Origin of the sequence: Arthrobacter sp. TS-15 (assembly GCF_006964045.1) — a bacterium.
GTDB lineage: Bacteria > Actinomycetota > Actinomycetes > Actinomycetales > Micrococcaceae > Arthrobacter.
Genome location: NZ_SDXQ01000022.1, coordinates 1 through 56,812 on the forward strand (window position 1 = coordinate 1; position 56,812 = coordinate 56,812).

Sequence of the window (56,812 nt, forward strand, 5' to 3'; positions counted from 1 at the left end):
GTGGGGAATTCCCAGAAATCCGGCATCAACCGCGGGTGCGGGTACGAGGACAGGGCGTGGCCTTCTTTGGACTTTTCCTGACGGAACCCGTCCAAGTCCTCTTCCGTGAGGCGGCCTTCCATGAACGCCCGGGCGTACATGCCCGGCGAGGCGTGACCCTGGAAAAACACCTGGTCCCCGCCACTGGGGTGGTCCTTGCCGCGGAAGAAGTGATTGAACCCCACCTCATACAACGTCGCAGCACCGGCATAAGTGGAAATGTGCCCGCCCACACCAATATCGGACCGCTGCGCACGATGAACCATCACCGCAGCGTTCCAGCGCATATAAGCCCGGTACCGGCGCTCGAACTCCTCGTTCCCCGGGAACTGTGCTTCCTGGTCCACCGGGATCGTGTTCACATAATCAGTGGTCGTCACCATCGGCACACCCACCGACCTCGCACCAGCACGCTGCAACAACGAACGCATAATGTACTGGGCACGCTCGGTACCCTGCTCCGCGATCAACGCATCAAGGGACTCAATCCACTCCGCGGTCTCTTCCGGATCACGATCAGGCAGCTGGGCAGTCAACCCGCTGAGGATGTGTGAGGTCTCTTCTCCTGCAGCCACGTCCAACCTCTCTTCATTGAATGTCTGGGCGCTTGCTCTGTGGGGGCGCTCAAGGAATTTCGTATTGTGAGAATAAAATTCTGCAATTCGAGATTACGTCTGCTGATGGGCAGCGTCAACACGGATTGCGTAACCAAAACAGTCAACTGGGAAAGCAGTGCTCAAGCAACCGAATGTGACCCTGCATACACCGGGAACTCTTGACGTTACGTGACCTGAGTCATAAAGTGCTTTCACTATTCAATAACTAGATTCCGCATTATGGAATCAGTACGAAGTGGAGATCCACGATGCAGACGACTTCATCAGTCGGCGTCACTGAGACTCCGGGAGACAAAAACGCAGGTGGCCCCAACCACCCAGTGGTGGGAAACACTGACCTCTGCGCCATTGCTTCCGAAGCCGCAGGCCGTACCATCAGCCCCAGCCTTTACAACATTGACCTTGCGCCCACTAGGGCCAAGGGCCGCAAGTGGACCAGCTACAGCATCTTTACCCTCTGGGCCAACGACGTCCACAGCCTGGGTAACTATGCCTTCGCCATCGGCCTCTTCTCCCTCGGTCTGGGCGGCTGGCAGATCCTGGTAGCACTGGGTATCGGTGCCATTCTCCTCTTCGGGCTCCTGAACTTTTCCGGGTTCATGGGCGAGAAGACCGGCGTCCCTTTCCCGGTCATGAGCCGCATCAGCTTCGGTATCCGTGGAGCGCAGATCGCCAGCCTGGTTCGCGGCGCCGTTGCCGTGGCATGGTTTGGCATCCAGACCTACCTGGCCTCGGTGGTCCTTCGCGTGATGCTGGTGGCCATGGCTCCCGGTCTGAAGGACCTGGACAGCAACTCCATTCTTGGCCTCTCCACTCTGGGCTGGTTCTCCTTCGTGGCGCTCTGGATTGTCCAGCTGATCATTGTCAGCTTCGGTATGGAAATGATCCGTAAATACGAGGCCTTCGCAGGACCCATCATCCTGGTCACCATGGCCGCGATTGCCGTGTGGGTCTTCATCGAAGCCGGCGGTGCCATCCAGTGGAGCGGCATCAAGGGCCTTGAGGGGACCGAGATGTGGTTGACCATCTTTGCCGGCGGCGCACTGTGGGTCTCCATCTACGGAACGTTCGTCCTGAATTTCTGCGACTTCACGCGTTCTTCCGCCTCCAAGAAGTCAATCGTCAAGGGCAACTTCTGGGGCATTCCCATCAACATGCTGCTCTTCGGCGCAATCGTTGTGGTCATGGCCGGCGGTCAGTACAAGATCAATGGCACTGTGATCGAGAGCCCCTCGGACATTGTGGAGAGCATCCCCAATACGCTTCTGCTGGTCCTTGCCTGCCTGGCACTGCTGATCCTGACCATCGCCGTGAACCTGATGGCCAACTTCGTCGCTCCCGTCTACGCCCTGACCAACCTCTTCCCGCGGCACTTGAACTTCCGCAAAGCGGCGTGGGTCAGCGGCACCATCGGCCTGATCATCCTGCCGTGGAACCTTTACAACAACCCGATTGTGATCGTGTACTTCCTGGGTGGCCTCGGGGCCTTGCTAGGCCCGCTGTTCGGTGTGGTCATGGCCGATTACTGGCTGGTCCGCCGCGGCAAGGTCAACGTCCCGGAGCTCTACACCGAGGACCCCAAGGGTGCCTACTTCTACAAGCGCGGCGTGAACCCGAAGGCCATCATTGCCATGATCCCGGCCGCCGGCCTTGCCATCGCCATCGCCTTCATCCCGGGGCTGGCAGCAGCTGCCCCGTTCGCCTGGTTCATCGGGGCCGGCGTCGCTGCCCTGACGTACTTCGCTGTCGCGGATAAGAAGCAGGTCCACGAGGACGTATCCGGCGAGCCGATCGCCGTCGCGAGCACCCACTGACTCACCGAAAACATCAAGGCTCGCCCGTCCTCTCCGTTCCATCGGAAGAGGACGGGCGTTGCCGTCGAGAGGAAAACCATGCGCATCCTTGTAGCAAACGTGAACACCACCCAGTCCATGACGGAGTCCATAGCAGCCCAGGCCCGTGCAGCAGCTGCCCCCGGCACGGAAATTATCGGTATCACTCCGCGTTTTGGCGCCGACTCCTGTGAGGGCAATTTCGAAAGCTACCTCGCCGCAATTGCCGTCATGGATGCTGTGGTGAATTATCCCGAACCCTTCGACGCTGTCATCCAGGCCGGCTATGGCGAGCACGGCCGCGAAGGCCTCCAAGAACTTCTGGACGTCCCGGTGGTGGATATTACCGAGGCGGCAGCCAGCACCGCGATGTTCCTTGGACACAAATACTCAGTGGTCACCACGCTGGATCGCGCCGTTCCGCTGATCGAGGACCGCCTGAAACTCGCCGGCCTGGACGCACGGTGTGCTTCTGTTAGGGCCAGCGGCATGGCCGTGCTGGAACTTGAGGAATACCCGGAGCGTGCTGTTGAGGCAATCGTGAGCCAGGCCGAACGAGCGGTACACCAGGACAAGGCCGAGGTTATCGTCCTGGGTTGCGGCGGCATGGCAGGGCTGGATGAGCAGATCCGCCAGCGCACGGGCGTCCCTGTGGTGGACGGCGTGGCTGCGGCAGTCACCATCGCCGAGTCCCTGGTCCGCCTTGGTCTGTCCACGTCCAAGGTGCGAACCTACGCCACGCCGCGCCCGAAGACTGTCATAGGCTGGCCGATAACTGCAGCCAAAGCCACAGCAGCCCAACCCGCTCAAGCTGCACACTGACTGCACCATCCTGAAAGGCAACCACATGACTGACTCCAGCCAGCCCACAAACCCGAGGGTCGCCGTCGTGACCGGGGCCGGTTCGGGTATTGGGCGGGCCGTCGCCAGGCTCATGCTCGCCGAAGGTTACCGTGTTGCGTTGGCCGGGCGCCGTGAGGCGCAACTGTTGGAAACCGCCGGCGGTCATGCGGAGGCGCTAGCGGTTCCGTGCGACGTAACAGTGCCCGACGACGTCGCACGCCTTTTCGCGGAGGTCCGCCAGCGCTGGGGTCGGGTTGATGTGCTGTTCAACAATGCGGGCATCTTCGGCCCGGCCGGCGACGTCGGCGAGATCAGCGTGGAGGACTGGGAAGCAACGTTGCGGGTGAACGTCACTGGTTCCATGCTGTGTGCGGCCGAGGCTGTGCGGACCATGAAGGCCCAAGAGCCGCAGGGTGGCCGCATCATCAACAATGGATCCATCTCCGCGCACTCGCCCAGGCCCAGGTCCGTGGCTTATACGGTCACCAAGCACGCGATGACCGGCCTGACCAAGAGCATCGAGCTCGATGGCCGGGAATTTGGCATCACGTGCGGGCAGATCGACATCGGAAATACGCGCACCGAGATCATGGACACCATCGGCGTCGGGTCCGGCGCGCTGCAGGCTGATGGCAGCCGCAAGGTGGAGCCCATGTTCCCTGTGGAGGACGCTTCCCGCGCCGTGCTGATGATGGCCAACATGCCGGCGTCGGCCAGTGTTGGATCCTTGGTGGTGACCGCCGCCGGCATGCCGTTCGTAGGCCGCGGCTAGCGAGTTTTTGTACACATAACGCCCTCAAAATAGCCCTTTACGGGCATCTGCTGTACAAAAACTCAGGTCTGACGCGAATGATCTGTGGATAACTCTTCGTCGCCTCGTTCGTTATGACTGAATGGGGCATGCGTCCGTTGTCTTCTCTTCCTCCCGCACTCTCTGACCGCGCCTTTACATTGGCTGAGGCTGATGAATTCGGCATTGCCCCGAAGCGACTGCGGGCATCGGACCTACTAGTGCCCAGCAGGGGACTCCGGCTGCCGCGGCGAGTGCAGACGTTGCTGGAGGTTGCCCGGCCACATCTTGACCTCCGTCAGGGTGATTTCCTGAGCCACATCAGTGCCGCGGAGGTGCTCGGCCTACCGCTGCCTGCTTGGGCGCAGTTCAAGCCCGACGACGGCGGCCCGGTGACCGCCGTCGTCGAACCTATCCCCTGGGGGCCAAAAAGCGGGCCCCATTTTCGGGAGCCGGGGCGATTCATCCATCTATCTCGGCCCAGGAACGGATCGCTGCCTCGGCGTAGGGGAGTTGCCGGCCATCGCCTGACGTTGAGGGACGGTGACCTCACAGACGAGGACGGGGTAGTTCTCACGTCTGTTGCGCGGACGTGGGTGGATCTGGCCTCGATGTTGCCCATGGAAGATCTGGTGGTGGTGGGCGATGCCATTGTCAGCGAACACGAACGCTCGTTCGGGCCGCCGCGGGTTCCCATGGTGTCTATGCCGAAGCTGCAACACTTCGTTGAAAAGGCTAACGGTATCCATGGCGTGCGCAAGGCACGCATCGCATTGGAACGTCTGCGTGTTGGCGTTGATTCTCCTCCGGAAACAAAGCTGCGCTTGATGCTGGAAGATGCCGGACTCCCTGCCTTCGTTCCTAACTGCAGGGTTGACGACGCCCTTGGTAGGCCGGTGTGGACGGATCTCGGATGCCCGGAGTATCGGACCTGCCTCGAATACGAGGGTCTGCATCACCTTTCTCCAGAGCAGCAAGCGCTGGATGCGTACCGGGATCAGCGCGTCTCTGAGGCCGGCTGGCGCCAGGTCAAGATCAACAAGGTGGACATGAAGCACGGGAGGAAATGGGTGGTGGCCCGCGTGGTTCAAGCCCTCCGGAAGCAGGGGTGGAGGTCTTGAGTTTTTGTACAGATCCGGCCCTTATGAGCTACTCATCAGGGCAGTAGCTGTACAAAAAACCAAATGTGACTTCCGCATTATGGAAACAGAATTTCCCCTTGCGGAATGGTGTGACCAGGCTTACATTTGAAAAACCCCCTCAAAATGTGGGGCTGTTCCCAACTGATTGGTTCAGATCAATGAAGATCCCAGACTCCGCGGCGCTGAAGGCGAGTTCGGCCCCGCAGAAGAAAAAGCGGCTGTACAAGTCGCTCTTTTTTCAAATCCTGATCGCCGTCGTCGCAGGTGTACTCATCGGTCATTTCTGGCCGACCATTGGGTCCGCCCTCCGGCCACTGGGTGATGGATTCATTCAACTCATCAAGATGATCATCGCCCCGCTGATTTTCCTCGTGATCGTCACAGGCATCTCGGCAGTGGGCGACGTCAAGGCGGTCGGAAGGGTCGGGGTCAAAGCGCTCCTGTACTTCACCGGCGCCACTCTTTTCGCCCTCGTCTTCGGGCTCATCGTCGGAAACATCGTTCAGCCCGGTGCTGGCCTTAATATCGACCCCGCTACGCTCTCCCAGGACGCGCTCAACGCCAAGACCGGCAATGCGCCTCCCAAGGACGCCGCAGCGTTCATCCTGGATGTCATTCCCGTCAGCGTGATCGGTGCTTTTGCCAACAACAGCCTGCTTCAGGTGCTGTTCTTCTCCGTCTTCTTCGGCGCAGCCATCGTGGTCATCGGCCGCGAACGTTGCATGCCGGTCATCAGCCTCATGGAGACCGTTCTGGAACTGATCTTCAAGATCATGTCCTGGATCATGAAAGTGGCTCCCATCGGTGCCTTCGGTGCCATGGCATTCATCATCGGCCAGTACGGTCTGGGCACACTCAGTACCTATGCCCTCCTGATAGCCGCCTGCTACGGCGCAGCGATTGTCTTCATCGCATTGCTGTTCCTGGTGGCCTGGAGCTTCGCCAGGGTTCCGCTGTGGTCATTCCTCAAGTACACCCGCGAAGAATTCCTGCTGGCACTCGGAACAGCCTCCACGGAAGCTGTCATGCCGCGCATCATGACCAAGCTGACCAACGCCGGCTGCTCCCGTGCAACCACCGGTTTGGTAGTTCCCACGGGTTACTCCTTCAACCTGGACGGTGCCGCGATCTACCTGTCGATTTCGCTGCTGTTCCTGGCCCAGGCCTTCGGGCACAACCTCGATCTAGGCCAGCAGTTGGCGGCCCTGGGCGTCCTGCTCCTGACTTCCAAGGGCATGGCAGGCGTGCCGGGTTCGTCCTTCCTGGCACTCTCCGCCACGGCAGCAGCGCTGGGCATCTTCCCGGTGGCCGGCGTCGCACTCCTCCTTGGAGCCGACCGCCTCATGGACTCCATGCGTGTGGTGGTGAACCTGCTGGGCAACTGCGTGGCAACGTTCGTCGTCGCCAAGTGGGAGGGCCAGTTCGACCGCAGCGTCATGGTCCGCGCCTTCAACGGTGAGATCACCAATCATGACTCGGCCGTCATGCTCGGCAAGGAAGAAGTCTTCGAAGAGCAGGAACTCCAGCGCATCAGCGAGGGCCAGGAACCTTCGCCGAAGTTCCGCGGCGGTCCCTCGGCGGACGACATCCCGCAATTCGAAATGAGCAAGCGCGGGCAACCATCCACCCCGGTCTGCCCGGACTGACCGGATAGTTTTTGTACAGCTAATGCCCTTAAGACGCCGTCTTAGGGGCATTAGCTGTACAAAAACTCTTAGAGGGGGAGCAACTCGGAGAGGTCTGCACGCAAGCCGGATGCACTCAGCTTGTGCTCCGAAACCGCGTCAGCCCACGCGATCCGTCCCGTCACCAGCGACAGCCAGGTGGCGGCGTCGCACTCGACCACGTTCGGGGGAGTGCCGCGCGTGTGGCGGGGCCCCTCCACGCATTGGGTGACGCCGAACGGCGGCACCCTGACTTCCACGGAGTTGCCGGGTGCGCGGGCGGTGACTTCCTCCAGGGAGTAGCGCACCGCCGTCGCAATTAACGAGCGCGACGGCGGTGGCCCGGCAAGGCTGCCCGGCTCACCGGCACTGCCGGAAGGCTCGACGGCGGCCTGCCAGGCTGCCAGCGCAGCGCGGCCCTCGGAAACATCGACGCGGCGTCGTGCGACAGCCATGGTTTTTCTCCTCAGAAGTACTAGTCCAGCAGGGCGGAGACGGCGTGGCCCAGACGGATCTTGCCAACCTCGTGACCGCCGCCAAGCACTGGCTCAACCACCCGTTCCAGAACATTGGAAACTGCCGGGATGTCCACGGCGCCGCTTACTGCAAGAAGAGTCAGCCCCACCAGGGACGTGGCCCGCAGGTTCCCGTCCAGCATTTTCACAGCTACGGTGGCACCGGTGGGGGTTGCGAGGACAAGGACGCCCTCAGCCCCGATTTTGGCCAGGACCTCGAGTTCTTCCATGACGATGGTGTTGGACTCGCCTTTGCCTTGGACGGCCCAGGGGTAATCCAGCATGGAGGTGGCAATGGTGGCGGCACGCGCATTGGACGATTTATCACCGGGGGACTTGGCCAAGCGGGAGTAAGCCCCGGCGAGGCCGGTCAGCGAAATGGCGGCAACGGGTGCGCCACAGCCGTCGATGCCCAAATGGGAGATCGTTTCGCCGCTGTATTCCTCGATCACGGAGCGAACACGCTGCTGGAGCGGGTGGTTGGGCTCAAGATAGCTGCGCAGGTCCCAGCCGTTTTCTGTGCACGCCCAGAGGAACGCGGCATGCTTGCCGGAGCAATTAAAAGCCAGCTTGGATTGACCGCGCTCGGAGCGGACCAGCCAGTTTCTAGCAGTCTCATCCTGGGGCCAGGCGGTGGGGCATTGGAGGTTATCTTCCTTCACGCCCGCTGCTTTGAGCATCCCCTCAACAATGTCCATATGGTCCAGGGACCCGGTGTGGCTGCCGCAGGCTACAGCAACTTGTGCGCCACGGAGGGGCACGCCGGACTGCATGGAGGCCAGGGCCTGGAACGGTTTGAGGGTGGAGCGGGCCATGATGGGAGCCTCGATGTCGCCAAGACGGGTGACCACCGAGCCGTCGCCGGCAAGGACCACGGCCGCGCCGATGTGCCGGGACTCAATAAAGCCACTTCGTTCGATCACTGCCAGTTCCACCGCGGACTCAACGTTGAACGTTTCATGCGAACTTATGGGCATACAGCCAAGTCTAGAGGCGTGCAGGGTCCGGTGAATGACACAGCTTAGGCTGCTCGCCCTTCACAAAGTACCCTTGAGGACTGTGAAGGTACTCGTCATTGGCCCAGGCGGCCGCGAACACGCCATTGTCCGCTCTCTGCTTGAAGATCCGAACGTTTCCGAGGTCCACGCGGCCCCGGGCAACGCGGGCATCAGCAAACTTGTTCCCACCCATGCGATTGACGGGAACAACCCGGAAGCCGTGTCCGCCCTCGCCACCAAGCTGGGCGTGGACCTGGTGGTGGTTGGCCCTGAGGCCCCCCTCGCCGCCGGCGTTTCCGACGCCGTCCGCGAAGCCGGTATCCCGGTGTTCGGTCCCAGCAAGGAAGCTGCCCAGCTGGAGGCCTCCAAGGCTTTCGCCAAGCAGATCATGGCTGAAGCGAACGTTCCCACGGCCATGGCCCGCGTGGCCACCAACGCTGAGGAAGCCGCCGATGCCCTGGATACTTTCGGTGCACCGCACGTTGTTAAGGACGACGGCTTGGCCGCCGGCAAGGGCGTGGTGGTCACCAAGGACCGAGCCGAAGCCCTGGCCCACGCCCAGGCCTGCTTCGACGCCGGTGGAACCGTGGTGATCGAGGAATTCCTTGACGGCCCCGAGGTCTCCCTGTTCGTCCTCTGCGACGGCCGCACTACTGTTCCCCTGTCCCCGGCACAGGACTTCAAGCGCATCTTCGACAATGACGAAGGCCCCAACACCGGCGGCATGGGCGCGTACACCCCGCTCGAGTGGGCTCCCGAGGGCCTGGTCCAGGAAGTCATCGACCGCGTGGCCCAGCCCACCGTGGATGAGATGGCCCGCCGCGGCACCCCCTTTGTTGGCGTGCTCTACTGCGGCCTCGCCCTGACGTCCCGCGGCACGCGCGTCATCGAGTTCAACGTCCGCTTCGGCGACCCCGAGACCCAGGCCGTCCTGGCACGCCTCAAGACCCCGCTCGGTGCGCTGCTGCTGGCAGCTGCCAAGGGCGAACTGGACACCGCAGAAGAGCTGCGCTGGTCCAAGGACACGGCAGTCGCCGTCGTCGTCGCCGCCGAAAACTACCCGGACGCACCCCGCACCGGTGATCGCATCCGCGGCCTGAAGAAGGTTGACGAGCTGGACGGTGTCCACGTGGTCCACGCCGGCACCAAGCTGGACGACGAAGGCAAGGTGGTCTCCGCTGGTGGCCGCGTCCTCGCCGTGGTCGCGCTCGGTTCCGATCTGGTGGAAGCACGCGAAAAGGCGTACGACGGCGTTGAGCTGGTTCAGCTTGAAGGCTCACAGTTCCGTACGGACATCGGAGGCAAGGCCGCTCGCGGCGAAATCCGCGTGCCTTACACCGCAACCGGAACCATCCCGAAAGTGCAGGCTTGAGCATGACTGAGGGCATCCCCACCGGCGGCTTCGAAACCGAAACACTGGAACTTCCGGGCTGGACGCACGTCTACTCCGGCAAGGTCCGTGATCTCTACGTCCCGGCCGACGAAGCCATCACGGAAAAGATCGGCCAGGAATGCGTCTTGGTTGTGGCCAGTGACCGCATCAGTGCTTACGACCACGTGTTGAGCAGCGAGATCCCGGACAAGGGCCGCGTCCTGACGCAGCTGAGCCTGTGGTGGTTCGATCAGTTGGACGTTGAGCACCACGTGCTGGCGTCCACGGTGGAAGGTGGCGTTCCCGCTGCCGTCGAGGGCCGGGCCATGATCTGCAAGAAGCTGGACATGTTCCCGGTGGAATGCATCGCACGCGGTTACCTCACCGGTTCCGGCCTGGCTGAGTACAAGGAATCCCGCACGGTGTGCGATATCCCGCTGCCGGAGGGTCTGGTTGATGGCTCGCGCTTGGAGAAGGCACTCTTCACGCCCTCTGCCAAGGCCGAAGTGGGCGAACACGACGTCAACATCACCTATGACGACGTTGTGGCCATGGTGGGCGACGACATCGCTGCCCGCCTCAGTGAGCTCACGCTGAAGATCTACACCCGCGCCGAGGAGATCGCCCGCGAACGTGGCATTATTCTGGCTGATACCAAGGTGGAGTTCGGCATTGACGCTGCCACTGGCGTGATTACCCTGGGTGACGAGGTCCTCACCCCGGACTCTTCACGGTTCTGGGATGCGTCCACGTACGCGCCGGGACAGTCGCAGCCTTCGTATGACAAGCAGTACGTCCGTGACTGGCTGACCTCAGCAGAGTCCGGCTGGGATAAGTCCTCGGACACCCCGCCGCCGGCATTGCCCGCCGAGGTTGTGGAGCGCACCCGCGCCCGCTACGTCGAAGCGTATGAGAAGCTCACGGGCCGCACCTTCGCCTAACCGCACCCGACTTACTTGGGTTAGTCAGGCCTGCGAGTGTTCCTTCGCGGCGCGGCGCTCGGCCAAGCGGATCTCCAAGACCGCGTCCATGGCCTGCTGGACCCGGTCCGACGCTCCCGCCGCGCTGAAGTCATGCTGGGCCTCTTCCAGGAATTGGAGCGCCTCAGCGGCTTCCCCTGCTGCTTTCAAGGACTTACCCAACAGCAGCGACACTTCGCCGGCGGTGTGCCGGGCCAGCACCTTGCGGTCCGCGTAGATTTCGCGGAGCTTCTCCACGGCTGCAGGGATGTCCCCGGTCAAGTACAGCCAGCGGGCGCGGATGAACGCGACCTCCAACTGGTCTGTCTTGTTTCCGCCCACAATGGACAGCGCGAGTTCCGCTCGTTCAATGGCGGACAACGTTTCCGGTTCCACAATCCCGGAGGACAGTCGAACGGCTGCTGAAGCCTTGTTGAAGCGCGCCCACAGCTCAATGTCGTTGGCGGGGGAGAGGAGCTTGGCTGCTCGCTCGTGGTGCTTGATGCCCTCAACGTAGTCGTGGCGCATGAAGGCGACGTTGCCCACCACCCAGGCCACTTCGCCTGCCAGCTGCGACATGGAGTGCTCGTCCATGTGCTCAATCATCGCCAGACAGTATTCCCAGGCCTCGTCCAGTTTGCCGCTCTCGGCAAGAGCACCGATCAGCGCGCGGTGCGCACCAATAATGAGCGTGGAACCCTTGGGCAGCTGCTCGCTGAGCTTGACGGCTTGCTTGGCATGCTCGACGGCGGTGGCCAACTGGCCTTGTCCGTGACACACCGCGGCAAGCATCTGCCAGGCGCGAACTCCAAGGCCGGCGGACTCCGTGGCCATGGGGTGTTCCAGGAGGTGCTCAACAATCTGTTGGCATTCCTTGAGCTGCCCTTGCTTCATCACACACTCTGCCTGCATGTAGGTCATGTTCCACCAGGCGCTGTTGTTCTTGGCCTCAAGAGCGATCTGCGCTGCGGTTGCTGCGTGGCTGGCGGCGAGTTGATAGTCGCGGAGGTCCCATGCCTGCCGGGCGTACAGGCCGGCGAGGACGTACTCGGCATCACTGACGGAGACTGGTTGGCTCCACGCTTCAAGTGCCTTGGGCGCCAGCTCCAGCCGGCGGGCGAGTTCCTCGATGACTTCGGCCGTGGGCTCGCGGCGACCAGTCTCCAGCAGCGAAATATAGCTCGGTGAATACAGGTTCTTGCCTAGCTCTGCCTGCGTCAACCCACGTTCGAGCCGTTCGGCACGTAGCTTCTCGCCGAATCCGTTTCCCACGGGTCCCTCCTACAGGTGTCTTTTGACCAAAACCTTGACAGTCTCTGTGGAAAACATTTTACAATGTATGTCAACAGGGACCGTGCAATTTCCGTAACGAATCCGACTCGCATTGGGGTACAACATCATGTTCAAGAAAATCATTGCTTCAGTGGCCGTGGCGGGCGCACTGACGCTGGCAGTTGCGGCTCCCGGTGTAGTCTCTGCTGCTCCCGCGGCAGATTCCAGCACAGTAAGCGCCATTGGCAACTGGCCGGACCCTATGCGGTCCACCACCACGGCGCCCAAGAAGGACAAGTCCGAGACGACCATCTCTACGATGTCCATCGGCAACTGGCCCGACCCTATGTAAAACAATTGTAGTAAAAGAAACCCCGGAGCGTGACGAGCGATGCTCCGGGGTTTTCTTTGTGCCCTGCCTTCGGTGGCCACTGAAATCATAGTGAGGCGCGGCGGGGACGCCAATCGGCACGATAGTACATGTGGATAGGTGCGGTGCGTTGACAGACTTAAAACAAAAATGGCGCCGATTTCTCGACGCCATTTTCGTGTTTGGTCGGGATGACAGGATTTGAACCTGCGACCTCTTCGTCCCGAACGAAGCGCGCTACCAAGCTGCGCTACATCCCGATCCGCTGCGAAAGCAACTGTTCAAGAATAGCCGAAACGTCCCGTGATGCGAAATCGAGGAGCCGGTGTGGCTCGTCACAGCTGCGACGCTGCGAACGCTACACCAGCGAGTCCCGCCACGCCCCATGCAACTGGGCAAACCGTCCGCCACCGCTAATCAGTTCAGCAGGGGTTCCATCCTCCACAATGCGTCCGTCGTGGACCACCAAGACCCTGTCCGCCGTCTCCACTGTGGAAAGGCGGTGGGCAATGATGATCGCCGTCCGAGCTCCCCTTCCGCCGGCCACTCCCTCCAACAGTTTGGACAATCCCTGCTGGACCATGCGCTCAGAAGGGATGTCCAGGGATGACGTTGCCTCGTCCAGGATCAGCACAGCCGGTGCGGCCAGGAAGGCGCGGGCGAAGCCGATGAGCTGTCGTTGACCCGAAGAAACCCGGCCACCGCGCTTGTTGACGTCTGTGTCGTAGCCTTCGGGGAGGCTCATGATGAACTCGTGGGCTCCCACTGCTGCAGCGGCGGCCTCGATTTCGGACCGCGACGCCTCGGGCCTGCCCAAGGCGATGTTGTCCGCCACGGAGCCGCTGAAGAGGAAAGCTTCCTGCGTCACCATCACCACTGCACGGCGGAGATCCGTGGTGGACAGGTCCCTGAGATCAACACCGTCAAGGGTGATCGCACCGGAGGTGACATCGTAGAAGCGTGCCACGAGCTTGGCCAGCGTGGACTTGCCCGCTCCCGTCTGGCCAACCAGCGCAACAGTCTGCCCGGCAGGGATGTGCAGGTCCAGCTTGGGAACCACCACCTTGCCGTCGCTGTAGCCGAACTCCACGCCCTTGAAGTCGATTTCGCCGCGTGAGCTCTTCAACGGCACAGGGTTCTTCGGCGGGCGGACAGTAGGTATTTCCTCAAGAAGTCCGGACACCTTTTCCAGCGCTGCCTGGGCGCTCTGGAACGAGTTGTAGAACATGGCCATCTGGTCCACCGGCTGGAAGAAGCGTTTAGTGGAGAGGATCAGTGCCAGCAGGACGCCGACAGCCAAGTCCCCACTCAGCACGCGGAAGCCGCCAAACAGCAGGACCACGGCCACACAAACATTGCCGATCAGCACCAAGCCCGGCTGGAAAATGCCGTTCAGGTTGATGGAGCGGACGGTGTTCTTGCGGTAGTCCTCAGCCAACTCGCCATACCGGGACGCATTCTCGCGCTCTTTGCGGAACGCCTTCACCGCACGGATACCGGTCATGGTCTCCACAAAGTGCACGATCAGGCGCGCGGACACCACGCGGGATTCACGGAACGCGATCTGCGAATGCTTCTGGTACCAGCGGGCCAGGAAGAACATGGGCACGCCGGCTGCCAGGACAATTAATCCGCTGCGCCAATCGAGCGCAAATATGGTGAAAGCGGTGAACACCATGAACAGCAGGCCGGACGCCAGGGAACTCACACCGGAATCCAACAGTTCGCGCAACGCCTCAAGGTCCGACGTTTGCCGGGCGATGATGCGGCCGGAGGTGTAGGTCTCGTGGAACTCCAGGCTCAACCGCTGGGTATGCCGGAAAACCCGAACGCGCAGATCCAGGAGCATGGCCTGGCTGAGCCGGGCAGTGGAGGTCACGTACAGTGCGGTCATTCCAGCCGTGGCGATCGCAGCCGCCAGGTACAGGGCACCGGCCAGCACCAAAGGTCCGTTGTCGCCGGCCTGCAGTGCGGGAAGGGCGTTGTCGATGCCGAAGGCGATCAGCGCGGGCCCGGCAACCCGGGTGAGCTGCGAGACCACCACCATGGCAATCGTCAGCCAGAAACGCAACCGTACGGGACGGATGAGCGAGGCAAGCAAGGTGAGCGACCGGCGTCGTACGGCTTTGCTGTCCGCTTTGGTGAGGTGTGTGTTGTCCTCGTTGGCCGTGCCAAAAGTTGCGGCGCTCATCGGCGGGCCTCCTCAGCTTCTTCGAGCTCGTCCAGTTCGGTGTCCAGGTCCTTCGGGCCGGCGTCCAGGCTGGCGATGACATAGCGGTAGTGATCGTTCTCGGCCAACAGTTCCGTATGGGTTCCGACGGCGGTAATGGTTCCGCCTTCGAGCAAGGCCACCCGGTCCGCCAAGGCCACCGTGGAAGGTCGGTGCGCAACGATCAGTGTGGTTGTCTCGCGGAGGACCTCGCGCAAACGGGCTTCCACGCGTTCTTCCGTGTTCACGTCGAGGGCGGACAAAGGATCGTCAAGGACCAACACCTTGGGCTTGGCGGCGATGGCTCGGGCTAGGGCAATCCGCTGCCTCTGGCCGCCGGACAGGCTCAAACCTTCCTCGCCGATCAAGGTGTCCACGCCGTCCGGCAACGAGTACGCGAACTGCGCCTGTGCCACGTCCAAGGCTTCGTCCAGGGCAGCGTCGCTGGGATTCGGGGCGCCCAGGAGGACGTTGTCCCGCACCGAACTGGAGAACAGTGTGGTGTCTTCGAACGCCACGGCAACGATCTTTCGCAGTTCGTCGATGTCGTAGTCGCGGACATCCACGCCGTCGATCGTCACCGCACCCGAGGTCACGTCATACAGCCGGGGGACCAGCTGGAGCAGGGCGCTCTTGCCGCTACCCGTAATGCCCACCAGGGCCATGGTCTCGCCGGGGCGGATGTCCAGGGTGACGTCGTGCAGGAGGGTACCGCCGTCGTCGAACCCGAAACCTGCGTGCTCAAAGCGCAAGGCGCCCTTCACGGTTTCCGGAACCGTGGCGTGGTCCGGGGAGGTGATGGTGTTTTCCGTGTCCATCACCTCGAAGTGGCGGTCCAACGCGGTCTTGGCGGTCAGCGCCATGGCCAGCAGCATGCCCGAGAACTCGACGGGAGTGGCCACCACCGCGGCTGTGGCAAAGAACGCCACCAGCGCGCCGATGCTCAGTTGTCCGTTAGCCACAAGCATGATGCCCACCACCAGACCGACGCCCAGCGCCAGCTCCGGCAGCAAGGTGACCACCAGCGTGAACCCGGCTTGCTGCTTCGCCTTGGCGATCTCGGTCTGACGAAGTTCCTCAGCCTGGCCGTTGAAGTTCTCCAGGGCTTCACGGCTCCGCCCAAAAGCTTTCAGGACGCGGATGCCGTGGACGGATTCCTCCACGGTGGTGGCGAGGTCGCCGGCCTGGTCCTGGCTGAGGCGGGTGACCAAACTGAAGCGGCGGCGGAAGCGGAACGAGTTGATCATGATCGGCACGGCCGCTGCAAGGAAGATCAGCGCCAGCTGCCAGCTCATGGAGAACATCACACCCACGCCGATGATCACCGTCAGCGTGGTGACTACCAACATGATGGCGCCGAACGCCATCCAGCGGCGCAGGAAGCTCAGGTCCGTCATGGCGCGCGAGAGCAACTGACCGGAACCCCAGCGGTCGTGGAACGCCACGGTGAGCTGTTGCAGGTGGCCGTAAAGGGTCACGCGCATCCGGGTTTCCACCGTGGTGGCGGGGTTGATGACGAACTGCCGGCGCAAGGCCACCAGCCCGGCTTCAGCGATGCCCAAGGCAAGAATCACGACGGCGGCAATCCAGACGGCGTCCGTGGAACCGCCGGGCTGCAGGGAGTTGTTGACCAGGACCCGCAGCACTTGCGGGATGGTCAGCGCGACGATGCTCGCCAGCAGGGCGCAGATGAGCCCCATGAAGAGTCGGGGGAGGATAGGCCGCACATGAGGGTACAGGCGGCCGACGGAGGTAAAGAAAGACGTTTGCTTGGACATGCCCGCTTCTCAACAGCTGGATCTTCAGATGGTGCGGAGGTAGTTTCCCGTAGCAACTACCCTATGCCATGGCGTGATTCGTTTCACAGGACAACGCAACGTTGGTGAAATGTTTGACCCAGTTATTGAGGATCGTAATGATCCCCTGGCTTGGCTGCGGGGTACCTAATTGCGCGGCGTGAGCGTCAGCAGCACGGCTTCCGGGCGGCAGGCGATGCGGACCGGTGCGAAGCGAGACGTGCCGATACCGCCGGAGACGTTTACCGGCGTCGTGAAGCTATCGCTTTCCCAATCGTGGAGGCCTTTGGCGCGCCACGTAGGAAGGTCGCAGTTGGCCACCAGCGCCCCGTAGCCGGGGATGCAGATCTGGCCGCCGTGTGTGTGGCCGGCAAGGATCAGGTCTGCTCCGGCCTCGGTGAAGTGATCCAGCACACGCTGGTACGGAGCGTGAATGACGGCCACCTTCAGGTGGGGGCGGGCGTCTTGGTTGACCGTTCCGCGGGGCCAGCCAGCATAGCGTTCACGGCCCAGGTGCGGATCATCAACTCCCGAGAAATCGAATCGCAAACCGTTCAGCACCACTGACTGGGCGCGGTTGGTGAGGTCGATCCAGCCGCCCATTCCGAACGCCGAGCGGAGCTTGGGCCAGTCAAGGGCGATGGGGTCGGTTCGCATCCGCGAAGGACCGCGGAAGTAACCCGCCGGGTTCTTGATTCGCGGGCCGTAGTAGTCGTTGGAGCCCGGTACGAATACGCCGGGGAACTCCAGCAGTGGTCGAAGTGCCTGGATCAGGGGGTCGATGGCTTTGGCGTGGCTAAGGTTGTCACCCGTGTTGACCACAAGGTCAGGCTTGAGGTCTGCCAGCGATTGCAGCCACTGCGTCTTCTTTTCCTGGCCTGGGACGAAGTGAATATCGCTCAGGTGCAGGACCCGGAGCGGCCCGGATCCCTCCGGAAGGATGGGCAGGGTTTCGTGGCGGACCTCGAACTGGTCCTTCTCCCACCAGCCGTAAGCGGCGGCCGCTGCACCTGCTGCTGCGCCGACGGCAGCAGTGACGGCGAAACCGCGCCCGACGGTGCGGACGCGGTTTGCCAATGAATCACTGAAGGTCATGGTCAGTTCTTGTTGCCGTTGCCGTTGCCGTTGCCGTTGTTACCGTTCCCGTTGTTGCCGTTACCGGAGGGCGGGGCCCGGTTGGGCGCTGTTGACGGCGTGTTGGACGGGGAGTTGTTCCGCTGCGGCGCGGGAGCCGTACCGAGCAGGTTCGATGGCGGCTGCTGGAACGGGTTGGTTCCGTACGCAGGTGCCACAGCCAACATGTAGTTGGTGAACTGCGGACCGGCGATCATGTAACCGTCGATTGAGGGGTAAAACTTGCCGTTGATGGTCAGGTTGCGTCCGTAGCGCGACTGATCAGCCAAAGGATCGCCGAACCAGGAGGCCGTTGCCAAACCTGAGGTGTAGCCCACTACCCAGGTGGAGCCGTTGGTGTCGTTGGTACCCGTCTTTGCAGCCACCGGGAAGTTCTTGGAGTTCAGGGCCGGACGGATCAAAGAGCCGGAACCTTCATCCAGCACCTTGCCCATGGCGTAAGCAACGCCGCGGGCCACTTCAGGCTTTACGGCATCTTTACAGCTGGAAGACTGGGCAGGAAGCTGAGCTCCGGACTGGTCCTTCACCGAGGTGATGGCAATCGGCTCGCAGTACTTGCCGTCGGCTGCGAATGTTGCAAAGGCTGCAGCCATGGTGAGCGGAGCCGTTTGCGTTGCGCCAATGAGGTTTGACAACCGTGTCATGGGAACCTGGGGGTTGGGATCCGTGACCTTGCCCGTATTGTCACGCGTGGGAAGGCCGCCGTGGATGCCGGTGGCGTCCACAATTCCCTGAATGCCACAGAGGTCAACCTGAGCAGCTGAAGCAAAAGTCGCGGTGTTGATGGAGTTCATGAGGCCATAGAGGACAGTCATGTTCCGGTAGTAGCCCAAGTCCGAGTTTTGCAGGTCAAAGCTGCCCGGCACGTTGGCGTCATAGAAGCCGTCCGTCGGTGTAGGACAGGTGTTCTTCCAAGGGAAGTTGACGCCGTATTTACGTTGGGCCGCGTTGACGTTCTGGTTCATCGACTTGCCCTCGTTCAGCCACTGGGCAAACGTGAAGGGCTTCATGGTTGAACCGGGCTGGAACCCGCCAATGCCATTGAGGTCATTTCCGTCGGCGTCGAGGACGTCCACGTTGAAGTTCTGCGTCTGATCGAACTTGCCCTCTTGAGGCAGCCACACAGTGTTTTGCGCCATGCTGACGATCTGGCCGGTGCCGGGCTGGACGGAGACGATCGAGGCGCCCCACTTGTCCGGGTTTGCGCCCGCCGTCGCGTCAACCTGCTGCTGAGCTACGTTCTGTGCTGTCGGGTCGAGGGTGGTCTGGATGGTGAGGCCGCCACGCTGGACACGCTTGATGCGTTCTTCCTGGGTATCGCCGTAGGCAGGATTGTTGAACAGCAGGTGCAGCACGTAGTCACAGAAGTACGGCGCCATGGTGGCGTAGGCGCAGCCCTGGCGCGCCGGGGTGACCTGCGTGGTGACCGGGGTGGCAACAGCTTCGTCGTACTGTGCCTGGGTGATCTTGCCCTGATTGACCATGGCTGCCAGCACAAGATCACGGCGCACCTTGGCGTTATCCGGGTTGGCAATCGGATCGAACGCAGAGGGGCTGTTCACAAGGCCGGCCAGGAGGGCCGCCTGCGGAAGAGTGAGGTCCTTGGCAGTGGTGCTGAAGAAGAACTTTGAGGCAGCTTCAATTCCGTAAGCGTCACGGTTGAAGAAGACGATGTTGAGGTAGCCCTCGAGGATCTGCTCTTTGGAGAACTTCTTCTCCAGGGCGATGGCGAGCTTCATTTCGCGGAGCTTGTCGCCCACGCCCTTGCCGCCACCGTTGAGCTTGACGTCTTCTTCGCGGTCGGACGCCACCAGGGACTCGTTGATGACGTTGTTCACGTATTGCTGCGTGATGGTGGACGCGCCCTGCTTGTTGCCACGGGCGGTGCTGACGATGGCTCGCATGATGCCGGTGGTGTCGATGCCGCCGTGCTCATAGAAACGGCTGTCCTCGATCGCGATGACAGCGTCCTTAATGAACGGGCTCATCGAATCCAAGGGAACCTTGGTCCGGTTCTCCGCGTAGATCGAGGCGATCGGCGTACCGTCCTTCGCCAGGATGGTGGTGTTCTGGCTGGGCGGATCCACCTGAAGTTCCGCCGGCAGAGTGTCAAAGAACTGAATTGAACCACTTGCGGCACTGCCCGAAACGGCGGCGGCGGGGACCAAAAGGCCCGCGACCAGGACGCCACAAATCGCGCTCACACCAAGGAAGCCTAGAATCTTTCCGAGGGTGGTGGCAGTGTCGAATAGTGGGTTCTTGCGAGTCACCATGTTTTCCACTTTACCGGCAAGGGCTAGGCTTTCTGTCATGACCAAATGGGAGTACGCCACGATTCCGCTCATTATTCACGCTACAAAGCAGATCCTGGACCAGTGGGGCGAGGACGGCTGGGAGCTCGTCCAGGTCGTCGGTGGACCCGATGGCAAAGGTCTCGTAGCATACCTGAAGAGGGAGAAGCAGTAATCATGACAACCCCCGCAGAAACCACGTCTGCCGCGGAATCCGGCGCCCCCACGTCTGCTGTTGAGCAGCGTCTGGCCGAGCTCGGGTTGACCCTGCCTGAGGTAGCCGCGCCGGTGGCTGATTACGTCCCCGCAATCGTTTCCGGTAACTACGTCTACACGTCCGGCCAGCTGCCCTTTATTAACGGCAAACTCGAAGCTACGGGCAAGGTGTCCCTCGGCGAGTTGGGCACGTCCGACGAACCCACTGTTGACCCGGAAGACGCCAAACGTTACGCCGCTCTCTGTGCCATCAACGCCCTCGCTGCAGTCAAGAGCGTCATCGGCGATCTGGACCGCGTCACCCGCATCGTCAAAGTTGTGGGCTTCGTAGCCTCCGAGTCCACCTTCACCGGACAGCCCGGCGTGATCAACGGTGCGTCCGAACTCCTGGGACAGGTATTCGGTGACGCCGGCAAGCACGCACGCTCCGCCGTCGGCGTTTCTGTCCTGCCGCTCGACTCTCCCGTTGAAGTCGAGCTCATCGCTGAATTCAGCTAAGGAACCGGTTCACCCACGTGCCACAGCTTGCCCGCCGTCTGTTTGTACTGCCCCCGGAACTCGAAGGGGCAGCACAAAACTGGCTTGAGCTTGGCGAACGGACCCCCAGGGCCGCCCGCTACGCCTCCTCCGTTGTGCTGTTGCGCGATTCGCCCACCGGCTTGGAAACCTGGCTTGGATACAGGCCGGGTTCCTCGCCGTTGGGCGTTGTCGCGTTCCCGGGCGGTTCTTTGGACCCGTCCGACGACGACCCCGTCGGCTGGTTGGGCCCGTCACCTCAGCATTGGGCTGAGCAGATGGGAACGGACGACGTCGGACTCGCCCGCCGTCACGTGGTGGGCGCCATCCGCGAACTCTTCGAAGAAACGGGTGTCCTGCTCGCAGGCCCTGACGCTTCTTCCACGGTCGAATCGAACTCCACCATTGACTGGATGCGCGCCCGCGAAGCCGTGGCCGCCCAGGAGAAGTCCTTCACGGAGATGCTTACCAAGCGCGGGCTGTCCCTCCGCACCGACCTCCTGAAACCCTTGGTGAACTGGCTCAGCCCGGACTTTGCGCACGCGCGTTTCAACACCCGGTACTTTGCCGCCACTGTCCCGGTGAACCAGCAGCCCAGCATCCTGGGCAGCAAGGGTGTGTGGGGCCGCTGGGTGTGTGCCTCCCAAGCCATTGCACTGCGGGACACCTCAGCACTTGGTGATGAGATAGGCCAGGAGAATACTGTGGGCCTCAAGCTCGGCCAGCTCCTGGTGCCGGGCTCGGAAATCATGCTCGAAAAAATGGCCAACGCCAACGGCTGTATCGCCTACCTGAGCTACAAGCGCAAAGCGCACGTGTACCAGGCGAAACTGGTGGATGAGGGTGGCATCCTCATGCTTGAGGTCGAAGCAGCCCGCACCGTGGCAGGGGAGCCCCAGCGCGAACGCTAGGCCTTCCGATGCTCTCTCACATCCCTCGGGTTTGAGCCGGTCGCTCTCTCACGTCCCTCGGGTTTGAGCCGGACGCTCTCTCACCGGCAAAGTCGTTATATCGAGTCAGCCAAGTAATCGATGGCCAGTTTGTAGCCCAGAACCCCCGCACCCACGATGATCGCGTTGCACACGCCGGACAGGTACGAATGGTGGCGGAACTCTTCACGCTGGTGCACGTTGGTGATGTGCACCTCGACGGCGGGCAGCTGCACAGCCGCCAAGGCGTCGCGAAGGGCCACGGAAGTATGCGTGTAGCCGCCAGCGTTGATCACAATTCCGACGGCGGTGCCTCGCGCTGCGTGGATGGCGTCCAGGAGGTCGCCCTCGTGGTTGGACTGAACGCAGTCAACAGTGAATCCATGGGCGGCCGCAGCTTTCATGGCCAATTGCTCCACGTCAGCCAAGGTGGACGTTCCGTACTTCTCCGGTTCGCGGGTGCCCAGAAGGTTCAGGTTGGGGCCGTTGATCACAAGGATGGTGCCGCGACCGGTTTCGGTGGCAGGAGAGGCTTCAGTCATGACTCCCAATCTATAGCGGTGCGGGAGTGCGCGGGAATTGTGCCCACAGGGTGAGCGAGGGTGCCCTGAAAACAGTCACCATGTGAGAGAGCGACGTCCAAACAGCCGCGTGATGTGAGAGGGCGTTGGCTACTTGCGGGTGCACTGGCCGGCCGATACAGGACTGCTCAGACCGGGAGCCTGCGCAGCCACGGGTTCCAGGTCCGCCATGGTGAGCGCGAAGCCGAGAGCGGCGTCGGTGGTGGTCTTGGCGAAGATCAGGCCGGCCACCTGTCCCTGCGTGGTCAGCAGCGGACCGCCCGAGTTACCCGGCTGAACGTCGCCTGCCAGCCTGTAGACCAGCTCAGGCGAAGGATTGTTGCCATAAATGTCCGGAACCAGAATGGTTGAAATGCCTTGGACAGTGGCCGGCTTGGATTGGAAGGGACCGCCGTGCGGGTATCCCGCGAAAGCGGCAGAGCTGCCTGCGGGCAGGTCGGCACTCAAGGTCAGCGGGCTGGACTGCAGTCCGTCCACGGCCAGCACTGCGATGTCCCGCTGGGAGTCGAAGTAAACCACCCGACCCGGCAACGCGCCGCCGTCGGGCACTTCCACAACAGGCTGCGACACGCCCGCCACAACGTGCGCGTTGGTGACGACGCGCCCGGGCGAGACAACAAATCCGGATCCGGTCTGGTTCTGCCCGCACTCGAATGCGGTGCCGGCGATCTTGAGGACGGAATCCGCAGCCTGGTTCAGGGCAGGTGTGTCGGTTGACTCGTTGGGAACGGGCACCGGTGTGACAGGCCCGATGCCCTCGATGAGCTTAGGTATTCCGTCACCGATCACCGTGGACCGCAGCTGAGCCATGGTGCTCTTGACGGGCGTGGGCGTCAGGTTGTCGATGTAGCGAATGACGCGGGACTCGGCCAACTGCTGCGAAACGAACGGCACACCCAGAGAGCTGATGCTGAAGGCCAGCATGGACATCACCAGCGCCGCCACCACCACACTCACCACGCCGCCGATCAACCGGTCCACCGCATGCAGCGGCTTGATCCGCACGGCGTGGCGGACTTTACGCCCGATCATGGTGCCCAAGCCATGCCCCAAAGCAATAAGCACGACGGCGGCGCCCACCGTGGCGGTCAACCTCCAGCCGCTGTCGGTCACCCAGCCGCTGACGAGCGGAACTGCCATGAACGCGGCAATGGCACCAATGACGAATCCTGCGATTCCACCAAGTGTGACCATGAAGCCATTGCGCAGGCCATAGATCAGGTAGGACAGCAGCATCAGAATCAATGCCAAATCCAATATCGTCAAGCCAAACACCAATGCTCCTCATAGCCGGGTAGCGCCAATTCTAGGTGTCCACCCTGACAACCAACCGTTAGTCCGATCACGATATGGGCCGTTTAGTCCGATGTGAGAGGCTTCAGAGTGGGTCGAATGCCCCGAAATCCGCGCCATTTCAGCGTTTCACGTGCCAAGTACGTCACAGAAGCTTAAAAATTCTGAAACAATGGCCTGAGCGCCACGACCGAAACTTATATTCAGGAGATTTCATGGACATCGAGGTATTGCGCCGCGCACCCCTCTTCGCCACCCTTGACGACGACGCATTCCGCTTGCTGACGGACGAACTCACCGAGGTGGACCTTTCACGTGGAGCGTCGGTGTTCCGCGAAGGTGATCAGGGTGACCAGCTCTACTTCATCGTTTCCGGCAAGGTAAAGCTCGGCCGCACGTCCCCCGACGGCCGCGAGTCGCTTCTGGCCATCCTCGGCCCGGGTGAGCTCTTCGGCGAAATGGCGTTGTTCGATCCCAGCCCGCGTACCGCCACGGCCACCGCCGTTTCGGAAACCCGACTGGCCGGCCTCAAGAATGAGAGCCTCAACGCTCTGCTCCGCACGCGTCCCGAGGTTTCCGCGCAGCTGCTGCAGGCTCTGGCCCGCCGCCTTCGCCGTACCAACGACTCCCTCTCCGACCTCGTCTTCTCTGACGTCCCGGGCCGTGTTGCCAAGGCCCTCCTGGACTTGGCGGACCGCTTCGGGCGTCCTGCCACCGACGGCGTTCTGGTTGCCCACGAGCTGACCCAGGAAGAACTGGCCCAACTGGTGGGCGCTTCCCGCGAAACCGTGAACAAGGCACTGGCCGAGTTCGTCCAGCGCGGATGGCTCCGCCTGGAAGCCCGCGCCGTGGTGATCCTGGACATGCAGCGCCTCCGCCAGCGCTCACGCTAAACAGCTACGAAAAAAAGCCGCCCCGGTTTCGCCGGGGCGGCTTTTTTGTCTGTGGATGTGAGAGAGGGTTCGGTTTTAGCCCGGGGGATGTGAGCGAGGGTCAGAGGGCCGTGAACCGCAGCAGGATGGCGTGCTCCGGGTTCAGGACGGGCATCGGAAGGCCTACCTCGGCCAGGAACCGACCCGTTGCTTCGGCCCCGGACGCCAGCCAGGGTGCCGGCTTGGCCTCAATGAACGTGTGCCCGTGGTCGGCGTCACCCGGGGAGGGGAAGATGGCTTCCACACGGTATGCACGCGAAGGATCCAACCCCGGAATTGCCACGCGCCCGGGCTTTTCCGTAAAGCCCGTCCGTGTCTTCACCACAGCGAAAAGCGCCGCCGTGGCACCCACCGGGGTGCCGCCGTCGGACTCGTCTGCCACCACGCCGTGCACCATCAGCGACTCGTCCGGCACATCGGCGCGCACCATCCGTCCACTGTGGATGAGTCCGCGGTGTTCCTTGTAGAGGCCGATGAAGCGCTTGAGTTCCTGACGTTCCGCCCCGGTGACGGAGCGGACATCCCACTCCATGCCGAAGTGACCGAAAAATGCCGTGATGGCACGGAATGAGAGGTCGTGCGTCCGACCGGTAGTGTGCGATGTTGTGGGCCCAATGTGCCCGCCCACCAGCTCCGGCGGAACCACCATGCCGGTCCAGCGTTGGATGGTTTGCCGTTCCAAGGCGTCGTTGCAGTCCGATGCCCAGATGCGGTCGGTCCGCTCCAGGATTCCAAGATCCACGCGGGCGCCGCCGGAGGAGCAGCTTTCAATCTCTACCCCGGGGTGTGCCGCTCGGAGCGCATCGAACAGCCGGTACGCCGCCAAGGTCTGTTCGTGTACCGAAGCCCGGCCCGCGTGGCCATGTTCCAGGAGGTCCCGGTTTTGGTCCCACTTGAGGTAGCTGATGTTATTCTCGCGCAGAAGAGTGTCCATGCGCTCGTAGATGTATTGCCACGCGTCCGGATTCACGAGGTCGATCACGTGCTGCTGCCGCCACTCAAGAGGCAGCCTGCCACCGTCCTTGTAGGACGTGGCTGAGGGCCCCACGATCCACTCCGGATGTGCCCGGGCGATGTCGGAGTCCAGGTTCACCATCTCCGGCTCCACCCAGAGCCCGAACTCCATGCCCCGGCTGGTCACGGCATCAATCAAAGGCGTCAGACCGCCAGGCCATACGGTTTCGTCCACGTACCAGTCGCCCAACCCGGCGTGGTCGTCACGGCGCCCGCGGAACCAGCCGTCGTCGAGCACGAAGCGCTCAACCCCAAGGTCGGCGGCCGACTCAGCCAGCTCGATCAGGGTGTCCAGGTTGTGGTCGAAGTACACCGCTTCCCAGGTGTTGAGGACTACTGGGCGGGCCTTACCGGAAACTGCCCCCACATGGTGTGGCCGCGAACGGAACCAGGCGTAGAAGGCCTCCGAAATCCCGTCCAAACCGCGGTCAGAGTATGCGGCAAACAGTGCCGGCGTGGTGTAGCTTTCCCCGGATTGCAGCACCACTTCGGCAGGTCCCAACAGCTCGGAGCCGCCCACCATGGTGCGGCCATCGGCAATGCTGTCCGCAAACTGCTCGTGGTTCCCGCTCCAGGCCAGATGCGTCGCCCACACCTTGCCGTGCCTGTTCCCAAAACCGGCAGTTCCAGCGGCGAGCAGCAGCGACGAGTCATGACCGGTGCGGCCGTGACGGCCCGTGCGGACCCAGGTCCCCTGCTGAATGGTCCTGCGCTGCGGATGCCGCTCGCGGCACCAGCGGCCGGTCAGGTCCAGAAGTTCGACGGCGTCTGGCGCCACCGGGAGCATCGTCGCCAGTTCGTCTACTTGGAAAGGCGACGTGCCGTGGTTGCTGACCGTGTGCTTCAGTTCGAGAAGCCCGCCCGGGTGCAAGGTGAGGGTGGACGTGACGGTGATGCCGGCGTCGGGGTCCGCTTGGACAATCACCGCTGTGCCGCCATTCACCGTCGCACTCACAACCCGCAGGCGTACTGAGAAATCAAAGCCCGGCACGCCGTCTGTGAAGCGGTGCCCGCGAAGTCCTGGCCTGCCCTGCCACGATGACGACGCCTGGGGGAGGAGCCCCGCCGGGACGTTAGCGTCGATGGACGACGGCGGAATGGGCTCGTTGAGGATGGCAAGGTCAGGCAGTGTGTCGCCCAGATCGGCTCCCCAGTGGATGATCTCAGCCTCTCCGCGATGGGTGCTGATGACCAAGCTGGTACCTGCGGAACGGAGGTGGAGCGGTTGCATAAGGGTGGGTCGCTTTCAGTGTCGATGCGCCCCGAGGCGGGGCAGGTACGTGTGTTGCGAGGCCCGCTCCGCGGGATTCGGGTGGTTTATAACCCGCAGAGCGGGCCTCGCAACGGGATCTACTCGAGTTGAGTCTATGAGTGATGAGAGGCGTTCTACTTGAAGAGCGCGTTGACCTGTTCGTTCGCGGCTGTCAGCGAACTCGCCGGGGCCTTGCCGGCGATTACCGCGTCCACAGCAGGCTTCATGATTCCCGCAACCTTGGAGGCATTGTCCGTGATGGGAAGCATGAAGGTGGTCTTGTCCGCCACATGCTGGGTGAAGGCGCTGACATCCACGTTCTTGGCCTTGAAGGCCTCTGCAGCCTTCTCGGAGGAGGTGCTGATGGCCGGGAAGACCACGGCCTTGGAGGCCACAACGTCCTGGCAGGCGGTGGAGCCGAGGTATTCCACCCACTTGATGGCGGCGTCCTTCTTCTTGGTACCAGCCCACACGGAATCGGCCAGGCCGTTGAACATGGAGGCACGCTTGCCGTCGGGGCCCTGCGGTGTGGGGGCGATGCCGAGGTCGATTCCCTTGTAGCCGGTGTACTGGCCGATCATCCACGAACCGTTGCTGTTGATGGCTGCTTTGCCTGCTCCGAAGCTGTCGGCGGCGTTGGCGCCAACGGTGGTTTCAAGTTTGGGCATGTAGCCCTTTTCGGCGAGAGAGGCCCACCAGTCGATGGTGTCCTGGAGCCTCTTGTCGTCGTAGTTGAAATGGGTGCCCCACGGGTTCTTGTCGGTGGTGGTCCAGCCAGTGGTAGCGGAGAGGTAGCTCCACTGCGTCTGGCCGGCGTTCTCGGCATCGGAGCCGGGCAGGCCCAAGCCGTAAACGGCAACATTGTTCTTGTCGAAGCCTGCTTCGTCGCCGCGTTTGCCGTTCTTGTCCACAGTGAGTCGGGCGATTGCTTTCTCGTACGTTCCGCCGTCCTTCGGGTTCCAGGTCAGGGAGCCCATCTCTTCAGGGGTGATGCCGGCGTCGGTGGCCATCTTCTGGTTGAAGAACAAAGCCACGGTGTCCCAGTCTTTGGGCAGGCCGTAGCGCTTGCCATCTTGGCCAACCCAGAGGTCTGCGAGGCCTTCGTTGTACTGGGAAAGGTCTATCTTGTCCTGGGCGATGCTGTCGTCAAGGGCCACCAGTTGCTTGGTCTTGAGGAACTCCGGGTACTTGGAGAGGTGGTCTGTGAAGACGTCAGGTGCAGTGCCGGAGGCCATGCCGTTGGTGATCTTGGACCAGTAGTCGTCCCAACCGGTTTGGGTGATTTTGACGGTGATGTCCGGATTGGCCTTGGTGAAGTCCGTGGCGCACTGCTGGTAGGCAGGGAGCTGGTTGGCGTCCCAGAGCCAATAACTGATCTCGCCCTTGGCGGCGTCTCCTCCGGAGCTTCCGCCGGCGCAGGCGGAGAGTGCGAGGACGGCGGCTGCTGCGACGGCGACGGCGCCGACTGCCTTCTTTTTCATCATGGTTGGTCCTTTCGGGACGGGAGGGGTGCGAGCCGGCACAGGCCGGTTTCTGCGTGCGGAAAGAGAAAGAGCTATTTGGTGCCGTTGAAGCCGATGGAGTTGACAATCCGTTTGCCGAAGATGGCGAAGAGGATCAGCACGGGCGTAGCGGACACGAGCGTTGCGGCCATGAGCCCGGACCAGTCCGGTGCGCCTTGCGGCGACTGGGATTTGAAGACTCCCAGTCCCACGGTGAGCACCCTGGATTCCTCGGACGTGCCTACGAGCAGCGGCCAGAAGTATTCGTTCCACTGACCCATGAAGGTCAGAAGCGCCAGGGTGGCAATCGGGGCAGCGGCGTTGGGCATGATGATCTGGAAGAAGATCCGCCAGTGCTTGGCGCCGTCCAGCATTGCAGCTTCTTCAACTTCCCTGGACATGTTCAGGAAGAACTGGCGCATGAAGAAGATCGCGAACGGGGTCATGAACAAGTAGGGCAAAACGAGTCCGAGCATGGAATTCAGCAGGCCCAGGTTCTTGATGAGCAGGAAGTTGGGGAGGGCAGTGAAGATCGGCGGGACGAGCATGGTGGCCAGGAACAGCGAGAAGACTGCGTCGCGGCCTTTCCACCGGAGCCGGGAGAAGGCATAGGCGGCCATTGAGCTGAAGAACACGGCGCAGGCTGTAGTGATGCCGGAAAAGAGCAGCGAGTTCCAAAGGTACTGCCAGAAATTGATCGAAGCACCCGAGCCGCCTTCTGCGATAGCGTCGGCGGCACTTTGGAGGCCGAACACCCGCTTGAACGCGCCAAGATTAAAGTCGGCGGGCAGCAGGTTGGCGGAGTTCGCTGCGAGGGAGCCGTTGGAAGACAGGGCCGTGCGCAGTACCCAGTAGAAGGGCAGGATGCTCACGGCGACGGCCAGGGCGAGGAGGGTCAGGGCGATGGCGCGGCGCCAGTTGAAGGGGCGGCTGAGCGGGCGACGCCGGCTGCCGTTCTTGGGTGAGGCAAGAGTGGTCATGGCGAGTCCTTAGTCCAGGTCCGACTGGTTGCCGCGGAGGAACTTCATCTGGATGAAAGCGACGATGGCGAGGATGAGGAAGAGGATCACAGCCAGGGCGGAGCCATAGCCGAAGTCCTGTTCATTGAAGGCGCGTTGGTAGATGTAGAACTGCAGCACGCGGGTGGCGTTGACAGGACCGCCGGCCGTCGTGACGGCAACAGTGTCAAAGACCTGGAAAGAACCGATCACGGTTACTACCAGGACCAGTACCAGGACTGGCCGGAGCAGTGGCAGGGTGATCCGCCAGAAAGTGCTCATGGCCTTGGAGCCGTCGATGCTGGCGGCCTCATAGACACTGTTCGGGATTGCCTGGAGTCCGGCGAAGATCAGGAGAGCTGTGTAGCCCATGTGCCGCCACGTGTTGATGAGAGCCTGGGTGGGGATGGCCCATTGCTCGCTGCCGAAGAAGGCTACCCGGGGCAGCCCGGTCCATTCGATGATCTGGTTGATGATGCCGATCTGGTAGTCAAGCATCCAGAACCACAGGAGAGCCGCAATGACATTTGCCATCAGATAGGGCATCAGAAGCGCACCGCGGACGAGGGTGGACTTTGCGACGCGGTGCATCAGGATTGCAAGGCCCAACGCCAATGCCGTCTGGAGAACAATGTTGATCACCACGTATTCCGAGGTGACGCCCAAAGCGTTCCAGAATAGCGGATCCTTGGCTATGCGTTCGTAGTTCCGCGTGCCGATCCATTCCGGGTCGCCCAGGATGCTGTATTCAGTGAAGCTGAGGTAGGTGCCCCGGATGGTGGGGACGAGGTAGAAGAGGATCAGTCCGAGCATCGCTGGAGCGATGAAGAAGAGTGCAACCTTGAGGTCCCCTACTCCGCGGAACCCGTCGGCTGGTTTCCCCCGCTTGCGTGACTTCCGCGGCGCCCCGACGGAGGAGAGCTCCGGATCCGGTTGCTTGGTGAGCGTGGTCATCGTCGACCCTTTCGTGACTGTGATGTGCATAACAACTGGATGAGAATCTACACGAGTAGATTTGGTGATAGCAAGAGCGGAGGCAAAATTTTGGTGAAAAATGTTCAAAGATGTTCTTTCTGTTGACTCGAGTAGATTCCGATGCAAAACTCGACAGGACAGTCACACAGGGACACAGCGGAGGCTGCTTTGGCAGTCCCAGGGAAGGTAAACAATGACGTTTTCGATCGGGGTTGTGGGTGCCGGGCAGTTCGGCAGCCAGTTCGCCCACCTGTTCAAGCTCCACCCGGGCGTCAGCGCGGTTTATGCAATAGATGAACTCCCTGAGCGGGCAGTTGCAGCGCAGGAACGCTGGGGACTGGACGGCGTAATGGGCAGCTTTGAAGAGTTGCTGGACTCCGACGTCGATGCTGTCGCCATCTTCACGCAGCGCTGGACTCACGGACCACTGGTAGAGCGGGCCCTGCGTGCTGGAAAGCACGTCTACTCAGCGGTGCCCATGGCCATATCCGAAGAGGAAATTGAACGGATCATTGAGGCCGTTCGAGAGACCAAACTGGTCTACGCCATGGGTGAGACCAGCTACTACAACCCCGCCACGGTCTTCGCCCGGCAACAACATGCAGCAGGTAAGTTTGGCCGCATCTTCTACACCGAGGGTGACTACGTCCACGACATGGACCTCGGTTTCTACGAGGCGTATCAGTACAGCGGCGGAGAGCGGTGGAAGGAAACCGCCAGCTACCCGCCCATGCTCTACCCCACCCACGCCATAGGTGGGGTCCTCGGCGCCGTCCCCGGCCATGCGGTCAGCGTCAGCTGCATCGGCGTGAAGGACCAGCGCGGGGATGGCGTTTTCGATAAGGACGTCAGCATGTTCGCCAACGACTTCTCCAACGCCACGGCGCTGTTTGAAATGAACGACGGCGGCGCGATGCGCACCAACGAGATGCGCCGGGTGGGGTACCCCTCCCACATCCGGGAGTCCCGCTTCCGTTTCTTCGGCACCGACGCCAGCTTTGAGCAACTTGCCACCACCACCGTGTGGCAGGACAAGTCCACCGTGGAAGACGTGTCCGAGCAAGTGGAAACCAAGCCCACCATGTCCCTGGATGACCCGTCCCTGGCGGCCGTGGCGCCGGAGCTGCGCGATGCCTTTATCTCCGGGCTGGCTCCGGTCCATGACCAGTCCAGGCTTCCGCAGGAATTCCTCGGAGCCCCCAACGGGCACGAAGGAAGCCACCAATTCCTGGTGGACGACTTCGTCACGGCCGTAAACAACCGCAGCCTTCCTCCCGTTAATGCCTGGGTCGCGGCCCGGTTCACGTTGCCGGGAATCATTGCCCACGAGTCCGCGCTCCGTGGCGGGGAGCGCCTTCCCATCCGCGACTTCGGTGATGCTCCCGTGGAGTAGCTAGCATTTACCTCATGACAACTTCGGCGGTACAAACCTCGCGCGGCCCGGTTACACGCAAAGACGTGGCCCGGTACGCCGGGGTGAGTACCGCCGTCGTGAGTTATGTGGTGAACGGAGGGCCCAAGAACGTGGCCCCGGGTACGGAAGCCAAGGTTCGCGAGGCCATCCGCGTCCTTGGATACCGACCCAACGCTGCCGCCCGTGCCCTGAAGTTGGGATCCAGCGAGACCATTGGCGTGGTGGTTCCGGACAACACCAACCCGTTCTTCACCCAGCTGGCCCACGCTGTGGAAGATGCGGCCGCGGAACTTGGCTTCGGCATGGTGCTCACCAACTCGGATGGAAGCCTTACCCGCGAACGCAAGAACATCCGCACCTTGGCTGCCCGGCAGGTGGACGGGGTATTCCTGGCCAGCTGCGTGTTCGATCCCGATGTCACGGAACTGGAGGCCTCCGAAATCCCCTCCGTTTTGTTGAATAACGCAGGCTCACCGCCGGGAATCAACAGTGTGGGTGTGGATCTGGAAGCCGGTGCCCGTGCTGCCGTTGAACATCTGATAGGCCACGGCCATACGAACATTGGCTTGGCGATCGGTACCAATACCGGGAACCAGCTGGACGGGCGCGAGGTAGGCTGGCTGGCCACTTTGCGTGACGCCGGACTGCCGGACGGACCCATGCTTCACGGTCCCTTCACCCGTCCGGGCGGGTACGAGGTAGGCAAGCGTTTCCTCTCCATGGCCAACCGTCCAACGGCGATCTTTGCCAGCAATGACATGCAAGCCATCGGTATCCTCAGGGCGCTTCATGAGGCAGGCGTCAGGGTGCCCGAGGACCTGGCGTTGGTATCCTTCGACGGCTCCCTGGACTCCGAATACAGCTGGCCTGCGCTGACCACCGTTGCGCAGCCCGTCAAGGCGATGGCCGAAGCCGCGGTGCAGGCACTGGTGGGCAAGGGCCGTGGCGATGAGCTGAAACACCAGATCCTCTCCACCGAGCTGATCATCCGGCAGTCCTGCGGCTGCAAATAACCCGGGGATGACGACGGCGGTGGGCCGGGTTACGAATCCATGCTCGCGTAGCGCTCGGGGCGGGCCAGCACCTGGCTGATCTGCGCCGTTCCCGCGGCAACAGCCAGCCGGACCAGCAGGAAGCCGGCGGCGAACACCCCACCGATGGTCAGGAACACCACGGGCTGGGTCAGCAGCACGGCACCCGTGAGCGGCAGGACCAGAGCAGCCGCGGCAGCCGCGGATATGCCGGCAACCAGAAACAGCGGCGACATGACGGCTTTGACCCTCGCCGCCACCATGAGTTTCTGCGGCATTCCAACACGGTCCAGTGCCACCAGGGTGGAAGCCCTGTCCAGTACTGCAGCTGCTTGGTTTACACCCGCAGAGCAGGCGACCATCAGGAACGAGCCCAGCAGGGTGATCATCACTCCGGTGTTGATGTCCCGGACAAGGAGCGTAGTTTCAGCGTCGCCCCCGGTTCCCATGGTGTCCGCCACCGCCATGCCGACGCCCACGAACACGCCCACAAAACTGGTCATCGCGACGCCCCCAACTTGCCGCCACGATTCTTTAGGGCTCTCCAGCACGGTCCGCGCGGCCAGCAGTTGCTCAGGCTTCTTGGCGTGTTTGAGTTGCGAGGACGCCCGCAGCCGCAGGATCCACGGTCCCATGAGGTTCAACGCCAGCAAAGCCAGGCCGAAGCAACCGCCCATCACCGCGATGATCACAATGAACGCGCCGAAGCTGCTGAGCATCCCCATGGCCACCACTCCGATGACCACCACCACAGCTGCGATGAGTCCGCGAACCCAGTGCGCGCCGTCGGCCGTTTGCCGGGTCCGGACGCCCAACGGCGTCACCACAACTTTCCGCAGCCCCAACGCGGCACTCGCCGCTGCAAGGAGAGAGACGGCCAGCACGCAGCCGAGGATGGACGGCACTGACAACCATGCATGGCTTCCTATTGCTTGTCCCCGGAACTGGATCAAACCCAGGAACGGCGCTGCGCAGGCGTATAGTCCCGCACCAGCCACAGCTCCCACGGCCGCGAGGACGGTTGACTCAATGACGGTCATCCAGACCACCGTGGCGCTGTTGGCGCCCAGCAACCGCAAGGATGCCAAACGGTCATCACGACGGCGGGCGGCGAGTCGGGCGGCCGAGGCGCCGAGCGTCAGCAAAGGGATGATCAGCAGCACCATGGCGACCACGGCCAAGGCCTGGTAGGTGCCCGCGATGTCGTCGGACCAGGACCAGAAAACCTGTGAACCACCGGCAACGGTGAGCAGCAGGGCCGTAACCGTCCCGAAAGCGAGGATGGGGAGCCCGGCGTCGCGAAGACCGGCTTCCCGGAAGCTGCTTCCGTTGCTTCGTGCCAGGTAGGGGGTGAGGCGCAGGGCCATGGAGAGACTAGACATTGAAGGCACCCTTGAAGTTGGTGGTGGCTGGCGCGGCCGGGCCGGAAGCCGGAACTGTTCCGCTGTCTGCCACGATCCGGCCGTCGCGCAACTCCACAACGCGCTCGCACCGGGCAGCAACGTTGGGATCGTGCGTGACCACCAGAAGTGTCCGGCCGTTCGCAGCCACAGAGTGCAGGAGAACGTCCAGGACTTCGCTGGAGGTGGCCGAATCCAAAGCGCCGGTGGGCTCGTCAGCGAAGACAACCCGGGCCCCGGTGACCTGGGCGCGGGCGATGGCCACGCGCTGACCCTGCCCGCCGGAGAGTTCGCCCAAGCGGCGTTGTTCCATCCCGGCCAAGCCGAGGGCCGCTAACCACTCAGCGGCCCGGGCCTCCGAAGTAGCACGGTCCGTGCCGTTGAGCATGAGAGCCAGGGCCACGTTTTCCACGGCGGTGAGCTCCGGCAGCAGCATGCCTTGCTGGAAGACGAAGCCGAACTCCTCGCGCCGCAGCCGGGACAGCGCAGCATCTCCCAAGGTGTCCAGCCGCAGAGGCGAGGACGGAGTATTCAAGGTGATGGCACCGGCGTCGGGCCTCAATATCCCGGCGAGGCAGTGCAAAAGGGTGGTCTTGCCGGAACCTGAGGGGCCGATGATCGCAATGGACTGGCCGGCGTTGGCTGTGAAGTTGACGTGGTCCAGGGCGATGCTGCCGGGGTAGTGCTTGGTGAGCTGCTGGGCGTGGAGGATGGCGTTCATATATCCAGCATCCCTGCGGGCGTTACTCCGCGGCATCAGTCCCGCGGCTGAAGTCTGCGGGGCGGCCTCCACCTGCGGTATGAGACCTAAGTGTTAACTACGTGGTTCAGGCCTCGGCGATCCGCAGCTTGGCCACGTTTTCGGCCAGCACGCGCCGGGCGTCTTCACCAAGGAGCGAGTCCGTGATCAGCTCGTCCGCTTCTTCCAGCCGGGCGATCGAGGCGATGCCCACCACGCCCCACTTGCTGTGGTCGGCCAGAATGACTGTGCTCCGGGCGGATGTCATGAACGCTCGGTTGGTCTCGGCTTCCAGCAGGTTCGGAGTGGTAAAGCCGGCGTGGGCATCCATGCCGTGGACACCCAGGAACAGGACGTCCAAGTGGAGTTGCTTCAGCGATGACGTGGCAATGGGGCCTACCAGGGCGTCCGACGGTGTCCGCTCGCCGCCGATCAGGATCACTGTGGACCCGAAGCGTGCCGGGCCGGACGACGAGCCGTGGTGGAAAAGATCGGCGATCCTCACCGAGTTAGTGACCACGGTGATGCGGGGCCCGTTGACAAGTTCCTTCGCCAAGGCCCAGGTGGTGGTGCCGGCGCCAAGGCCGATCGCCATGCCTTCCTGGACCAGGCTCGCGGCTTCCACCGCGATGGCGTGTTTCTCCGCGGGCAGCTGTGTGGACTTGAGTTCGAAGCCGGGCTCGTGGGTGCTGGCATCGCCTGGAAGCTTGGCTCCGCCGTGAATGCGCTCAACGCGGCCGGCTTCCTCGAGCGCTTCGATGTCGCGCCGTACGGTCATGGGTGAGACCCCCAGCAACTGGGCGAGGTCCGAGACCCGCACTACGCGTTCGCGCTGGACGGCGTCGATGATGGCGGAGTGGCGTGCTGCCTGAAGCATCAGGGCCTTTCTGGGGAACCTCGTCAAACATGGGGCTGAGTCTGGCTCCAGTCTAGGGCGCACGGCACCAGCAGTACGGCAGGCCAGGCGCGTCAATGTCACCGCTGCGTCACGCAGGGTCCTTAACGCTCGACGGCGCCGCTCGCCTGGGGAGGTGAGCGGCGCCGTCGTGAATTACCTACTTGCGGAGGGAGTCCGCAATCTGGGTCATGATGCCGGGGTCAGCCAGTGTGGTGGCGTCGCCGGTGTCGCGGCCTTCAGCGATGTCCTTGAGAAGGCGGCGGACGATCTTCCCGGAGCGGGTCTTGGGCAGTTCCGGGACGATCAGCAGCTGCTTGGGCTTGGCAATCGGGCCGATTTCCTTGCCCACGTGGTTGCGCAGTTCCAGAACGGTTTCGTCGCCGTTGTTCACGGCGTCACCGCGGAGGATGACGAACGCGACGACGGCCTGCCCGGTGGTCTCGTCAGCGGCACCCACCACGGCTGCTTCGGCCACGGACGGGTGGCTGACCAGGGCGGACTCGATTTCCGTGGTGGAGAGGCGGTGGCCGGAGACGTTCATGACGTCGTCCACGCGGCCCAGGAGCCAGACGTCGCCGTCTTCGTCCTTCTTGGCGCCATCACCGGCGAAGTACATGGCCTCGAACCGGGACCAGTAGGTGTCCTTGAAGCGCTCGGGGTCGCCCCAGATGCCACGGAGCATGGAGGGCCACGGTTCGCGGACCACCAGGTAGCCGCCTTCACCGTTGGCCACCGACTGGCCGTTTTCGTCCACCACGTCCACGGCGATGCCGGGCAGCGGGACCTGCGCCGAGCCGGGCTTGGTGGCGGTGACGCCGGGCAGCGGGGCGATCATCTGCGCACCGGTTTCGGTCTGCCACCAGGTGTCCACGATCGGTGCCGGGTTGTCCTTCTTTTCGCCGTTCTTGCCGGCGTTGGCGCCTATGACGTCCCGGTACCACATCCACGCTTCGGGGTTGATGGATTCGCCCACGGAGCCCAGGACGCGGATGGAGGAGAGATCGTACTTGTCCGGGATGTCCCGGCCCCACTTCATGAACGTCCGGATCGCAGTGGGGGCGGTGTACAGGATGGAGACCTTGTACTTCTCCACGATTTCCCACCAGCGGCCCTGGTGCGGGGAGTCAGGGGTGCCTTCGTACATGACCTGGGTGGCGCCGTTGATGAGCGGCGCGTAGGTGACGTACGAGTGGCCGGTGACCCATCCGACGTCGGCGGTGCACCAATAGACGTCCGTTTCCGGGTGGAGATCGAACACGGCCTTGTGCGTGTAGGCGCCCTGGGTGAGGTATCCGCCGGTGGTGTGCAGGATGCCCTTGGGCTTGCCGGTGGTGCCGGAGGTATAGAGGATGAACAGCGGGTGCTCGGAGTCATGCCCCACGGCGGTGTGCTCGGTATCTGCCTTATCAACGGTGTCGGACCACCAGAGGTCGCGGCCTTCCACCCAGTTGACGTCCTCGCCGTTGCGCTTGACCACCACAACGTTTTGTACGGTGTGGCCTTCTTTGGAGAGGGCTTCGTCCACCGCTGGCTTCAGGGCACTCGGCTTGCCGCGGCGGTAGGTGCCGTCCGCGGTAACAACGAGCTTGGCTTCGGCGTCCTCGATCCGGGAACGCAGCGCGTCCGCGGAGAATCCACCGAACACTACCGAGTGCACGGCCCCGATCCTGGCGCAGGCAAGGAGCGTGATCACGGCTTCAGGGATCATGGGCAGGTACACGGCCACGCGGTCGCCCTTGGCCACGCCCAGGGACTCGAACGCGTTGGCGGCCTTCTTGACCTCTTCGGTCAGCTCCGCGTAGGTGTAGCTGCGGGTGTCCCCGGGTTCGCCTTCGAAGTAGATGGCCACGCGGTCGCCCAGGCCGTTTTCCACGTGCCGGTCCAGTGCGTTGTAAGCGGCGTTGATCTCGCCGCCCACGAACCACTTGGCGAATGGCGGGTTGGACCAGTCAAGGGCTTCGGTGAAGTCCTTGTCCCAGGTCAACAGCTCACGGGCCTGCTTAGCCCAGAACGCGGGACGGTCCGCTTCTGCCTCAGCATAGGCGTCGGCGCTTGCGACCGCGTTCGCGGCGAACTCTGCAGAAGGCGCGAACTTGCGGTTCTCGTGGAGGAGGTTTTCAAGCGCCTCGACGTGCGGGGCCGATCCGTTGTGAGCTGTTGAAGCTGCAGCGGTGGCCGTGGATCCGGTGGTGTCCTGGGACATGGTGAACCTCATCATTCATCGATCTTTGCTGCGCGGATCCTGACGTGAGGTCCCCGCCCGGGCCGTCGTCGGCGTCGAGCGCTTCCCCCAAGGGTCCGCAAAGTGCTGTCCGGCATCAACACTATCGCTTCAAGAAGTCGAACGTGGGCGTCGTCACAAATGCGGCCGTGAACGGCGCGGATTTAGCGACGAATGGCGGCTGTGGCGGTGGGGAACCGTTTACATGACGCACGACGGCGGCACCGGGCTGCCTTTGCTGGCGGGCTTACTGTCGGCCACATTCTGTAAGGAACCTTGGAGTTTGCTGTGAGCGAAGCCGTATGGCCGTTTTCAGCTAGAACCCTGTCAGGGGGGTGGCATAGGCTGAAGAAGTCTTGGGACGCACTTCTGGCGTGTCCGGTTCACTGCGGAGTCCCGCGGAGGTCGCCGGGCCGGACTGTCCAAGACGCCGCCGTACGAAGGAGATATAGATGAACCAGCTGAGCCCAGGCCCGCACGACTCACACCCGACGGGACCGGACACCGCGGCTGGAACGGTCACCGCTGCGGGTGGAAACGCTGCTGACGGCACCGCTGTTGGGAATCCGGCGACGGGTACGTCCGGAACTCCTTTCAAGAACGACACTGCTGCCAAGAACGATGCTCCTAAAAACGACGCTGCCAAGTATGACGCCGTCGCTGGGCCGTTCACCATCCGGGATCTTACTGTTTTCGGCTCCACGCTCCTGATGTTCGTTGCCTCGCTTCTGCCCATGTTCGGGGAGCGCTACAACCTGTGGAACCTGGGTAACTTGTTCTTCCTGCTGCTGGGAATCCTGCTGCCGCTGGTTGTGGTGGCTCTCTTCGTAGCCCGCAGGCTGCAGCCGGGTACTATCCTCCGCATAGGTTCGCTGTCCGTTGACCAGTTCGCGTCCGTGGTTGCCTCGTTTGCGTTCCCCTTGTTCTTCCTGACCATTGCCAACTCGTTCAACGGCAGCGTACTGCTGGGCCTGGTCGGCTCCGTGGGTCTGCTGGCAGCGACGGTTCTGGCCCCGCATCTTCCGTGGCTTTCCGCCGACTTCAAGGGCCGTGCTGAAACGCCGGCGCACGTGGTTGCCCGCGAAGCAGCAGTGCCCAGCCGCAAGCCGGCTGCTCCCAAAGCACCGAAGGCGCCCACCACACCCAAGCCCGCAGACGCCACAGGTTCAAGCGGCGGATTCCGGAGTTCAACCCCCGGATACCAGGGATCGGCACCCGGTTACCAGGCTCCCGCTCCGCACGTTTCCGGTACAGCGGCTGCAGCAGCCTCCACGGGTGCTCCCGGTGCAGGTGCCGCGACCGGCGCCGCAACGGGCGCAAGCCCCTTCGCTCCGCCGGCCAGCTACGGAACATCGCCGTCGCCGGCAACTGAAGCTTCCGCCGTCGTGCACGCAGCTGACGCAAAACCTGCGGACGGTAGCGGCTATGCAAGCAGTGGACCCACAGGAAGTGGGCCCGCTACTGGCAGCACCGCTGCCACTGAACCCGCTGCTGCCGCTTCGCCCGCTACGTCTTCGCCTGAGAAGGCCGAGCCCGTTGGCGAGCCTGACGCTAAGGATGCCCACGTTCCTGCCACGGGTTCAGCGGCTCAGCCCGCCACTACCCAGCACACGGCCCAGCCCGCTACAACCCAGCACGCCGCTCAGCAGGCGGCCCAACCAGCGGCCCAGCAGCCGTGGGCTGCCACCATGGCAACGCCCATCGTTTCCGGTGATACGCGCAGGGTGAGCGACTCGATCGGCGCTACCGTGGACCCGGCCAGCCGACCGGAAGAGTCCGATTCGCCGCAGTATGAGGCTTTCTGGTTCGCTGTTGCACAACCCAGGATTGCGTACGACGAACACTCGGGGACCCCGGCCTTCACCATCGAACCCGGTGGATGGGTTCTGGCCCTGGAAGACCGCGGCCATGAGTTCCTGGTACAGGACACCGACGGCAAGGTTGGGGTTCTTCGGGAGCTCAGCAACATCGAACGCGGCTAAGCAGGGACGCCGTGGCCATCGCCGAAGCTGGTTCGCTGCTCGCGCTCAAACGCCGGGCACGGAAGATCAATAGGGTTCTCGCGGAGAAGTATCCCTACGCGCATGCGGAGTTGGATTTTAGGAACCCTTTTGAACTGGTGGTGGCCACGGTCCTTTCCGCCCAAACCACCGATGTGGCGGTCAACCAGGTCACCAAGATCCTGTTTGCCCGCTACCCGGATGCCCGCGCCATGGCTGAGGCGGATCCCCTCGAGCTGGAGACAATACTCCAGCCGACGGGCTTCTTCCGTGCCAAAGCACGGAACGTTTTGGCGCTCAGTACGCGGCTCGTAGATGAGTACGACGGCGTGGTCCCGGGACGTCTCGAAGATCTGGTGACGCTCCCGGGCGTCGGGCGCAAAACCGCCAACGTGGTCCTGGGCAATGCCTTTGGTGTCCCCGGGATCACGGTGGACACTCACTTCGGCCGGCTTGCCCGCCGATTCGGGTGGACGGCCTCGGACGATCCTGTGAAGATCGAGTTCGACGTCGCCGAACTGTTTGAACCCCGGGACTGGACCATGCTCTCGCACAGAGTGGTGTTCCACGGACGCAGAGTCTGCCATTCCAGGAAGCCGGCCTGTGGTGCCTGCCCGGTGGCAAGCCTCTGCCCGAGCTACGGCGAGGGCGAAACTGATCCCGTCAAGGCAGCCAAATTGTTGAAGTACGAGCTAGCGCCGGGCAGCGAAGCTTTGCTCGAGAAGCTCCTGGCCGAGACGCACAGGGCAGCGGAGATCCGCATGGAATCGCAAAGGAGGCCCGGGTGACCGCGCTTGAGGAACTGTCCGCGCTGGTTGCTCGCTTCGATGAGGGCCAACAGCAGCACTCGGCATTGTGGGAGCAGCTTCCCGTCACCCCGGAAACAAACCGCGCCGCGGCAGTCCTGATGCTTTTCGGTGTACTGGACAACATCCCTGCCGAGTCGGGCCGGCCAATAGCGCCGGCGGACCTCGATGTTCTGCTGCTGGAACGGGCACATACCCTGGACGACCATCCGGGTCAGGTGGCGTTCCCGGGCGGCAGCGTGGACGAGGAAGATGAGTCGATCGTCGCCGCCGCCCTTCGTGAAGCAGTGGAAGAAACCGGCTTGGATGCCAGTGGTGTCCGGGTTCTTGGAGTCATCCCGGAGCTTGGGCTCATCCGGAGCAACTTCCGTGTGACACCTGTGCTGGCATGGTGGGATGCGCCGTCACCGGTTCGCGTGGTGGACTACGCCGAATCCGCTCAGGTCTTCAGGGTACCGGTGCGCGACCTTTTGGACCCGGTCAACCGTGTCACTGCCACCATCTCGAGGTTCGGCCGCACCTATACCAGCCCAGGTTTCACCGTCAATGGTGTGCTCGTGTGGGGCTTCACGGGGATGGTCCTCAGTGGCCTCTTCGACGAACTGGGCTGGACAGTTCCCTGGGATAAAGACAAATTGCGGGACATAGACCTTTAGGTGGCCCGTCGAGGCTTACGCTGCCTCGCGGGCCGTCGTGGACCGGTCCACGATCAGACCGGTGGCGGCGTTTTCCCGTACGGCGTTGATGCCGGCCACAACACCCTCGAGGTGCGGGAACGTGGGTGACTCGGCAACCACCGTACCGTCGGCCGCTGTAAGGCGGAACCGGTAGCCCTCGGCATTGTCCTTGAGAATTTCAAACCTGCCAGCCATCGAATGCTTCCCCCTTGTGATGCTGTTTTGATTCTGCGGTGGACCAGCAAAAGTATCCACATCATGAAACTATCCAGAACCCGGGCGGAACCAAAGCTACTTTGCGGTACCTGTCATGGGCGGGTCATCCCGGCTCATATAGCGGGATGTGACTGGATAGTGCCGCTGCATCAGGCTATGGTCCGCTACTTCGCTTTGTCGTAGGAATCGACGACGGCCAGGCTCACTGGAAACTCCACAGGGATCCGTCCGAACATAAGTTCCTTCGCCGATGCTGCCGCTTCTTCGATGGCGCGGATACAGGCGTCCACGGCGTTCACTGGAGCGTGAATCATCACCTCATCGTGGAGAAAAAAGACGAGTTCACCGCTGGGTGAGCCTTCGGCGCGTAAGGTTCGCAGCCGTCGTCGTAATTCTGCCAACCAGCAGGCCGCCCACTCAGCAGCCGAGCCCTGCACCACGAAGTTGCGGGTGAAACGGCCCCGTGATCGGGCAAGATTGTCGGCGCGCCGCTGTTCCTCGGCGGTGGTGGATTGCTGGCTGCGCAGCCAGCCGGGCGACGGCGGTGGGCTGCTTCTGCCCAGCCGGGTGGTGACGGTTCGGCCTGCTTCGCCCTCGCGCGCTGCTTGCTCCACGAAGCCGACAGCGCGTGGATAGGTCCGCGTGAGCTGCGGCATAAGCCGCCCCGACTCGCCCGTGGTGGCGCCGTAAATAGCTCCCAGCAGGGCAATTTTCGCCTTGGCCCGATCACCCCCAAAGCCTTGGGCTGCGATGCCTGCGTAGAGGTCCTTGTCCCGTGCTGCCTCTGCCATTTTCGTGTCTTGGGCCAGCGCCACGAGAACACGCGGCTCCAGTTGGGAGGCGTCGGCAACAATGAGCTTGTGTCCGGGATCCGCATGGACCGCTGCCCGGATATTTCGCGGGATCTGGAGGGCGCCGCCACCGCGCGAAGCCCAACGCCCCGACACAACCCCACCCACCACGTACTCGGGATGGAACCGCCCGTCACGCACCCAGGCGTCCAGCCAAGACCAGCCGTTGGCGGTGTGCAGCCGGGAAAGCTTCTTGTAGGCGAGCAACGGCTGAATGGCCGGATGCTTCGATTCCTGAAGCTCCCACTGCCGGGTACTTTTGACCTCGATCCCGTTCCGGTGCAAGGCGCGCATCAGATCCTGCGGGGAATCCGGATTCAGGCCGGGGGAGTTGAGGATGCTCCTGAGCTCGGCGCAAAGAGCCTCAAGTGCCGGCGGACGGTGCCCCAGCGGTGGCCGGGGCCCCAAAACATCGGCGAGGATCTGCTGATGCAACTCTTCTCGCCAGGGGACGCCGGCGTGCTGCATCTCCAGGGCGATCATCGCGCAAGCGGACTCAGCGGCGAGCAGTAGTTGGAGGCGCTGTTTCTGTTGGTGGGCTTCGGAGACTTGTGAGACCGCGTGCTGTTGGGCCGCGAATTCCTCCCTGAGTTCAGCCAACCCCACTTTGGGGTTGGACTGGGCCAGGTCCTCGAAGAGAGCGCCCTGGTCTGCGGGAGGCGGTGGGGGCTGAAGAGCGCGGGGTGGTGCGGAGTCGTCGTCCTGCGTGAGCTTGACCGCATGCCGGGCATAGTCCGTGTGCGCAGTGAATTCGGAGTGGGCAAGGATGGCTCCGCAGAGCGCGAGGTCGTGGCAGCGCTCCAGCTCTATGCCATGGGTCAGCAGCTCCGAATACCAGTCCTGGGCGTGGTGCCACACCCAGCGGGGCCGCTGGGTTTCGAGTTCACGCACGACGCCGGGCAACTCAGCCCGGGTGAGGACGCGTGCGTCTGCAGTGGCCTTGCCGGTGGGGGAGATCCTTTGTATGGCTGCGCCTTGCTGGTGGGCGGCGAGCAGCAAATACATGGTGTCCATTCTGCCCTGTGCGGAGGTGTGCTGTTGCTGGGAGGACTGCTCCTCCACAACTTCCGGCCGCACTATGTTGTGCACATACGGGAATTCGAACCTTATGTTGGTTTGCCGATTCAACCAGTGTGGACGCCATGAGCAAGCGAGATCGTCGGCAGAGGCAACCCGCACACATCCAGCAGACCACTGACAATTACGGGCACCCCCACAAGAAAGCAGTTGAAGGGGACCCGGACGGATCTTGGCTGCCACGCGAAGCCGTCGGCATTCTGCTCGTTTCCGCTGACTCCTACCTTCAGGAAGAGGCCAAACGGATAGTCGCGGCTGCAGGGGGGAGTCTCCGTTTAGCCGCGGACGTGGCCGAAGCCGTCCACGGCTGGGACAATGCCGACGTCGTATTGGTAGGCAGCGATATTCAAGAGTTGCCGCCCAGGCGAAGGGCTCCCACTGTGTTGCTCGGCAAAGCCTCTGAAGGTGATGGGCTATGGAGTTTGGCCGCGTCGCTTGGAGCTGAGCGGGTCGCTGTCCTTCCCGAGGCCGCCGGCTGGCTGGCTGAACACCTCAGTATGTCCGGCTCACCGGACCCTGGGGGGACGGTCATCGGAATCATCGGCGGTAGTGGTGGGGCGGGAGCTACCACTACCGCAATCTGGCTTGCCCAGGCTGCGGCAGGGCATGGCATCAGCACCGTGCTCATCGATGGCGACCGCTGGGGTGGAGGCCTCGAGCTGGCAGTGACGGCGGATGAGGTGCCCGGCCTCCGATGGCCGGACTTCGCCGAAACCCGGGGAAGCATTGATCCTTCCCAATTCCGGGATTCATTGCCCGTGGCTGGCGGATTCGCATACCTGTCCTGGCCCGGGACGAGGGAACCGGTCCACATCCCGGCGGTCGGCGCTGTGGCTGCTGTTGTTGACGCTGCACGCCGGAGCTTCGAACTCATCCTCGTGGATATCGGACGCAGCGTTGAGGGGCTGGGAACGCTTGCATGGGATTGCGACAGGATCCTGGTGCTGACCACGGCCCACCTTAAGTCTGCAGTGGCGGCCGCGCGCGTCCTCAACGAACTCCCACCCATAGATGCAGGACTCTTGATCCGGGGAAGCGGCGCCAGTTCAGTGGATGCGCCACTGATCGCCGAGTCGCTTGGCTTGCCGCTGCTGGGTGTCCTACCGGAGATGCGTGGTGTAGCGGCCAGCACTGAGCTGGGGCGATTGCTGGAGATCGGACGCCGAAAACCAATCAGGCGCTTCGCCGGTTCCGTCCTGGAACTGAACGGGGCGGCCCAGTGAGCCCCTTTGCCGACGGAACCCGCCGCCGGCAGAGCCGCAGGCTGGACTCGGTTCTTCTTGAAACGGTGCGGGAATCGGTGCTCGCCGGGAGCGGACCCGTGACACCTTCCACTGTCGCCGCAGCCGTGCAGGCAAGCGGCAGATTACTGGGTACCGCCGGAGCGTTGGAGGCGGCTGAGTCCATCAATGCTGAACTCAACGGACTGGGTCCTCTTCAGCCGCTCGCACAGGATCCTGGCGTCACTGACATTTTCGTCAACGGCCCCGACTCCGTCTGGTTTGACCGCGGGAACGGCCTGGAACGTACATCTGTTTACTTCGACACCGAGCAACAGGTCAGATCGCTGGCCACCCGCCTGATCTCAGCCGGGGGAAGACGGTTGGACGATGGCTCCCCCTGCGTGGACGTCCGGCTCAACGGTGGATACCGGGTCCACGCAGTCCTCGCTCCCATATCAACGGCAGGGACGTTGCTGTCCATTCGAATCCGCCGGGACGAAGTGTTTACCCTCGCCGAGTTGCGGGAATCCGGCATGTTTTCGGAGCACGTTGAGTCGGTTCTTCGTGCCGTCATGGCCAACAAACTGAGTTTCCTCATTAGCGGTGCCACCGGCTCAGGAAAGACAACCCTGCTCTCCACAATGCTCGGGCTGAGCCATCCGGCGGAACGTTTAGTACTGATAGAGGACGCCGCAGAGCTCAACCCTGTTCACCCGCATGTTGTCACGCTGGAATCCCGCCACGGAAACCTTGAGGGCGGAGGTGCACTGGACCTCGGAGAACTGGTCCGCCAAGCACTGCGCATGCGGCCGGACAGGCTGATCGTGGGGGAATGCCGTGGCGCTGAAGTCCGCGAATTGCTGACCGCACTCAACACTGGGCACACCGGTGGTGGTGGCACTATCCACGCCAACACCGCAGAGGCCGTGCCGGCACGGTTGGTGGCCCTCGGCGCATTGGCGGGGTTGAACGCCGAAGCCGTTCGGTTGCAGGTCTCCAGCGCCCTTGACGTCGTGATCCACGTAGACCGAACACCATCGGGACGGAAGGTCGCGTCCATCGGAGTAGTCACAGACACACGGCAACAGCAAAAAGTTGTGCCGGCCCTCAGCTGGAGCCCGGCAGGAATGACACCAGGGCCGGCATGGCCGGAACTTGCCTCCCGGCTCTCGCTGGCACCGCTGGAGATGGACGAGCAACCAGCACAGGAAGTCGACCGGCCTGAACCTGATGATCCGCCACGGCGCAGGTCCCGGAAGACGGCCATTCCAACATCAACCGGGTCACGTCCGGTGGGGATGCATAACTTCGGGGATATCCGGTGATTGGCCTCTTCGTCCTGGTTGCGGCTCTCGCGGTTTGGTTGCAGTTCACAGGCCACAGGGATGGAATCAGGCGTCTCCGGACGAGGCTGGGGGAACCAGCGGACCGGACCTTGCGCACCAATGCCCGTCCCATGACGCAGCGCGGAGGTCCAAGGCCGCGAAAGCGTCCGGAGCCCTTGTCACTTGTGGTGTTGGTGCAGCAGCTCGCAGCCCTCCTGCGCGGCGGACGGGGAGCTTTCAGGCTGTGGGAGGAGCTATGGATAGTCCACGGTGCAGGGCAGCTAGCGGAAAATGGCGCGGGTTCGGCAGCAGCAAAGGGAAACACCGGGCTTTCCCACCCCTCCCTGCAGGTTCTAGCAGCAGCGCGGGCAGCGTCCACGGTGGGAAATTCGCCGGCCGAAGCCATCCGGGGCACAGCCGCAAAAGCGTATCCGCAACGCGGGAGTTCTGAGCGCCGCGTGTGGATGGAGTTGGCAGCCTGCCTGGACATCGCGGAGACCAGCGGCTGTCCGTTGGCTGACCTCCTCACCCGGTTTGCAGCGCAGTTGGAGGCCGAAGAGGACTCCGAGGCTGCCCGTCAGACGGCGCTCGCAGGCCCCAAAGCTACCGTGCGCCTGTTGTCATGGCTCCCGGTATTTGGACTGGGGCTGGGGGTGGCATTAGGCGTGGATCCGGTGGGGATCTTGTTGAACAACTTCCTGGGTGTTGCCACCTTCGCGGTTGGTCTGCTTCTCACAGCGGCGGGTCGTGTATGGTCATCGCGGCTGGTCGCATCCGCGATCGGAGCCTACTGATGCACCAGACGCCGGTGTTAGTGATGATCGCGGTCATGGTGCTCGCAGCAATCCTGAGCTTCGCGGCGCCCGCACGGTTGGGAACTCAGTTGCCGTCCCGGGGAAGGGACTCAGCAGCGGCGCAGGAGTCCTCCGCATCAACCCCACCGGAACAGGATGCAGACGGACTGCGCGATACGGCAATGATGCTGGAATTGGTGGCTTCCATGCTCGACGCCGGAGCCGGAATCGGGCGGGCATTGGAACTTATCGCCAAGTGCGCGTCTCCTCCCATCAGGCATTCTCTCCGGCCCGTTGTTGCCGCGCTGGCCCTCGGTGCCGACTGGGAGACTGCCTGGCGGACGCCCACCAAGCACGCCCCTGAAGTGGTCCGCCTCAAGGATGCGTTGGCTTTCGCGGCGCTGACTGGTGCGCCGTCTGCCTCTATCCTCTATGCACAAGCGGCGAGGGAACGGCGCGAGCAGTTCCGGGCCGCGGAGAAGCGGGCAGCTGCCTTGGGCGTGAAGCTTGTAGTTCCTCTGGGTCTCTGCTCCCTGCCTGCTTTTATCTGCCTTGGCATTGTCCCGGTCCTGATCGCCATGCTCCCCTCGGGGTGAAACGTGGAGAGGGCCGTCAACGCCACAACCTTTCCTCCACACCCAGCGGGACGGGACGGGTTATCCACTTGCGGAGATCACCCACTTCCCGGCCTTTCCGGACCACGGAAGAGTCGGTTCTGTCGGCAGAGAGCCGGCACTTTATGGAAAGGAAACCACCATGAAAACACTGTCCGCTACGCTTCCAGGCCTCCTGAGTGATATGCCGCGGGATCGGCCGGCTCCCGTTGAATTCCTTGGGGCTCCCTTCGAGGAACCACAGACGACCCAGCATGAGGAACTCTCCGAGTACGAGCTCGACCACAACGATCCCGAGCGATTCGGTTTCGAGGACGAGCTCCTGCAGTTAGGACTCGGCTTCGGGGATCTTGCGGAGTCCGAGGACGGCCCATGTGAGGACGAAGGCTTCTGGTCAAGGTTAAGCACACGGACAAAGCTGATGGGCTCGGAAATGGGCATGGCCACGGCCGAGTATGCCATTGCTACCCTTGCCGCCGTAGGCCTGGCGGGTTTGTTGGTAGTTATCCTCCGGAGCGAAGAGGTCCGCGGCTTCCTGCTCAACCTGATCCGTACGGCGTTGTCCCTGCCATGACCGCTCTGCTGCCTGCCGACAGGAGATCCCGGAATGCAAAGGAAAAGGGTGCTGTCACTGCGGAGTTCGCGGTCGCTTTGCCGGCCGTTGTGTTGCTCCTGGCATTCCTGCTGGCAGGCGGCGCCGCAGGTATCACCCAACTCAGGCTGGAGGAGGCGGCGAGGGCAGGAGCACGAGCCTCGGCGCGGGGTGAGGCCTCCGGCTCGGTGGATGGGATCGTCAAGCGGCTTGCCGGGGGAGGCGTTACGTCGTCAATAAACGGGGACGGCGAGTGGGTCACAGTGACTGCTTCCTCGGCAGTTGGCGGGGCTTTGGGCCCGTTGATCCCATGGACGCTGAAGGCCTCGGCTACAGCACGGGAAGAAGTGGGCACCCCGTGAAAAACCTTTGGCCAAACACCGAGCATGAAGGCGGCGCTGGCACCGTGCTGGCGCTGGCCTTGGGCGCGGTGGTCATGCTGCTGTTGCTGGGCTTGCTCCTACTGGCGCAGGCCGGAGTGATGGCATCCCGGGCGGCGTCTGCGGCTGACCTGGCAGCGCTGGCCGCCGCAGATGCGGCCCGGGGGCTTACGTCCGGGGAGCCTTGCGCCGTTGCCGCAAGTGTGGCCGGGAAGCACGATGCAAAGATCACGTCCTGCAGTGTTGCTGGTGGGGTGGTGGAGGTCGGCACGGAGCTGGCCCATCCCTTCCAGTGGGGCGTTGCCACTGGCCGCGCACGAGCCGGACCTCCTCCTTAGCAGCTAACAGGGCCAAGCACACAGGCTTCGTGCCGGGCGGCTGGCTTCAGGGAATCTAGCTGGCGTCCTTCAACAGGACGTTCAGGAGGGTGATGGCGGCTGCCTTGTCCAGCGGGTTGTTCTTGTTGCCGCACTTGGGGGACTGAACACAGGACGGGCAGCCGGCATCACACTCACAGGCCTTGATGGCTTCCCGGGTGGCTGTCAGCCATATCTTGGCCTTCTCAAAGCCCCGCTCAGCGAACCCGGCGCCACCAGGGTGGCCGTCGTAAACGAAAATCGTTGGTACCCCTGTGTCGGCATGCAAGGCAGTGGATACCCCGCCGATATCCCAGCGGTCGCTGGACGCCACCAAAGGGAGGAGCCCAATTGCAGCATGTTCAGCCGCATGCAGCGCCCCGGGGAACTCCGCTTCCACCAGCCCGGCTCCGTGCAGCGAACGGTTGTCCACCACGAACCACACGGCCTTGGTAAACAGGTCCCTTGCTCCCAAATCGAGGGGTTCCTCGCCGAGGATCTCATTGGAAATCAAGGCCTTGCGTTGGAAGGAGACCACTTGGGTAGTTACTTTGACGTCCCCAAAGTGCACGGTGATGTCGCCCCACTGGACGGAACGGGAAGTTTCAAGGACCTCGATCTGGGTTACGTCCCGTGCCGTGGTGTAGAAGTCGGGGTTGACCCGGCGCACCATCACGCAGTGGTCGGCTTCGTTGAGGTCCTCCACCAGGTAGCTCTCGCCTTGATGGACGTAGATGGCACCCGTGTGCGCCTGGTAATGGGTTTGCGGCGAGTCCATGGTTCCCAGGAGGGACCCGGTTTCAGCGTCAACGATGCTGACAGGACCGCCGCCGTCGGCCCGGAGGTTCACCATGCCTGCGGCACTCTCAGGGTGGGTCCAGAACCATCCGGCGGGCCTCTTTCGAAGGTACCCCTGCACTACCAAACGGTCCAGAAGCCCCTCGGCAGTCGGCCCAAACAGGTCAAGCTCGGCGGGTCCGATCGGCAATTCGGCTGCTGCCGCGCACAGGTGCGGGCCAAGGACGTACGGGTTGCCGGGATCGAAGACGGTGGCCTCAACCGACACGTCAAAGATGGCCTCGGGATGGTTCACCAGATACGTATCCAAGGGGTCATCGCTTGCCACGAAGGCGGCAATGGCGTCCTGCCCTGCCCGTCCTGCGCGGCCGATCTGTTGAAAGAGCGAAGCCCGCGTGCCGGGCCATCCAGCTACCAGCACGGCATCAAGGCCCGAGATATCGATGCCAAGTTCCAAGGCGGAAGTGCTGGAGACCCCCAGCAATTGCCCGGATCTCAACGCCTGCTCCAAAGCCCGCCGCTCCTCGGGCAGATACCCGGACCGGTACGCGGCCACGCGCCCGGGAAGACTGGGATCCACCTCGTCCAGCAGTCTCTTGGTGATGGATGCAATGGACTCCGCCCCGCGGCGGGACTTGATGAACGCGATGGTCCTGACGCGCGAGGAAACGAGGTTGGCCAGGATGTCCGCAGTCTCAGCTACGGCCGTCCTCCTCTGCTTGGCGCCGTTCTCGCCCTTGACGTCGGTGAGGGCCGGTTCCCAGAACGCCACCGTCGTGGAACCGTGGGGCGAGCAGTCTTCGGAAACTTCCCGGACGGGAGCGCCGATGAGCCGCCCAAAGGAAATCCCGGGGTCCGAGGCCGTGGCGGAAGCGGCAATGAACACCGGCTCGGGGAAGGAGGTCCCAGCCCCGTAGTAGGCGCAGATCCGGCGGAGTCGTCGCATCAGATTGGCCACGTGCGAGCCGAACACGCCGCGATAACTATGTGCTTCGTCTACAATCACGTAGCGCAGCCGCCGGAAGAACCTGGCCCACCATGTGTGGTTGGGAAGGATGCCGAAGTGCAGCATGTCCGGGTTGGCGAGGATGAAGTTGGCGTGGTCACGAATCCACCGTCGGGAGGAGACGTCAGTATCCCCGTCATAGGTTTCAGCCCGGACCGTGGGTAACTTCAGCGAGCGGATTGCTGCCAGCTGGTCTGCTGCCAAGGCCTTGGTAGGGGATAGGTAGAGCGTAACGGCGCCGTCGTCGTGGATCTTGCCGGGATCTGACAAGACCCGCAACTCGGAACGGTGTATCGCATCCAACGCCGGCAACTGGTAGGCGAGCGACTTTCCCGAAGCAGTTCCCGTGGCAATGACAACATGCTGTCCGGAATGAGCGAGGTCTGCCGCCTGGATCTGGTGTCGGTACGGTTCGTGGATGCCCAGGGAACCGTAGGCTGCCACAACGTCCGGATGGACCCAGCCGGGCCAGGGCTCATTGACCGCTTTCCGGGCGGGGATGGTGTGGACATGGCGCAGCTGCTCAGGGTCCGGCGTCCGGCCCAGCAAGGAGATCATTGAATTTGGTGCAGCCACCGAATCATTCTGTCACTGTGCGGGGACGCCAACAGCGGCACCCTGGGGGCGCCGCCGTCGGGCATTGCTTTTGGTTGGGAGGTTCTATGCTCCTGAGAGGTCCGATCCTTCGGTGCCGCTGGACATCATAAGGACGTGGCACACCACGTCCCATCCCAGATGGGAGTAGAGCTTTTGGCCGTCCAACGATGCCAGGAGCAGACCATTCTCCACATCGTGCGCGAAGGCTTGTGCCGCCAAGGCCTTCATGATGAAACTGCCCAAGCCGCGGCGTTGAAAATCGGGTTCGGTGACGATCTTGTCGAAGATGGCCGTGCCGTTGACCACATACACCCGGCCGCTGGCAGCCACCTGCTCGCCGGAATGGACCACCGCGTAATGGACACCGTTGGATTCCGAGGTAGCCAGCTCCAGATCGTCGTCAGGGAGCCACGGATCCTCGGCATCCTGAGTTTCCATGTCCACGATCATCATGGTCTGGGACGCGGAGGTCACCGTCAGTCCGCACTGTTCAGCGAGGTATTTGTACCGTTGGACATCGTTGGTGAGGATCGTCAGGACCCGGGTTGGAGCTTCTGCCGTCTTGTCAGCCAGGACGGCGAATTCTTCGTCTGACGGATCGTGGGCGAAATACTCCCAGTCACCGGTTTTGTCGGCGCGAAGTGCGGCAGGGAAGCGGCCCTCTTGGCGTAGTTCATAGCCGCGGCAGCCGGACCAGCCGGCTACCCAGACTTCCAAGAGGTGCGCAATGTCTTCAACCAAGGCGTCTGGACTCATGTAGAGAGAGTATGCCAGCGCACCATGAAGCAACAGAGCCACGTCAGCCCGGGGATGGTTGCTTATGGAATTGTGACTTCCCGACCACGGTCCCTCAGGCAAACCTGCCCGGAACCCTGCTTGGAATCCGGCATGGGAGGCGAGGATTTTACTGCACCAAGTACCCTTTAATAGTGGCTCTGAACCGAATTGTGCTCTTCTATGGCTTTACTCCGATCGCCGACCCCGACGCCGTGCGTCTGTGGCAGCGTGCCCTCTGCGAAAAGCTGGGTCTCACCGGCAGGATCCTGATCTCAAAGGACGGCATCAACGCCACGGTGGGCGGCGAGCTCAACAACATGAAGCAGTATGTGAAGACCACCCGTGAATACAAGGGCTTTCATGGCATCGACTTCAAGTGGTCAGAGGGGGGCGCTGCAGATTTCCCGCGCCTCAGCGTCAAAGTGCGCGATGAGATCGTGTCGTTCGGTGCGCCCGGTGAGCTGAAGGTGGACGCCAACGGCGTGGTGGGCGGCGGAAAGCACCTCCAACCGGAGGAACTGCACGCATTGGTGGATGCCAAGAAGTCCAGTGGCGAAGACGTGGTGTTCTTTGACGGCCGCAACGCGTTCGAAGCCCAAATCGGCAAGTTCAAGGACGCAATCGTCCCGGACGTGGACACCACCCACGATTTCATCAAGGAACTCGATTCGGGCAAGTACGACTCCCTCAAGGACAAGCCCGTTGTCACCTATTGCACGGGCGGTATCCGCTGCGAAGTGCTGTCCAGCCTGATGGTCAACAGGGGCTTCAAAGAGGTGTACCAGCTGGATGGCGGGATTGTCCGCTACGGCGAGACCTTCAAGGATCAAGGACTGTGGGAGGGCTCTCTGTACGTCTTCGATAAGCGCATGCATGTCGAGTTCAGCGAGGAAGCCAAAACCATTGGTGAATGCGTCCGCTGTGCGGCTCCCACCAACAAGTTTGAGAACTGCTCAAACCTCAGCTGCCGTACTTTGACCCTTTACTGCGCGGAATGTGCCTCCAGCCCGGAAACACTCCGCTGCCCCGGCGGCTGCGAAGCCGCCTGACGGCCGGTTCAGAGGCGGCTCACCCGGTACGCGAAGTTGGAGTCCGATCTGGACCCCACCGTGATGGAGAGTACTGCGTCCTTTTCCAACTGGACTACGCTCACGCGGGCATTGGCGCACCCCAAGGTCAGATCCACCAGCTTGGCCTCGCCCAACGCGACGCTGAAGGTAACGCGGCGTGTTCCGCGGCATGCCAGCGTCACCGCGTACGTTCCGCCAGGCAGCTGCACAGTCTGCTCAGACTTGGACTCGCCGGGGTTGAGGTAGCCGCTGCTTGAGTAGAAGGACTGTCCCTGGGACTCAGGCAAAGCCATTTTGGCCCACTCTTCCAGTGCCTCGCCGGTGACTGTATCCTCCAGCGCGGGGTCGGGCGGAAGAACAACATTGCCGGCAGTGGATGTAGGGCTGGCATCCGGCCTGCCATCCTCGTCAAAGGTGTATTCGCAAGCCGTCAGACTGCTGCTCAGCGCAATAAGGATCACGACGGCGGCCCTCACCGGCCGTTGCGGCATCACCGAGCGAGCTGCCTTGCTGCCCATGGACTGACTTTACGCCCGTACAGCCGCAAGCCAAAGGCCTGCCGGGGGCGGGCATCGGCCAGGTCCTAGGCAGCAGCAGCGACCACGTGGTAGGCGAAGATCAGCGGGGCATCGACGCTACTTGTAGAGATGTTCAAAGTACCGGAAACGGGCATTTTGATCTTCACCACGTCAAGGCTGCCGTTGCAAGCGGCGGCCGCGTCTGCGATCTTGGTGCCGCCAGAGGAAACCGCAAAATAGGCTTTGCCGCCACCATCACACGCCATGGTAAGCGTGTAGCTTCCGGCCGGAACGTTGGGAGATTCCTTGACCAAGGGGTCACGGTTGAGGATTTTGCCGGAGTCCTCCAGCACTACGCCACTCGCCGCGGGGAGGACCTTTTCCTTCCAGGCAGGAACGTCGGCATCTTCGATATTAACCGGTGCCTGGCAGCCGCAGACTCCCAGCAGCGCCGCAGTGGTGATGGCAACAAGGCCCGCGCGGCGCCTTGTGGAGGAGAAGTTGAGCATGAATCCAACGCTACCGGGTTCCTGCAGGGAGCTTTGTCCACCCCTGCCCATTCCGCTTGGCCAGGTTCCCGATTGTCCACATAGGACCCGATTGTCCACATAGGACAGGTTCAGCATCCCAGGGCACGGCACGCCGCCCCTACACTTGCAAGGTGACTGACACAGCTTCCTCCTTTACCTCCGGCAACACTGACGATGCTCCCCGCAGCGACCAACCCCAACTGCTGTCGGCGCTCGCCGCGGACCTTCGTGCACTCTCCTACACAGTGGATGGTGTGGCTGAACTTCTGGGGACCTCCGCCTCTGAAGCACTCGGCAGGGACCAGCTCATCCCTGCTCTGCTGGCCAGCGAGCGGCACATGGACTCTCAGGACCCGGCCCTCCGATCGTCGGCAGTTGTCGTTCGCCTGTGGTTGTTGGCCGTTCCGCAGTCTGTGGCGGACATCGATTCCGCTCTCCCCGGCATCCGCACTCATGGACTTGCGGAACTGGGGCTCGTCACAGTGGATTCAGGGGTGGTCAAGGCCAAAGTGGACCTGCGCCCTTACGGCTGGGACGCCAATGCAGACGGCAGTGGCGGCGCGGAACTCTGGGTTGCCAGCGACCTCGCAGCCCACCAACAGCCGGGAGTGTTGAGGCATGATCATGTCCTGGGGATCGGGCGCGCCTCCACCACGCTGGTGCAGACCACAGTCAGGAAGCACATCAAACGAGCGCTGGACGTGGGCACCGGCTGCGGTATCCAAACGTTCCACTTGCTCCATCACTGCGACCATGTGACGGCCACGGACATTTCCGAGAGGGCACTCGCTTTCACACGCTTTAATCTTCTGTTGAACGCTGCGGAACTGGAGCTGGACCCCGAAAACCTGGAGGGCAGGGTGAGCCTGCGGCATGGGTCGCTTCTGGAACCGGTGGCAGGGGAACAGTTCGGCCTGGTGGTGTCCAATCCGCCCTTCGTCATCACTCCGCGAACGGGTGGTGAATCCTCCTCCGACCAGTTCACCTACCGCGACGGCGGGCTTCCGGGGGACGACATCGTGGCTTCCCTTGTACAGTCCCTGGCGGAGGTCCTGGAGCCCGGCGGCATAGCGCAGATGCTGGGCAACTGGGAGATAACCTCTGGTTCGGACTGGAAGGACCGGCCCCAGGCATGGCTTAGGAACTCAGGTTTGGACGTCTGGTTTATTCAACGGGAACAGGTTGGCCCTGAGCAGTACGCGGAGACGTGGCTTCAGGATGCTTCCCAGAACCGCGAGGACGGGCAATACCAGGACGCGTACGCGGCATATTTGGATGATTTTTCTTCCAGGGACGTTGAGGGAATCGGCTTCGGCATGATCTGGTTGCGTCGCCCGGCGCAAGCGCTCGGGGCCGTCATCAACCGCTTCGAGGAAATCACGTACCCGATCGAACAACCCATCGGTCCCCATCTCGGCGCCGCCGTGGAACGGGCTGACTGGGCTGCTGCACATTCAGTTTCCTTGGCGCACTTGGTGGTTGCCGAGGATGTCACGGAGGAAAGGCACCAACGTCCAGGGGCTGCCCATCCGGGGGTCATCCTGCTCCGGCAAGGGGCAGGGCTTCGGCGGACCAACCTGCTGAGCACCGAACTCGCCGGTTTCGTCTCCGCATGCGACGGCCAATTGTCCGTCCGGCAGATCACTTCGGCCTTGGTATCGCTCCTGGGCGGGGGCGAGGGCTTCGATGAAGAGGCTTTCCGCGAAGGACTCTTCCGCGACGTCACCAACCTGGTGTTGGACGGATTCCTCCTTCCGGACCCGGAGCAGGTGGGCGAATGATCCGGACTACGGCGCGCTCATCAAGTGCCGGACCTCCGGGAAGTGACCCTGACTACACTGATGAAGTGACTGTGAACAACGAAACATCCCAAGCGTCAGGAGACGTTCCTCGACGGAAACGTGCCGAGAAGACGGTTGTGATCACCGATCCCAAGGCCATCCGTGCTTTGGCGCATGCCGCCCGGCTGGAGGTCATCTCTGAGCTGTACGCCACACAGGTCAGCCACACAGCCACCGAACTCGCTGCCAGGACAGGCCTGACGCCCAGTGCAATGAGCTACCACCTCAGGGCTCTCCAAAAGTGGGGCATCGTGGCTCCGGCGGAAAATGCGGGCGACGCCAGGGAACGCCGCTGGAAGGCAGCGGGAACAGACTTCACCATCTCCGGAGGCAGCGTCGCCAGTCCTGAGATAGCCGTCGTGGACCTTGAGCTGGATGCCTTCCGACGCAGGGCTTCTGCATTCGCCAGGGCCCGCGGCGAACGCCGGCAGCGGGGGGAAACCGGGGAAGAACCGGCAGCGGTTGTTCTCTCCAGCAACTTGTTGTATCTGACCAACCCGCAGCGCAGGGAACTTTTGGACAGAATCCGCGCGGTTCTGCGGGAGTACGAACTTGAGGATCCCACTCAGATACCCGAAGGTGCCGAACGTGTGGCAACCTTGTGGTCAATGATCCCGGACGACCGCTTAGCGCCCGGTCAGTAACAGCCCGCCGGACCATCGAATGTCCGTCCTTGTTCCGCACCAGAACGCAGGATTCTGCAAACTATGGTGAACTAGGCCAATATGGGCACCAGCCCAATTACACATTTTTTCTGTAGGAGCACCGTGCCCAGCAAGGCAAAAACCGGCAAGAAACTCGTGATCGTGGAGTCTCCCGCCAAGAGCAAGACCATCGCCAAGTATCTTGGCGAGGGCTTCATCGTCGAGGCTTCGATCGGCCATATCCGGGACCTCCCGCAGCCATCTGACCTCCCTGCCGAACTGAAGAAGACCTCGCTGGGCAAGTTCGCAGTAGACGTCGAAAACGACTTCAAGCCGTACTACGTTGTTTCCCCGGACAAGAAGAAA

Annotated in this window: 51 protein-coding genes, 1 tRNA gene and 1 pseudogene (1 of these 53 cut by a window edge); 28 read left to right on the top strand and 25 right to left on the bottom strand. The window is 62.6% G+C overall.

Annotated elements, in window-relative coordinates; genetic code table 11:
• Positions 1-614: pseudogene (locus tag EU811_RS08295) on the bottom strand (pyruvate dehydrogenase (acetyl-transferring), homodimeric type); the annotation flags it as partial.
• Between the two features lie 290 nt (positions 615-904).
• Between EU811_RS08295 and EU811_RS08300 the strand changes: the two are divergent.
• The 5 genes from EU811_RS08300 to EU811_RS08320 all read left to right on the top strand — a co-directional run bounded on the left by EU811_RS08300 (position 905) and on the right by EU811_RS08320 (position 6,909).
• Complete coding sequence (locus EU811_RS08300) at positions 905-2,470, top strand: NCS1 family nucleobase:cation symporter-1 (protein ID WP_142938014.1); 1,566 nt, start codon at positions 905-907, stop codon at positions 2,468-2,470.
• A 78-nt stretch (positions 2,471-2,548) separates the two neighbouring features.
• Positions 2,549-3,310 carry an aspartate/glutamate racemase family protein gene (locus EU811_RS08305; RefSeq protein ID WP_142938015.1) on the top strand — a complete coding sequence of 254 codons (762 nt, stop codon included), beginning with the start codon at positions 2,549-2,551 and terminating at the stop codon, positions 3,308-3,310.
• Between the two features lie 25 nt (positions 3,311-3,335).
• Positions 3,336-4,103, top strand: coding sequence for an SDR family oxidoreductase (locus EU811_RS08310; protein ID WP_142938016.1), 768 nt, complete (start codon positions 3,336-3,338; stop codon positions 4,101-4,103).
• Positions 4,104-4,654: 551 nt separating this feature from the next.
• The gene (locus tag EU811_RS08315) at positions 4,655-5,242 is read left to right on the top strand and encodes an endonuclease domain-containing protein (RefSeq protein WP_238703348.1); all 588 of its coding nucleotides are present in this window, start codon (positions 4,655-4,657) and stop codon (positions 5,240-5,242) included.
• Between the two features lie 179 nt (positions 5,243-5,421).
• Positions 5,422-6,909 (top strand): cation:dicarboxylate symporter family transporter, encoded by a 1,488-nt coding sequence (locus tag EU811_RS08320; protein ID WP_142938017.1) that lies wholly within the window; start codon positions 5,422-5,424, stop codon positions 6,907-6,909.
• Positions 6,910-6,977: 68 nt separating this feature from the next.
• On the opposite strand, the gene EU811_RS08325 is transcribed toward EU811_RS08320, so the two are convergent.
• Positions 6,978-7,382 carry a sterol carrier family protein gene (locus tag EU811_RS08325; protein ID WP_142938018.1) on the bottom strand — a complete coding sequence of 135 codons (405 nt, stop codon included), beginning with the start codon at positions 7,380-7,382 and terminating at the stop codon, positions 6,978-6,980.
• Positions 7,383-7,402: 20 nt separating this feature from the next.
• On the bottom strand, positions 7,403-8,419 hold the full coding sequence (locus EU811_RS08330) for an asparaginase (RefSeq protein ID WP_142938019.1): 1,017 nt from the start codon (positions 8,417-8,419) through the stop codon (positions 7,403-7,405).
• Positions 8,420-8,453: 34 nt separating this feature from the next.
• Here EU811_RS08330 and purD point away from each other — a divergent pair, with 34 nt between their 5' ends.
• Both purD and EU811_RS08340 read left to right on the top strand, forming a co-directional pair.
• Positions 8,454-9,812, top strand: coding sequence for a phosphoribosylamine--glycine ligase (purD, locus tag EU811_RS08335; RefSeq protein ID WP_187697100.1), 1,359 nt, complete (start codon positions 8,454-8,456; stop codon positions 9,810-9,812).
• Positions 9,813-9,814: 2 nt separating this feature from the next.
• A complete protein-coding gene (locus tag EU811_RS08340; protein WP_091470380.1) occupies positions 9,815-10,753 on the top strand; it encodes a phosphoribosylaminoimidazolesuccinocarboxamide synthase in 939 nt (312 codons plus the stop codon).
• A 24-nt stretch (positions 10,754-10,777) separates the two neighbouring features.
• Here the strand turns inward: EU811_RS08340 and EU811_RS08345 are convergent, their stop codons facing one another.
• The gene (locus tag EU811_RS08345) at positions 10,778-12,043 is read right to left on the bottom strand and encodes a helix-turn-helix domain-containing protein (RefSeq protein ID WP_024818003.1); all 1,266 of its coding nucleotides are present in this window, start codon (positions 12,041-12,043) and stop codon (positions 10,778-10,780) included.
• A 127-nt stretch (positions 12,044-12,170) separates the two neighbouring features.
• Between EU811_RS08345 and EU811_RS08350 the strand changes: the two genes are divergently transcribed.
• Positions 12,171-12,395: a hypothetical protein gene (locus EU811_RS08350; RefSeq protein ID WP_142938020.1), complete on the top strand. Its 225-nt coding sequence runs from the start codon at positions 12,171-12,173 to the stop codon at positions 12,393-12,395.
• 201 nt (positions 12,396-12,596) lie between these two features.
• Here EU811_RS08350 and EU811_RS08355 read toward each other — a convergent pair.
• From EU811_RS08355 to EU811_RS08375, 5 genes are all read right to left on the bottom strand, one after another.
• Positions 12,597-12,673 (bottom strand) — tRNA-Pro (locus EU811_RS08355).
• Positions 12,674-12,771: 98 nt separating this feature from the next.
• On the bottom strand, positions 12,772-14,604 hold the full coding sequence (locus EU811_RS08360) for an ABC transporter ATP-binding protein (protein WP_142938021.1): 1,833 nt from the start codon (positions 14,602-14,604) through the stop codon (positions 12,772-12,774).
• Entirely contained in the window at positions 14,601-16,400 is a 1,800-nt protein-coding gene (locus EU811_RS08365; RefSeq protein WP_142938022.1) for an ABC transporter ATP-binding protein, read from the bottom strand. Before EU811_RS08365 ends, EU811_RS08360 begins: the two co-directional genes overlap by 4 nt.
• A gap of 165 nt (positions 16,401-16,565) precedes the next feature.
• Positions 16,566-17,513 (bottom strand): metallophosphoesterase, encoded by a 948-nt coding sequence (locus EU811_RS08370; RefSeq protein WP_142938023.1) that lies wholly within the window; start codon positions 17,511-17,513, stop codon positions 16,566-16,568.
• Between the two features lie 2 nt (positions 17,514-17,515).
• Positions 17,516-19,864 (bottom strand): transglycosylase domain-containing protein, encoded by a 2,349-nt coding sequence (locus EU811_RS08375; protein ID WP_142938024.1) that lies wholly within the window; start codon positions 19,862-19,864, stop codon positions 17,516-17,518.
• On the opposite strand from EU811_RS08375, the gene EU811_RS08380 reads away from it, so the two are divergent.
• Genes EU811_RS08380 through EU811_RS08390 form a run of 3 tightly spaced genes read left to right on the top strand, consistent with a single transcriptional unit; the run spans position 19,863 to position 21,486 of the window.
• Positions 19,863-20,018 carry a DUF4177 domain-containing protein gene (locus EU811_RS08380; RefSeq protein ID WP_011775990.1) on the top strand — a complete coding sequence of 52 codons (156 nt, stop codon included), beginning with the start codon at positions 19,863-19,865 and terminating at the stop codon, positions 20,016-20,018. The genes EU811_RS08375 and EU811_RS08380 overlap by 2 nt on opposite strands.
• A 2-nt stretch (positions 20,019-20,020) precedes the next feature.
• Positions 20,021-20,557 (top strand): RidA family protein, encoded by a 537-nt coding sequence (locus tag EU811_RS08385; RefSeq protein ID WP_142938025.1) that lies wholly within the window; start codon positions 20,021-20,023, stop codon positions 20,555-20,557.
• A gap of 17 nt (positions 20,558-20,574) precedes the next feature.
• Positions 20,575-21,486, top strand: a complete 912-nt coding sequence (locus tag EU811_RS08390) for an NUDIX hydrolase (protein WP_142938026.1) — start codon at positions 20,575-20,577, stop codon at positions 21,484-21,486.
• A 95-nt stretch (positions 21,487-21,581) separates the two neighbouring features.
• Here the strand turns inward: EU811_RS08390 and aroQ are convergent, their stop codons facing one another.
• Both aroQ and EU811_RS08400 read right to left on the bottom strand, forming a co-directional pair.
• Positions 21,582-22,046, bottom strand: a complete 465-nt coding sequence (gene aroQ / locus EU811_RS08395; protein ID WP_142938027.1) for a type II 3-dehydroquinate dehydratase — start codon at positions 22,044-22,046, stop codon at positions 21,582-21,584.
• A 129-nt stretch (positions 22,047-22,175) separates the two neighbouring features.
• Positions 22,176-23,360 (bottom strand): MarP family serine protease, encoded by a 1,185-nt coding sequence (locus tag EU811_RS08400; protein WP_142938028.1) that lies wholly within the window; start codon positions 23,358-23,360, stop codon positions 22,176-22,178.
• A 233-nt stretch (positions 23,361-23,593) separates the two neighbouring features.
• Between EU811_RS08400 and EU811_RS08405 the strand changes: the two genes are divergently transcribed.
• Positions 23,594-24,271 carry a Crp/Fnr family transcriptional regulator gene (locus EU811_RS08405; protein WP_011775987.1) on the top strand — a complete coding sequence of 226 codons (678 nt, stop codon included), beginning with the start codon at positions 23,594-23,596 and terminating at the stop codon, positions 24,269-24,271.
• 100 nt (positions 24,272-24,371) lie between these two features.
• On the opposite strand, the gene EU811_RS08410 is transcribed toward EU811_RS08405, so the two are convergent.
• The 4 genes from EU811_RS08410 to EU811_RS08425 all read right to left on the bottom strand — a co-directional run bounded on the left by EU811_RS08410 (position 24,372) and on the right by EU811_RS08425 (position 30,030).
• Positions 24,372-26,555 carry an alpha-galactosidase gene (locus tag EU811_RS08410; protein ID WP_142938029.1) on the bottom strand — a complete coding sequence of 728 codons (2,184 nt, stop codon included), beginning with the start codon at positions 26,553-26,555 and terminating at the stop codon, positions 24,372-24,374.
• Positions 26,556-26,710: 155 nt separating this feature from the next.
• The gene (locus EU811_RS08415; protein WP_142938030.1) at positions 26,711-28,060 is read right to left on the bottom strand and encodes an ABC transporter substrate-binding protein; all 1,350 of its coding nucleotides are present in this window, start codon (positions 28,058-28,060) and stop codon (positions 26,711-26,713) included.
• 71 nt (positions 28,061-28,131) lie between these two features.
• On the bottom strand, positions 28,132-29,058 hold the full coding sequence (locus EU811_RS08420) for a carbohydrate ABC transporter permease (RefSeq protein ID WP_142938031.1): 927 nt from the start codon (positions 29,056-29,058) through the stop codon (positions 28,132-28,134).
• A gap of 9 nt (positions 29,059-29,067) precedes the next feature.
• Positions 29,068-30,030 (bottom strand): carbohydrate ABC transporter permease, encoded by a 963-nt coding sequence (locus EU811_RS08425; RefSeq protein ID WP_187697101.1) that lies wholly within the window; start codon positions 30,028-30,030, stop codon positions 29,068-29,070.
• A gap of 214 nt (positions 30,031-30,244) precedes the next feature.
• Here EU811_RS08425 and EU811_RS08430 point away from each other — a divergent pair, with 214 nt between their 5' ends.
• Both EU811_RS08430 and EU811_RS08435 read left to right on the top strand, forming a co-directional pair.
• Positions 30,245-31,444: a Gfo/Idh/MocA family protein gene (locus EU811_RS08430; protein ID WP_142938032.1), complete on the top strand. Its 1,200-nt coding sequence runs from the start codon at positions 30,245-30,247 to the stop codon at positions 31,442-31,444.
• A gap of 14 nt (positions 31,445-31,458) precedes the next feature.
• Positions 31,459-32,478 (top strand): LacI family DNA-binding transcriptional regulator, encoded by a 1,020-nt coding sequence (locus EU811_RS08435; RefSeq protein WP_142938033.1) that lies wholly within the window; start codon positions 31,459-31,461, stop codon positions 32,476-32,478.
• A gap of 29 nt (positions 32,479-32,507) precedes the next feature.
• On the opposite strand, the gene EU811_RS08440 is transcribed toward EU811_RS08435, so the two are convergent.
• The 4 genes from EU811_RS08440 to acs all read right to left on the bottom strand — a co-directional run bounded on the left by EU811_RS08440 (position 32,508) and on the right by acs (position 37,736).
• Positions 32,508-33,878, bottom strand: a complete 1,371-nt coding sequence (locus EU811_RS08440; protein ID WP_238703349.1) for an FtsX-like permease family protein — start codon at positions 33,876-33,878, stop codon at positions 32,508-32,510.
• Positions 33,871-34,617 (bottom strand): ABC transporter ATP-binding protein, encoded by a 747-nt coding sequence (locus EU811_RS08445; RefSeq protein ID WP_142938034.1) that lies wholly within the window; start codon positions 34,615-34,617, stop codon positions 33,871-33,873. Before EU811_RS08445 ends, EU811_RS08440 begins: the two co-directional genes overlap by 8 nt.
• Positions 34,618-34,723: 106 nt before the next feature.
• Positions 34,724-35,512: a DeoR/GlpR family DNA-binding transcription regulator gene (locus EU811_RS08450; protein WP_142938035.1), complete on the bottom strand. Its 789-nt coding sequence runs from the start codon at positions 35,510-35,512 to the stop codon at positions 34,724-34,726.
• Between the two features lie 178 nt (positions 35,513-35,690).
• Entirely contained in the window at positions 35,691-37,736 is a 2,046-nt protein-coding gene (acs, locus tag EU811_RS08455) for an acetate--CoA ligase (protein WP_142938086.1), read from the bottom strand.
• Positions 37,737-38,206: 470 nt separating this feature from the next.
• Between acs and EU811_RS08460 the strand changes: the two genes are divergently transcribed.
• The 3 genes from EU811_RS08460 to EU811_RS08470 are packed head-to-tail and all read left to right on the top strand — an operon-like array spanning position 38,207 to position 41,216.
• A complete protein-coding gene (locus EU811_RS08460) occupies positions 38,207-39,736 on the top strand; it encodes a hypothetical protein (protein ID WP_142938036.1) in 1,530 nt (509 codons plus the stop codon).
• A gap of 11 nt (positions 39,737-39,747) precedes the next feature.
• A complete protein-coding gene (nth, locus tag EU811_RS08465; RefSeq protein ID WP_142938037.1) occupies positions 39,748-40,542 on the top strand; it encodes an endonuclease III in 795 nt (264 codons plus the stop codon).
• Entirely contained in the window at positions 40,539-41,216 is a 678-nt protein-coding gene (locus EU811_RS08470; RefSeq protein ID WP_142938038.1) for an NUDIX hydrolase, read from the top strand. The genes nth and EU811_RS08470 overlap by 4 nt, the downstream gene beginning before the upstream one ends.
• Before the next feature lie 15 nt (positions 41,217-41,231).
• Here the strand turns inward: EU811_RS08470 and EU811_RS08475 are convergent, their stop codons facing one another.
• Both EU811_RS08475 and EU811_RS08480 read right to left on the bottom strand, forming a co-directional pair.
• The gene (locus EU811_RS08475) at positions 41,232-41,432 is read right to left on the bottom strand and encodes a YegP family protein (protein WP_142938039.1); all 201 of its coding nucleotides are present in this window, start codon (positions 41,430-41,432) and stop codon (positions 41,232-41,234) included.
• Between the two features lie 185 nt (positions 41,433-41,617).
• Positions 41,618-43,309 carry a bifunctional 3'-5' exonuclease/DNA polymerase gene (locus tag EU811_RS08480; protein WP_142938040.1) on the bottom strand — a complete coding sequence of 564 codons (1,692 nt, stop codon included), beginning with the start codon at positions 43,307-43,309 and terminating at the stop codon, positions 41,618-41,620.
• A 137-nt stretch (positions 43,310-43,446) separates the two neighbouring features.
• Here EU811_RS08480 and ssd point away from each other — a divergent pair, with 137 nt between their 5' ends.
• From ssd to EU811_RS08515, 7 genes are all read left to right on the top strand, one after another.
• The gene (ssd, locus tag EU811_RS08485; RefSeq protein WP_238703350.1) at positions 43,447-44,604 is read left to right on the top strand and encodes a septum site-determining protein Ssd; all 1,158 of its coding nucleotides are present in this window, start codon (positions 43,447-43,449) and stop codon (positions 44,602-44,604) included.
• On the top strand, positions 44,601-45,929 hold the full coding sequence (locus tag EU811_RS08490; RefSeq protein ID WP_142938041.1) for a TadA family conjugal transfer-associated ATPase: 1,329 nt from the start codon (positions 44,601-44,603) through the stop codon (positions 45,927-45,929). Before ssd ends, EU811_RS08490 begins: the two co-directional genes overlap by 4 nt.
• 131 nt (positions 45,930-46,060) lie before the next feature.
• Complete coding sequence (locus EU811_RS08495) at positions 46,061-46,723, top strand: type II secretion system F family protein (RefSeq protein WP_223940857.1); 663 nt, start codon at positions 46,061-46,063, stop codon at positions 46,721-46,723.
• Complete coding sequence (locus EU811_RS08500) at positions 46,723-47,319, top strand: type II secretion system F family protein (RefSeq protein WP_142938042.1); 597 nt, start codon at positions 46,723-46,725, stop codon at positions 47,317-47,319. The genes EU811_RS08495 and EU811_RS08500 overlap by 1 nt, the downstream gene beginning before the upstream one ends.
• Before the next feature lie 160 nt (positions 47,320-47,479).
• Positions 47,480-47,911 carry a DUF4244 domain-containing protein gene (locus EU811_RS08505; protein ID WP_142938043.1) on the top strand — a complete coding sequence of 144 codons (432 nt, stop codon included), beginning with the start codon at positions 47,480-47,482 and terminating at the stop codon, positions 47,909-47,911.
• Positions 47,908-48,291, top strand: a complete 384-nt coding sequence (locus EU811_RS08510; protein ID WP_142938044.1) for a TadE family type IV pilus minor pilin — start codon at positions 47,908-47,910, stop codon at positions 48,289-48,291. Before EU811_RS08505 ends, EU811_RS08510 begins: the two co-directional genes overlap by 4 nt.
• Positions 48,288-48,647, top strand: a complete 360-nt coding sequence (locus tag EU811_RS08515) for an Rv3654c family TadE-like protein (RefSeq protein ID WP_142938045.1) — start codon at positions 48,288-48,290, stop codon at positions 48,645-48,647. The genes EU811_RS08510 and EU811_RS08515 overlap by 4 nt, the downstream gene beginning before the upstream one ends.
• Before the next feature lie 55 nt (positions 48,648-48,702).
• Here the strand turns inward: EU811_RS08515 and EU811_RS08520 are convergent, their stop codons facing one another.
• Positions 48,703-51,027 carry a DEAD/DEAH box helicase gene (locus EU811_RS08520; RefSeq protein WP_446698047.1) on the bottom strand — a complete coding sequence of 775 codons (2,325 nt, stop codon included), beginning with the start codon at positions 51,025-51,027 and terminating at the stop codon, positions 48,703-48,705.
• Between the two features lie 102 nt (positions 51,028-51,129).
• Positions 51,130-51,822 (bottom strand): GNAT family N-acetyltransferase, encoded by a 693-nt coding sequence (locus EU811_RS08525; RefSeq protein WP_165450174.1) that lies wholly within the window; start codon positions 51,820-51,822, stop codon positions 51,130-51,132.
• A 173-nt stretch (positions 51,823-51,995) separates the two neighbouring features.
• Between EU811_RS08525 and trhO the strand changes: the two genes are divergently transcribed.
• Positions 51,996-52,892, top strand: coding sequence for an oxygen-dependent tRNA uridine(34) hydroxylase TrhO (trhO, locus tag EU811_RS08530; RefSeq protein ID WP_142938048.1), 897 nt, complete (start codon positions 51,996-51,998; stop codon positions 52,890-52,892).
• A gap of 8 nt (positions 52,893-52,900) precedes the next feature.
• Here trhO and EU811_RS08535 read toward each other — a convergent pair whose 3' ends face one another.
• On the bottom strand, positions 52,901-53,431 hold the full coding sequence (locus EU811_RS08535; RefSeq protein ID WP_142938049.1) for a hypothetical protein: 531 nt from the start codon (positions 53,429-53,431) through the stop codon (positions 52,901-52,903).
• 65 nt (positions 53,432-53,496) lie between these two features.
• Positions 53,497-53,940, bottom strand: coding sequence for a hypothetical protein (locus tag EU811_RS08540; protein WP_223940853.1), 444 nt, complete (start codon positions 53,938-53,940; stop codon positions 53,497-53,499).
• Between the two features lie 152 nt (positions 53,941-54,092).
• On the opposite strand from EU811_RS08540, the gene EU811_RS08545 reads away from it, so the two are divergent.
• The 3 genes from EU811_RS08545 to topA form a co-directional block, all read left to right on the top strand.
• On the top strand, positions 54,093-55,742 hold the full coding sequence (locus EU811_RS08545; protein WP_142938051.1) for a DUF7059 domain-containing protein: 1,650 nt from the start codon (positions 54,093-54,095) through the stop codon (positions 55,740-55,742).
• Entirely contained in the window at positions 55,739-56,446 is a 708-nt protein-coding gene (locus EU811_RS08550) for an ArsR/SmtB family transcription factor (RefSeq protein WP_142938052.1), read from the top strand. Before EU811_RS08545 ends, EU811_RS08550 begins: the two co-directional genes overlap by 4 nt.
• Positions 56,447-56,569: 123 nt before the next feature.
• Positions 56,570-56,812: the 5' portion of a type I DNA topoisomerase gene (topA, locus tag EU811_RS08555; protein ID WP_142938053.1), read on the top strand. 2,481 nt of this gene lie beyond the right edge of the window; the window shows 243 of its 2,724 coding nt (coding positions 1-243); the start codon lies at positions 56,570-56,572; its stop codon lies beyond the right edge, outside the window.

Bases quoted from the DNA above. Each gene is read 5' to 3' on its own strand.
- EU811_RS08300 (WP_142938014.1), top strand. From the start codon at position 905: ATGCAGACGACTTCATCAGTCGGCGTCACTGAGACTCCGGGAGACAAA.
- EU811_RS08305 (WP_142938015.1), top strand. From the start codon at position 2,549: ATGCGCATCCTTGTAGCAAACGTGAACACCACCCAGTCCATGACGGAG.
- EU811_RS08310 (WP_142938016.1), top strand. From the start codon at position 3,336: ATGACTGACTCCAGCCAGCCCACAAACCCGAGGGTCGCCGTCGTGACC.
- EU811_RS08320 (WP_142938017.1), top strand. From the start codon at position 5,422: ATGAAGATCCCAGACTCCGCGGCGCTGAAGGCGAGTTCGGCCCCGCAG.
- EU811_RS08325 (WP_142938018.1), bottom strand. From the start codon at position 7,382: ATGGCTGTCGCACGACGCCGCGTCGATGTTTCCGAGGGCCGCGCTGCG.
- EU811_RS08330 (WP_142938019.1), bottom strand. From the start codon at position 8,419: ATGCCCATAAGTTCGCATGAAACGTTCAACGTTGAGTCCGCGGTGGAA.
- purD (WP_187697100.1), top strand. From the start codon at position 8,454: ATGACACAGCTTAGGCTGCTCGCCCTTCACAAAGTACCCTTGAGGACT.
- EU811_RS08340 (WP_091470380.1), top strand. From the start codon at position 9,815: ATGACTGAGGGCATCCCCACCGGCGGCTTCGAAACCGAAACACTGGAA.
- EU811_RS08350 (WP_142938020.1), top strand. From the start codon at position 12,171: ATGTTCAAGAAAATCATTGCTTCAGTGGCCGTGGCGGGCGCACTGACG.
- EU811_RS08360 (WP_142938021.1), bottom strand. From the start codon at position 14,604: ATGAGCGCCGCAACTTTTGGCACGGCCAACGAGGACAACACACACCTC.
- EU811_RS08365 (WP_142938022.1), bottom strand. From the start codon at position 16,400: ATGTCCAAGCAAACGTCTTTCTTTACCTCCGTCGGCCGCCTGTACCCT.
- EU811_RS08370 (WP_142938023.1), bottom strand. From the start codon at position 17,513: ATGACCTTCAGTGATTCATTGGCAAACCGCGTCCGCACCGTCGGGCGC.
- EU811_RS08380 (WP_011775990.1), top strand. From the start codon at position 19,863: ATGACCAAATGGGAGTACGCCACGATTCCGCTCATTATTCACGCTACA.
- EU811_RS08375 (WP_142938024.1), bottom strand. From the start codon at position 19,864: ATGACAGAAAGCCTAGCCCTTGCCGGTAAAGTGGAAAACATGGTGACT.
- EU811_RS08385 (WP_142938025.1), top strand. From the start codon at position 20,021: ATGACAACCCCCGCAGAAACCACGTCTGCCGCGGAATCCGGCGCCCCC.
- aroQ (WP_142938027.1), bottom strand. From the start codon at position 22,046: ATGACTGAAGCCTCTCCTGCCACCGAAACCGGTCGCGGCACCATCCTT.
- EU811_RS08405 (WP_011775987.1), top strand. From the start codon at position 23,594: ATGGACATCGAGGTATTGCGCCGCGCACCCCTCTTCGCCACCCTTGAC.
- EU811_RS08410 (WP_142938029.1), bottom strand. From the start codon at position 26,555: ATGCAACCGCTCCACCTCCGTTCCGCAGGTACCAGCTTGGTCATCAGC.
- EU811_RS08415 (WP_142938030.1), bottom strand. From the start codon at position 28,060: ATGATGAAAAAGAAGGCAGTCGGCGCCGTCGCCGTCGCAGCAGCCGCC.
- EU811_RS08420 (WP_142938031.1), bottom strand. From the start codon at position 29,058: ATGACCACTCTTGCCTCACCCAAGAACGGCAGCCGGCGTCGCCCGCTC.
- EU811_RS08425 (WP_187697101.1), bottom strand. From the start codon at position 30,030: ATGACCACGCTCACCAAGCAACCGGATCCGGAGCTCTCCTCCGTCGGG.
- EU811_RS08430 (WP_142938032.1), top strand. From the start codon at position 30,245: ATGACGTTTTCGATCGGGGTTGTGGGTGCCGGGCAGTTCGGCAGCCAG.
- EU811_RS08435 (WP_142938033.1), top strand. From the start codon at position 31,459: ATGACAACTTCGGCGGTACAAACCTCGCGCGGCCCGGTTACACGCAAA.
- EU811_RS08440 (WP_238703349.1), bottom strand. From the start codon at position 33,878: ATGTCTAGTCTCTCCATGGCCCTGCGCCTCACCCCCTACCTGGCACGA.
- EU811_RS08445 (WP_142938034.1), bottom strand. From the start codon at position 34,617: ATGAACGCCATCCTCCACGCCCAGCAGCTCACCAAGCACTACCCCGGC.
- EU811_RS08450 (WP_142938035.1), bottom strand. From the start codon at position 35,512: ATGCTTCAGGCAGCACGCCACTCCGCCATCATCGACGCCGTCCAGCGC.
- acs (WP_142938086.1), bottom strand. From the start codon at position 37,736: ATGTCCCAGGACACCACCGGATCCACGGCCACCGCTGCAGCTTCAACA.
- EU811_RS08460 (WP_142938036.1), top strand. From the start codon at position 38,207: ATGAACCAGCTGAGCCCAGGCCCGCACGACTCACACCCGACGGGACCG.
- EU811_RS08475 (WP_142938039.1), bottom strand. From the start codon at position 41,432: ATGGCTGGCAGGTTTGAAATTCTCAAGGACAATGCCGAGGGCTACCGG.
- EU811_RS08480 (WP_142938040.1), bottom strand. From the start codon at position 43,309: ATGTATTTGCTGCTCGCCGCCCACCAGCAAGGCGCAGCCATACAAAGG.
- ssd (WP_238703350.1), top strand. From the start codon at position 43,447: ATGAGCAAGCGAGATCGTCGGCAGAGGCAACCCGCACACATCCAGCAG.
- EU811_RS08495 (WP_223940857.1), top strand. From the start codon at position 46,061: ATGACGCAGCGCGGAGGTCCAAGGCCGCGAAAGCGTCCGGAGCCCTTG.
- EU811_RS08500 (WP_142938042.1), top strand. From the start codon at position 46,723: ATGCACCAGACGCCGGTGTTAGTGATGATCGCGGTCATGGTGCTCGCA.
- EU811_RS08505 (WP_142938043.1), top strand. From the start codon at position 47,480: ATGAAAACACTGTCCGCTACGCTTCCAGGCCTCCTGAGTGATATGCCG.
- EU811_RS08510 (WP_142938044.1), top strand. From the start codon at position 47,908: ATGACCGCTCTGCTGCCTGCCGACAGGAGATCCCGGAATGCAAAGGAA.
- EU811_RS08520 (WP_446698047.1), bottom strand. From the start codon at position 51,027: ATGATCTCCTTGCTGGGCCGGACGCCGGACCCTGAGCAGCTGCGCCAT.
- EU811_RS08525 (WP_165450174.1), bottom strand. From the start codon at position 51,822: ATGAGTCCAGACGCCTTGGTTGAAGACATTGCGCACCTCTTGGAAGTC.
- EU811_RS08535 (WP_142938049.1), bottom strand. From the start codon at position 53,431: ATGGGCAGCAAGGCAGCTCGCTCGGTGATGCCGCAACGGCCGGTGAGG.
- EU811_RS08540 (WP_223940853.1), bottom strand. From the start codon at position 53,940: ATGCTCAACTTCTCCTCCACAAGGCGCCGCGCGGGCCTTGTTGCCATC.
- EU811_RS08550 (WP_142938052.1), top strand. From the start codon at position 55,739: ATGATCCGGACTACGGCGCGCTCATCAAGTGCCGGACCTCCGGGAAGT.